Source organism: Kitasatospora sp. NPDC094019 (assembly GCF_044764505.1).
Lineage (GTDB): Bacteria > Actinomycetota > Actinomycetes > Streptomycetales > Streptomycetaceae > Kitasatospora.
In genome coordinates this window covers 109,785-162,398 of the sequence record NZ_JBIWIF010000001.1, presented here as the reverse complement: position 1 = coordinate 162,398, position 52,614 = coordinate 109,785, and the positions used below count along the sequence as shown (strand labels likewise).

General features: G+C 73.5%; 51 protein-coding genes and 3 pseudogenes (1 of these 54 cut by a window edge). 26 read left to right on the top strand and 28 right to left on the bottom strand.

Features of this window, described 5'->3' with window-relative positions; translation table 11 throughout:
• Window positions 1-270: 270 nt before the first annotated feature.
• Both ACIQ9P_RS00780 and ACIQ9P_RS00775 read right to left on the bottom strand, forming a co-directional pair.
• Window positions 271-543 carry a hypothetical protein gene (locus ACIQ9P_RS00780; protein ID WP_402347518.1) on the bottom strand — a complete coding sequence of 91 codons (273 nt, stop codon included), beginning with the start codon at window positions 541-543 and terminating at the stop codon, window positions 271-273.
• Window positions 544-550: 7 nt separating this feature from the next.
• Complete coding sequence (locus tag ACIQ9P_RS00775; RefSeq protein ID WP_402347515.1) at window positions 551-796, bottom strand: hypothetical protein; 246 nt, start codon at window positions 794-796, stop codon at window positions 551-553.
• A gap of 443 nt (window positions 797-1,239) precedes the next feature.
• Between ACIQ9P_RS00775 and ACIQ9P_RS00770 the strand changes: the two genes are divergently transcribed.
• Together ACIQ9P_RS00770 and ACIQ9P_RS00765 are read left to right on the top strand one after the other, a co-directional pair.
• Window positions 1,240-2,229 carry a LuxR C-terminal-related transcriptional regulator gene (locus tag ACIQ9P_RS00770; protein ID WP_402347512.1) on the top strand — a complete coding sequence of 330 codons (990 nt, stop codon included), beginning with the start codon at window positions 1,240-1,242 and terminating at the stop codon, window positions 2,227-2,229.
• A 243-nt stretch (window positions 2,230-2,472) separates the two neighbouring features.
• Window positions 2,473-4,896 (top strand): endonuclease/exonuclease/phosphatase family protein, encoded by a 2,424-nt coding sequence (locus ACIQ9P_RS00765; RefSeq protein ID WP_402349779.1) that lies wholly within the window; start codon window positions 2,473-2,475, stop codon window positions 4,894-4,896.
• A 112-nt stretch (window positions 4,897-5,008) separates the two neighbouring features.
• Here the strand turns inward: ACIQ9P_RS00765 and ACIQ9P_RS00760 are convergent, their stop codons facing one another.
• Both ACIQ9P_RS00760 and ACIQ9P_RS00755 read right to left on the bottom strand, forming a co-directional pair.
• The gene (locus ACIQ9P_RS00760) at window positions 5,009-5,926 is read right to left on the bottom strand and encodes an SGNH/GDSL hydrolase family protein (RefSeq protein ID WP_402347509.1); all 918 of its coding nucleotides are present in this window, start codon (window positions 5,924-5,926) and stop codon (window positions 5,009-5,011) included.
• Between the two features lie 238 nt (window positions 5,927-6,164).
• On the bottom strand, window positions 6,165-6,581 hold the full coding sequence (locus tag ACIQ9P_RS00755) for a DUF3592 domain-containing protein (protein WP_402347506.1): 417 nt from the start codon (window positions 6,579-6,581) through the stop codon (window positions 6,165-6,167).
• A gap of 250 nt (window positions 6,582-6,831) precedes the next feature.
• Between ACIQ9P_RS00755 and ACIQ9P_RS00750 the strand changes: the two genes are divergently transcribed.
• The 4 genes from ACIQ9P_RS00750 to ACIQ9P_RS00735 all read left to right on the top strand — a co-directional run bounded on the left by ACIQ9P_RS00750 (window position 6,832) and on the right by ACIQ9P_RS00735 (window position 11,843).
• Window positions 6,832-7,269: a (2Fe-2S) ferredoxin domain-containing protein gene (locus ACIQ9P_RS00750; RefSeq protein ID WP_402347503.1), complete on the top strand. Its 438-nt coding sequence runs from the start codon at window positions 6,832-6,834 to the stop codon at window positions 7,267-7,269.
• Between the two features lie 126 nt (window positions 7,270-7,395).
• A complete protein-coding gene (locus ACIQ9P_RS00745) occupies window positions 7,396-7,647 on the top strand; it encodes a hypothetical protein (protein ID WP_402347500.1) in 252 nt (83 codons plus the stop codon).
• A 177-nt stretch (window positions 7,648-7,824) separates the two neighbouring features.
• On the top strand, window positions 7,825-9,927 hold the full coding sequence (locus ACIQ9P_RS00740; RefSeq protein ID WP_402347497.1) for a choice-of-anchor A family protein: 2,103 nt from the start codon (window positions 7,825-7,827) through the stop codon (window positions 9,925-9,927).
• 251 nt (window positions 9,928-10,178) lie between these two features.
• The gene (locus ACIQ9P_RS00735) at window positions 10,179-11,843 is read left to right on the top strand and encodes a fibronectin type III domain-containing protein (RefSeq protein ID WP_402347494.1); all 1,665 of its coding nucleotides are present in this window, start codon (window positions 10,179-10,181) and stop codon (window positions 11,841-11,843) included.
• Window positions 11,844-11,888: 45 nt separating this feature from the next.
• Here the strand turns inward: ACIQ9P_RS00735 and ACIQ9P_RS00730 are convergent, their stop codons facing one another.
• The 4 genes from ACIQ9P_RS00730 to ACIQ9P_RS00715 all read right to left on the bottom strand — a co-directional run bounded on the left by ACIQ9P_RS00730 (window position 11,889) and on the right by ACIQ9P_RS00715 (window position 14,421).
• Entirely contained in the window at window positions 11,889-12,221 is a 333-nt protein-coding gene (locus ACIQ9P_RS00730) for a YnfA family protein (RefSeq protein WP_402347491.1), read from the bottom strand.
• A gap of 125 nt (window positions 12,222-12,346) precedes the next feature.
• Complete coding sequence (locus ACIQ9P_RS00725) at window positions 12,347-12,766, bottom strand: PIN domain-containing protein (protein ID WP_402347489.1); 420 nt, start codon at window positions 12,764-12,766, stop codon at window positions 12,347-12,349.
• 3 nt (window positions 12,767-12,769) lie between these two features.
• Window positions 12,770-12,994, bottom strand: a complete 225-nt coding sequence (locus ACIQ9P_RS00720; protein ID WP_053650305.1) for a type II toxin-antitoxin system VapB family antitoxin — start codon at window positions 12,992-12,994, stop codon at window positions 12,770-12,772.
• A 212-nt stretch (window positions 12,995-13,206) separates the two neighbouring features.
• Window positions 13,207-14,421 carry a pyridoxal phosphate-dependent aminotransferase gene (locus ACIQ9P_RS00715; RefSeq protein WP_402347484.1) on the bottom strand — a complete coding sequence of 405 codons (1,215 nt, stop codon included), beginning with the start codon at window positions 14,419-14,421 and terminating at the stop codon, window positions 13,207-13,209.
• 97 nt (window positions 14,422-14,518) lie between these two features.
• Between ACIQ9P_RS00715 and ACIQ9P_RS00710 the strand changes: the two are divergent.
• Both ACIQ9P_RS00710 and ACIQ9P_RS00705 read left to right on the top strand, forming a co-directional pair.
• Window positions 14,519-14,926: pseudogene (locus tag ACIQ9P_RS00710) on the top strand (winged helix-turn-helix transcriptional regulator); the annotation flags it as partial.
• A 402-nt stretch (window positions 14,927-15,328) separates the two neighbouring features.
• A complete protein-coding gene (locus tag ACIQ9P_RS00705; protein ID WP_402347481.1) occupies window positions 15,329-16,126 on the top strand; it encodes an SGNH/GDSL hydrolase family protein in 798 nt (265 codons plus the stop codon).
• Between the two features lie 91 nt (window positions 16,127-16,217).
• Here ACIQ9P_RS00705 and ACIQ9P_RS00700 read toward each other — a convergent pair whose 3' ends face one another.
• Window positions 16,218-17,888, bottom strand: a complete 1,671-nt coding sequence (locus ACIQ9P_RS00700; protein ID WP_402347478.1) for a DUF2079 domain-containing protein — start codon at window positions 17,886-17,888, stop codon at window positions 16,218-16,220.
• 202 nt (window positions 17,889-18,090) lie between these two features.
• Here ACIQ9P_RS00700 and ACIQ9P_RS00695 point away from each other — a divergent pair.
• Window positions 18,091-18,891, top strand: a pseudogene (locus ACIQ9P_RS00695) (pentapeptide repeat-containing protein); the annotation flags it as partial.
• Between the two features lie 296 nt (window positions 18,892-19,187).
• Here ACIQ9P_RS00695 and ACIQ9P_RS00690 read toward each other — a convergent pair.
• The 6 genes from ACIQ9P_RS00690 to ACIQ9P_RS00665 form a co-directional block, all read right to left on the bottom strand.
• Window positions 19,188-19,766 carry a hypothetical protein gene (locus ACIQ9P_RS00690; RefSeq protein WP_402347476.1) on the bottom strand — a complete coding sequence of 193 codons (579 nt, stop codon included), beginning with the start codon at window positions 19,764-19,766 and terminating at the stop codon, window positions 19,188-19,190.
• 23 nt (window positions 19,767-19,789) lie between these two features.
• Window positions 19,790-21,127, bottom strand: a complete 1,338-nt coding sequence (locus tag ACIQ9P_RS00685; RefSeq protein ID WP_402347473.1) for a hypothetical protein — start codon at window positions 21,125-21,127, stop codon at window positions 19,790-19,792.
• Window position 21,128: 1 nt separating this feature from the next.
• The gene (locus ACIQ9P_RS00680) at window positions 21,129-22,016 is read right to left on the bottom strand and encodes an ATP-binding cassette domain-containing protein (RefSeq protein ID WP_402347470.1); all 888 of its coding nucleotides are present in this window, start codon (window positions 22,014-22,016) and stop codon (window positions 21,129-21,131) included.
• A gap of 165 nt (window positions 22,017-22,181) precedes the next feature.
• On the bottom strand, window positions 22,182-22,589 hold the full coding sequence (locus ACIQ9P_RS00675; protein ID WP_402347467.1) for a hypothetical protein: 408 nt from the start codon (window positions 22,587-22,589) through the stop codon (window positions 22,182-22,184).
• Between the two features lie 361 nt (window positions 22,590-22,950).
• Window positions 22,951-23,682: a tyrosine-protein phosphatase gene (locus ACIQ9P_RS00670; RefSeq protein ID WP_402347464.1), complete on the bottom strand. Its 732-nt coding sequence runs from the start codon at window positions 23,680-23,682 to the stop codon at window positions 22,951-22,953.
• A 74-nt stretch (window positions 23,683-23,756) separates the two neighbouring features.
• Complete coding sequence (locus tag ACIQ9P_RS00665) at window positions 23,757-24,110, bottom strand: ArsR/SmtB family transcription factor (RefSeq protein ID WP_402347461.1); 354 nt, start codon at window positions 24,108-24,110, stop codon at window positions 23,757-23,759.
• A gap of 148 nt (window positions 24,111-24,258) precedes the next feature.
• On the opposite strand from ACIQ9P_RS00665, the gene ACIQ9P_RS00660 reads away from it, so the two are divergent.
• The 5 genes from ACIQ9P_RS00660 (at window position 24,259) to ACIQ9P_RS00640 (ending at window position 28,139) form a co-directional block, all read left to right on the top strand.
• Window positions 24,259-25,257: a zinc-dependent alcohol dehydrogenase family protein gene (locus ACIQ9P_RS00660; protein ID WP_402347458.1), complete on the top strand. Its 999-nt coding sequence runs from the start codon at window positions 24,259-24,261 to the stop codon at window positions 25,255-25,257.
• A 462-nt stretch (window positions 25,258-25,719) separates the two neighbouring features.
• Window positions 25,720-25,845: a hypothetical protein gene (locus tag ACIQ9P_RS00655; protein ID WP_402347456.1), complete on the top strand. Its 126-nt coding sequence runs from the start codon at window positions 25,720-25,722 to the stop codon at window positions 25,843-25,845.
• Window positions 25,846-25,926: 81 nt separating this feature from the next.
• Complete coding sequence (locus tag ACIQ9P_RS00650; protein WP_402347454.1) at window positions 25,927-26,463, top strand: hypothetical protein; 537 nt, start codon at window positions 25,927-25,929, stop codon at window positions 26,461-26,463.
• A 49-nt stretch (window positions 26,464-26,512) separates the two neighbouring features.
• On the top strand, window positions 26,513-26,707 hold the full coding sequence (locus ACIQ9P_RS00645) for a hypothetical protein (RefSeq protein ID WP_402347451.1): 195 nt from the start codon (window positions 26,513-26,515) through the stop codon (window positions 26,705-26,707).
• Window positions 26,708-26,978: 271 nt separating this feature from the next.
• Window positions 26,979-28,139 carry an FHA domain-containing protein gene (locus ACIQ9P_RS00640; protein ID WP_402347448.1) on the top strand — a complete coding sequence of 387 codons (1,161 nt, stop codon included), beginning with the start codon at window positions 26,979-26,981 and terminating at the stop codon, window positions 28,137-28,139.
• A gap of 37 nt (window positions 28,140-28,176) precedes the next feature.
• Here the strand turns inward: ACIQ9P_RS00640 and ACIQ9P_RS00635 are convergent, their stop codons facing one another.
• A complete protein-coding gene (locus ACIQ9P_RS00635) occupies window positions 28,177-29,118 on the bottom strand; it encodes an aminoglycoside phosphotransferase family protein (RefSeq protein WP_402347445.1) in 942 nt (313 codons plus the stop codon).
• A gap of 261 nt (window positions 29,119-29,379) precedes the next feature.
• Here ACIQ9P_RS00635 and ACIQ9P_RS00630 point away from each other — a divergent pair, with 261 nt between their 5' ends.
• Window positions 29,380-31,872 carry a Tex family protein gene (locus tag ACIQ9P_RS00630; protein ID WP_402347442.1) on the top strand — a complete coding sequence of 831 codons (2,493 nt, stop codon included), beginning with the start codon at window positions 29,380-29,382 and terminating at the stop codon, window positions 31,870-31,872.
• A gap of 171 nt (window positions 31,873-32,043) precedes the next feature.
• Here the strand turns inward: ACIQ9P_RS00630 and ACIQ9P_RS00625 are convergent, their stop codons facing one another.
• From ACIQ9P_RS00625 to ACIQ9P_RS00610, 4 genes are all read right to left on the bottom strand, one after another.
• Entirely contained in the window at window positions 32,044-32,466 is a 423-nt protein-coding gene (locus ACIQ9P_RS00625; RefSeq protein WP_402347439.1) for an SHOCT domain-containing protein, read from the bottom strand.
• Between the two features lie 147 nt (window positions 32,467-32,613).
• Complete coding sequence (locus tag ACIQ9P_RS00620) at window positions 32,614-33,318, bottom strand: NUDIX hydrolase (protein ID WP_402347436.1); 705 nt, start codon at window positions 33,316-33,318, stop codon at window positions 32,614-32,616.
• Window positions 33,315-34,475, bottom strand: coding sequence for a type III polyketide synthase (locus ACIQ9P_RS00615; protein WP_402347433.1), 1,161 nt, complete (start codon window positions 34,473-34,475; stop codon window positions 33,315-33,317). The genes ACIQ9P_RS00620 and ACIQ9P_RS00615 overlap by 4 nt, the downstream gene beginning before the upstream one ends.
• 59 nt (window positions 34,476-34,534) lie before the next feature.
• The gene (locus ACIQ9P_RS00610) at window positions 34,535-35,755 is read right to left on the bottom strand and encodes a cytochrome P450 (RefSeq protein WP_402349776.1); all 1,221 of its coding nucleotides are present in this window, start codon (window positions 35,753-35,755) and stop codon (window positions 34,535-34,537) included.
• A 274-nt stretch (window positions 35,756-36,029) separates the two neighbouring features.
• On the opposite strand from ACIQ9P_RS00610, the gene ACIQ9P_RS00605 reads away from it, so the two are divergent.
• Window positions 36,030-36,617, top strand: coding sequence for a hypothetical protein (locus ACIQ9P_RS00605; RefSeq protein ID WP_402347430.1), 588 nt, complete (start codon window positions 36,030-36,032; stop codon window positions 36,615-36,617).
• A 45-nt stretch (window positions 36,618-36,662) separates the two neighbouring features.
• On the opposite strand, the gene ACIQ9P_RS00600 is transcribed toward ACIQ9P_RS00605, so the two are convergent.
• On the bottom strand, window positions 36,663-37,283 hold the full coding sequence (locus tag ACIQ9P_RS00600; RefSeq protein ID WP_402347427.1) for a TetR/AcrR family transcriptional regulator: 621 nt from the start codon (window positions 37,281-37,283) through the stop codon (window positions 36,663-36,665).
• 139 nt (window positions 37,284-37,422) lie between these two features.
• Between ACIQ9P_RS00600 and ACIQ9P_RS00595 the strand changes: the two genes are divergently transcribed.
• Window positions 37,423-38,256 (top strand): SDR family NAD(P)-dependent oxidoreductase, encoded by an 834-nt coding sequence (locus ACIQ9P_RS00595; RefSeq protein ID WP_402347424.1) that lies wholly within the window; start codon window positions 37,423-37,425, stop codon window positions 38,254-38,256.
• A gap of 205 nt (window positions 38,257-38,461) precedes the next feature.
• On the top strand, window positions 38,462-39,691 hold the full coding sequence (locus ACIQ9P_RS00590) for a GNAT family N-acetyltransferase (RefSeq protein WP_402347421.1): 1,230 nt from the start codon (window positions 38,462-38,464) through the stop codon (window positions 39,689-39,691).
• 77 nt (window positions 39,692-39,768) lie between these two features.
• Here ACIQ9P_RS00590 and ACIQ9P_RS00585 read toward each other — a convergent pair whose 3' ends face one another.
• Window positions 39,769-40,209 (bottom strand): MarR family winged helix-turn-helix transcriptional regulator, encoded by a 441-nt coding sequence (locus tag ACIQ9P_RS00585; RefSeq protein WP_402347418.1) that lies wholly within the window; start codon window positions 40,207-40,209, stop codon window positions 39,769-39,771.
• Window positions 40,210-40,297: 88 nt separating this feature from the next.
• Here ACIQ9P_RS00585 and ACIQ9P_RS00580 point away from each other — a divergent pair, with 88 nt between their 5' ends.
• Window positions 40,298-41,242 carry a zinc-binding alcohol dehydrogenase family protein gene (locus ACIQ9P_RS00580; protein WP_402347415.1) on the top strand — a complete coding sequence of 315 codons (945 nt, stop codon included), beginning with the start codon at window positions 40,298-40,300 and terminating at the stop codon, window positions 41,240-41,242.
• A gap of 94 nt (window positions 41,243-41,336) precedes the next feature.
• Here ACIQ9P_RS00580 and cutA read toward each other — a convergent pair whose 3' ends face one another.
• Window positions 41,337-41,669 carry a divalent-cation tolerance protein CutA gene (gene cutA, locus ACIQ9P_RS00575; protein ID WP_402347412.1) on the bottom strand — a complete coding sequence of 111 codons (333 nt, stop codon included), beginning with the start codon at window positions 41,667-41,669 and terminating at the stop codon, window positions 41,337-41,339.
• Window positions 41,670-41,788: 119 nt separating this feature from the next.
• Between cutA and ACIQ9P_RS00570 the strand changes: the two genes are divergently transcribed.
• The 5 genes from ACIQ9P_RS00570 (at window position 41,789) to ACIQ9P_RS00550 (ending at window position 45,379) form a co-directional block, all read left to right on the top strand.
• Window positions 41,789-42,235 carry a nitroreductase family deazaflavin-dependent oxidoreductase gene (locus ACIQ9P_RS00570; protein ID WP_402347409.1) on the top strand — a complete coding sequence of 149 codons (447 nt, stop codon included), beginning with the start codon at window positions 41,789-41,791 and terminating at the stop codon, window positions 42,233-42,235.
• A 275-nt stretch (window positions 42,236-42,510) separates the two neighbouring features.
• Window positions 42,511-43,614 (top strand): restriction endonuclease, encoded by a 1,104-nt coding sequence (locus tag ACIQ9P_RS00565; protein WP_402347406.1) that lies wholly within the window; start codon window positions 42,511-42,513, stop codon window positions 43,612-43,614.
• 94 nt (window positions 43,615-43,708) lie between these two features.
• The gene (locus ACIQ9P_RS00560; RefSeq protein WP_402347403.1) at window positions 43,709-44,038 is read left to right on the top strand and encodes a DUF6191 domain-containing protein; all 330 of its coding nucleotides are present in this window, start codon (window positions 43,709-43,711) and stop codon (window positions 44,036-44,038) included.
• A gap of 125 nt (window positions 44,039-44,163) precedes the next feature.
• Complete coding sequence (locus tag ACIQ9P_RS00555) at window positions 44,164-44,775, top strand: hypothetical protein (RefSeq protein WP_402347400.1); 612 nt, start codon at window positions 44,164-44,166, stop codon at window positions 44,773-44,775.
• Window positions 44,776-44,824: 49 nt separating this feature from the next.
• Window positions 44,825-45,379 (top strand): hypothetical protein, encoded by a 555-nt coding sequence (locus ACIQ9P_RS00550; RefSeq protein ID WP_402347397.1) that lies wholly within the window; start codon window positions 44,825-44,827, stop codon window positions 45,377-45,379.
• Window positions 45,380-45,626: 247 nt separating this feature from the next.
• Here ACIQ9P_RS00550 and ACIQ9P_RS00545 read toward each other — a convergent pair.
• Both ACIQ9P_RS00545 and ACIQ9P_RS00540 read right to left on the bottom strand, forming a co-directional pair.
• A pseudogene (locus ACIQ9P_RS00545) lies at window positions 45,627-47,038 on the bottom strand (SDR family NAD(P)-dependent oxidoreductase).
• Between the two features lie 170 nt (window positions 47,039-47,208).
• The gene (locus tag ACIQ9P_RS00540; protein WP_402347394.1) at window positions 47,209-48,732 is read right to left on the bottom strand and encodes a carbohydrate binding domain-containing protein; all 1,524 of its coding nucleotides are present in this window, start codon (window positions 48,730-48,732) and stop codon (window positions 47,209-47,211) included.
• Window positions 48,733-49,019: 287 nt separating this feature from the next.
• Between ACIQ9P_RS00540 and ACIQ9P_RS00535 the strand changes: the two genes are divergently transcribed.
• Window positions 49,020-49,442 (top strand): hypothetical protein, encoded by a 423-nt coding sequence (locus ACIQ9P_RS00535; RefSeq protein ID WP_402347391.1) that lies wholly within the window; start codon window positions 49,020-49,022, stop codon window positions 49,440-49,442.
• A gap of 163 nt (window positions 49,443-49,605) precedes the next feature.
• Entirely contained in the window at window positions 49,606-50,562 is a 957-nt protein-coding gene (locus ACIQ9P_RS00530) for an aldo/keto reductase (protein ID WP_402347388.1), read from the top strand.
• 37 nt (window positions 50,563-50,599) lie between these two features.
• Here ACIQ9P_RS00530 and ACIQ9P_RS00525 read toward each other — a convergent pair whose 3' ends face one another.
• The 3 genes from ACIQ9P_RS00525 to ACIQ9P_RS00515 all read right to left on the bottom strand — a co-directional run.
• Window positions 50,600-51,256 (bottom strand): GNAT family N-acetyltransferase, encoded by a 657-nt coding sequence (locus ACIQ9P_RS00525; protein ID WP_402347385.1) that lies wholly within the window; start codon window positions 51,254-51,256, stop codon window positions 50,600-50,602.
• 83 nt (window positions 51,257-51,339) lie between these two features.
• Window positions 51,340-51,960, bottom strand: coding sequence for a nitroreductase family protein (locus tag ACIQ9P_RS00520; protein ID WP_402347383.1), 621 nt, complete (start codon window positions 51,958-51,960; stop codon window positions 51,340-51,342).
• A gap of 152 nt (window positions 51,961-52,112) precedes the next feature.
• Window positions 52,113-52,614, bottom strand: partial view of an ABC-F family ATP-binding cassette domain-containing protein gene (locus ACIQ9P_RS00515; RefSeq protein ID WP_402347380.1) — the end only. 1,136 nt of this gene lie beyond the right edge of the window; 502 of the gene's 1,638 nt are visible here — the last part of the coding sequence; its start codon lies beyond the right edge, outside the window; the stop codon is at window positions 52,113-52,115.

Genomic DNA, 52,614 nt, shown 5'->3' with positions numbered 1-52,614 from the left:
GTGGGGGGGGGGGGGGGGGGGGGGGGGGTTTTGGGGGGGGGGGGGGTGGGTGGGGGGGGGGGGGGGGGGCCCCCCCGCGCGGGCCGGGGGGGGGGCGGGGGGGGGGGGGCGGGGGGGGCCCGGCCCCCCACGGCGGCATTGATGGGCATATGCATGTCAAGAGCGGGCCGGTCGAAGCGGTAGGCATGAATCGGCCAAACCCGCGGGAGTGAGCAACCGTCCGAAATCAGGACGGAAGGCGGGAGCGGTCCCGGCGGAGGACCCCGCTGCCTACGGTGGAGCCGCCACCGTGAAGCGTCGTACGGGGCCCTCCGCCAGTGCGCGGCGGAGCAGGGCGTGCGCCCTCAGCTCGGCCGCCTCCCGGTCGGGGGCGCGGACGTACAGCACGATGCCGACGCCTCCCGGGAAGGCGCGGGCGCGCACGTGCTCCAGGCCGTCGCCCGGAGCCGCGCGCGCCCACAGGGCGCCCTGGACGTCGGCGGGTCCGGCCTCGCCCGCGGGCGGGGCCGAGACGTCCAGGAGAGTCAATTGGACGGCGAACACCGAGCGGTCAGTCCCAGCCGATGCCGGGGCCGTCGGTCCGGGAGGAGTCCCAGCCGATGCCCCCGATGTCCGGGGCGTCCCAGCCGATACCGGGGCCGTCCCAGCCGATGCCCGTCCCGTCGGCGTGGGTGGCCGGGGGGAGGGCGGCGGTCGGGGCGGCCTGCGCGGAGGTGACGGGGGCGGCGGGGGCGACGGCGGCGGCGAGGGTCAGGGCGAGGGCGGCGGCGGCGAGCAGCCGGACGGGCTTCGGCACGGCGGTTCCTGTTCTGTGCACGGTGGTTCAGGGCGTGGGTCGGTGCGTGGTGCCGGTGCGTTGGTGCCGGTGCGTGCGTGCGGTCGGTGCGTGGTGCCGGTGCGGTCGGTGCGTGGTGCCGGTGCGGTCGGTGCGTGGTGCCGGTGCGTGCGGTCGGGTGTCTGCCCGCAGACCGCATCCTTCCGTCACCCGGTCCGCATCGGGAGGGAGTTCGCCGGGCAACATCCGGCCAGGCAGCTTGCTGCAACCCCGGAACCGTGACCCGGGGGTGGCGCCGGTGGGCCCGTTCCCTCCGTGGAACAGACCGGACGGTCCGGTTCGGGTCGGGTGACCGGAACGCGCCTTGTGGCGGCGGGAGTGCCGGAGGAAGGATCGGGGATCGCCGGGCCGGACCGGAATCTCCATCGTGAGACGCGATGTCGTGACGATCAGGGGTCGTTGACGTGCTGGAACTGCTGGGCGTGGACACCACCGCGGAAGCCGTCTACCGCGAGATGCTCGCGGACCCGGAGGGCGGGGTGGCCGAACTCTGCGAACGGCTCCACCTTCCCGAGCCCGCTGTCCGGGCCGCCCTCGACCGCCTCGCCGACCTGACCCTGCTGCGTGCCTCCCGGGAACGCCCGGGAGCGCTGTGGCCGGTCAGCCCGGAACGCGGGCTGGAGCTGCTGCTCCGCCGCCAGGAGGAGGAACTCGCCCGCCGCCAGCAGGAGCTGGCCGTCTCCAAGGCCGCCGTGGCGCGCGCCGTCGCCGAGTACGCCACGCTCCGCTCGGCCACCCTGGTGGACGGCGGCGAGCGCCTGGTCGGTCTGGACGCGATCCAGGCCAAACTGGAGACCCTGACCGCCCGGCTGGCCACCGAGTGCCTGGGGGTGATGCCCGGCGGCGCGCAGTCCGGCGCCAGCCTGGCCGCCTCCCGCCCGCTGGACGAGGACGCCCTGAGGAGGGGCGTCAGCCTGCGCACCATCTACCAGGACAGCGTCCGCAACGACCCGGAGACCTTCGCCTACACCCAGTGGATGACCGGCCTGGGCGGCCGGGTGCGGACCGCCCCGGTGCTGCCGCCGCGGATGCTGGTCTTCGACGGCACCACCGCCGTGGTGCCGATCGACCCGGAGAACACCAGGGCCGGCGCCCTGTGCACCGAGGAGCCCGGGATCGTCGCCTCCCTGGTCGCGCTGTTCGAACAGACCTGGGAGACCGCCGCTCCGCTCGGCGGGGACCCGCGCCCCGAGGACGCCGGCACCGGCCTCAGCCCCGGTGAGCGCGAGCTGCTGCGGCTGCTCTCCACCGGGCTGACCGACGACGCGGCGGCCAAGCGGCTGGGCGTCTCGGTGCGGACGGTCCGGCGGCAGATGGCGGCGCTGATGGAGCGTCTGGACGCGGCCAGCCGCTTCGAGGCGGGCCTGAAGGCGTCCCAGCGCGGCTGGTTGTAGCCGGGGTCACAGCTTCGGGGTAACGGTCCGTCGCCATGGTGCAGAAGTTCACCTCCAGGCTCTTGTCCGGTCATTTTCTACGCGCGTATCTTTGGGCGCTGCGGGGGGCGGTTCCCGACTCCGCGCGGATTTCTACGCGGGTAGCGGGACTGCGGGCCGAACACCGGCCGATGCGCCCGGCCGACCCGCCGCCCGGCCGACCCACCCCCATGCACCCGAGCTAGGAGCCCCGTTCCGGTGACCATGCCCATCGCTCCCCGTCCGCGCTCGCGCCGCGCCCTGCTGCGCGCGGCCATCGTCCCGGCCGGTCTGGCCGCCTCCCTGGTCCTGGCCCCGCTGCCCGCCGCCGTGGCCGCGCCGTCCGCGGACGCGCTGATCTCCGAGGTCTACGGCGGTGGCGGCAACTCGGGCGCCACCCTGAAGAACGACTTCGTCGAGCTGGCCAACAAGGGCGGCGCCGCCTTCGGCCTGGACGGCTGGAGCGTCCAGTACATATCCGCCGCGCCCGGCCCGAACTCCCAGTGGGGCGTCACCCCGCTGACCGGCTCGGTCGCCCCCGGCGGCCGCTACCTGGTCGGCGAGGGCGCCGGCGCCGCGGGCACCGTCGACCTGCCCACCCCGGACGCGGTCGGCTCGCTGGCGCTGTCCGGCACCAGCGGCACCGTCGCCCTGGTCCACGGCGTCGACCCGCTGACCTGCAAGACCGCGGCCGACTGCGCCGCCGACCCGCGGGTGCGCGACCTGGTCGGCTTCGGCACCGCCGTGGTCCACGAGGGCTCCGCCTCCGTGGCCGGCGCCTCCAACACCGCCTCGGTGGCCCGCAAGGCCGGTCTGCCGGACACCGACGACAACGCCGCCGACCTCACGGCCGGCGCCCCGTCGCCGACCAACAGCAAGGGCGAGGTCGCCGAGGGCTCCACCCCGACCGGCCCGACCGAGCCGGGCACCGTCCGGATCCACGACATCCAGGGCCGCACCCGGCTGTCCGACCGCACCGGCAAGACCGTCGCCGGCGTGCCCGGCATCGTCACCGGCGTGCGCGCGTACGGCTCCAAGGGCTTCTGGATCCAGGACCCGAACCCGGACGCCGACCCGGCCACCAGCGAGGGCGTCTTCGTCTACACCGGCTCCGCCAACCCGACCGTCAAGGTCGGCGACTCGGTCCTGGTCACCGGCAAGGTGACGGAGTACTACCCGAACTTCACCGGTGGCTCGCAGTCGCTCACCCAGCTGACCAACCCGGCCGTCACCGTGGTCTCCTCCGGCAACCCGCTGCCGGCCGCGGTGGTCGTCGACACCCGCAACATCCCCGGCACCTACACCCCGGCGGCCGGCCCCGACGGCACCATCAACGGCGTCACCCTGGACCCGGAGAAGTACACCCTCGACTTCTACGAGTCGCTGGAGGGCATGCTGGTCGAGGTCCGCGACGTGCGGGTGGTCCAGGCCACCGACAAGTACAACGAGCTGTGGGTCGCCGCCGACAAGCAGGACCAGAAGAGCCAGCGCGGCGGCGTGCTCTACGAGTCCTACGCGGAGCCGAACGTCGGCCGGCTGATGGTGCAGCAGCAGGCGCCGGTCGCCCAGCAGCCCTTCCCGGTCGCCAACGTGGGCGACGTGCTGACCGGCGTCACCAACGGCCCGCTGGACTACAACCAGTTCGGTGGCTACACCCTGGTCGCCGGCGCCCTCGGCGCGCTCCAGGACAACCACCTCCAGCGCGAGGTGACCGCCCCGACCGCGGACCGCGAACTCTCCATCGCCACCTACAACGTGGAGAACCTGGCCGCCACCAACCCGGACAGCAAGTTCGCCGAGCTGGCCGCCGGTGTCGTCACCCACCTGCGCTCGCCCGACATCGTCGCCCTGGAGGAGATCCAGGACAACAACGGCGCCAAGAGCGACGGCACGGTGGACGCGAGCGAGACCGTCGCCAAGTTCGTCGCCGCGATCAAGGCGGCCGGCGGCCCGGCGTACGACTGGCGCTCGGTCGACCCGGAGGACGGCAAGGACGGTGGCGAGCCCGGCGGCAACATCCGCCAGGTCTTCCTGTTCAACCCGCAGCGGGTGTCCTTCACCGACATCCCCGGCGGCACCGCCACCACCGCCGTCGACGTGGCCGGCACCGGCTCCGCCGCCGCGCTGACCGCCTCGCCCGGCCGGATCGCCCCCGCCGACGCCGCGTGGACCAACAGCCGCAAGCCGCTGGTCGGCCAGTTCTCCTTCCGCGGCAAGAAGGTCTTCGTCATCGCCAACCACTTCAACAGCAAGGGCGGCGACCAGGGCATCGACAGCCGCTTCCAGGCCCCGGCCCGTTCCTCGGAGGTCCAGCGGGTCGCCCAGGCCACGGTGGAGCAGGTGTTCGTCGCCAAGCTGCTGGCGGCCGACAAGAACGCCAAGGTGGTCTCGGTCGGCGACTTCAACGACTACCAGTTCTCGCCCGCGCTGACCACGCTCACCAAGGACGGCGTGCTGCGCGACCTGGTGAACGAGCTGCCGGAGAAGGAGCAGTACTCGTACGTCTACCAGGGCAACTCGCAGGTGCTGGACCACATCCTGGTCAGCCCCGAGGTCGGGTACGCCAAGTACGACGTGGTGCACATCAACGCCGAGTTCGCCCAGCAGGCGAGCGACCACGACCCGCAGGTGGTCCGCATCAAGCCGTGAGGCCGGCGGAGCACGACCGAGGGGGCGGTGACCGGGGACCTGGTCACCGCCCCCTCGGGGCATTTCGGGAGGCGCTCCCCCCGGGGCTCCCAGGAGGGCGCCCGCGGAGGTGCTACCCCAGGGCCTTGAGGACGGCGTCCGCCATCACCCGCTCACCGGTCGCGTTCGGGTGGAAGGGGACGGCGGGGGAGCCGGGCAGCGCGCCCTCGACCCAGCGGTCGGACGAGCAGACGTCGTGCCCGCGGGTGGGCGTGGCCGTGTCCACGTAGGTCGCGCCGGTGGCTCCGGCGGTGGACCGCAGCATCGTGTTCAGCCGGCCGAGCACCTCGTGCAGGTACGGGATGTCGCGCGGGGCGATCGGCTGGCGCAGGACGCAGGAGGCGCCGTCGGCGGGCAGCACCGAGGGGTAGCCGACCAGCAGGATCCGGGCGTTCGGGGCCTTGGCGCGAAGCCGCTCCACGGTGTCGGCGAGCCGCGGCCCGGTCCGGTCGATCCGGTCGGCGAGGTCGTCGTTCCCGTACTGCCAGGACCAGCTGGACCAGTCCCAGTACCCGTGGTGGTAGACGTCCGTGCAGGGGGTGCCGAGCGGGTTGACCACGGCGCCCGCGATGCAGGTCGCGATCACGTCGGCGATCCCGAGGTCGCTGTCGCCGAGGTCGTTGCCGCCGATGCCCAGGGTGATCAGGTCGGTGTCGGCGGTCACCGCGTCGATCTGCGGATCGTTGACCCGGAGGAAGGCGTCGTACTGCGCCTCGGTGATGGACTTGACCTTGGCGGCGGCGCAGGTGACGTCGCGGTAGGCGGCGGCGTGGAGGGCGGCGGCGACCAGGTGGCCGTAGTTGCGGTCGGAGCGCAGGCAGAGGCCGGCCGACTGGTTCGGAACCCCCGCGCCGGCCGCGTAGGAGTCGCCGAGCGCCACATAGCGGTGGGGGGCGGGAGTGGCGGCCTGCGCGGTGGTGGCGGTCATCGCGAGAGCGGCGCCCAACGCGGCGGAAGCGAGCAGCAGGGAATTCCGGGCACGGCGGAGCACGGTTCCTCCTGGGGGAGAGAAACGGGAGGGTGGGGGTGGTGCGAGCCGGGCCACAGCTACTACTGACAGGTAAGTTACTGGCAGGTTTCGCGGTCGTCCATGCTGTGCGCATACATTTCCGAAAAGTCGTCAGAGGTTTCGGAAGGCGCTCCGGCGGGAATTCCGAATTTCGCTCCGAGGGGTGTCGAAAGGCATTTCGAAACGGGGCGGATCGGAATTCGGGCGGGTGTGCGCGTCGTCAGCCGGTGGCCGCGGCCACCCAGAAGAAGAACACCGTCATCACCGCGAAGAGCACACAGGCGTACCCCAGCAGCCCCACGCCGTCGGCGCTGGGGAAGCCGGGGAGGACGACCTTCCCGGGGAAGCGCGGGAGGTGGGCGACCTCGACCGGGTCGCCCGGCCGGAGCCCGGTCGGCCCGCGCAGGGCGATCGAGGTGTCCGCCTCCACCGCCGGCCCGTCCGGGACGTCGAACCGCACCCGGACGGTGTCCTCGTACCCGCCCTCGTCGCCCACGGGCGTGCTCGTCACCGAGATCACCCGGGCCCGGAACCGGGTGCCGTAGCGGTTGATCCGGAACGTTCGCGAGGCCCGTGACCCGGTCCAGTAGGAGCTGCCGGCGAGCACCGTCCCGATCGCGAGGGCGAGAAGGTTCACAGCCGTGCAGCCTACGCCCCGGGCCGGTGTGCGCCCAGGGCTTTGTCGTCAACTTCCTTCTGTTGGAGCATAGTTCATGTAGGCGGTGACGCCCCGGGGATCCGCCGGACGACGGCCCGGTAGGCTGCGGCTGCCGTCCCGGTGTCACCCGGCCGGCGGGCTCCACCGTGATCGTCGGCCGCAGCGGCCTGCGGCCGCCGCGCGCACCGGCGCGGTGGCGGGCCCTGGGGAACGAGGAGGCCGAGGAACCATGAGCCGTCGCGAGCGCGACCGGGTCGGCAAGCAGGGCGGGACCGGCCGGCAGGGCGGACGCGGCCCGGCGGCCCCGGTCACCGTCACCGTCTGCCGGGGCTGCTGCTGCGGCACCCAGGAGAAGCACCCGGGCGTCGACCACGCCGGCCAGTACGAGCGGCTGCGGGCGGCCGTCGGCGACGCCGGCCGGGTCCGCGCCGTGAAGTGCCTGGACACCTGCGCTCACTCCAACGTCGTCGTGGTCGGCCCCTCCAGCGAGGGCCGCGCGGCCGGCGGCCGGCCGGTCTGGCTGGGCTGGGTGCTGGCGGACGACATGATCGAGGAGATCGCCGGCTGGGTGCACTCCGGCGGCCCCGGGGTCGCCGAACCGCCGGGGATGCTCGACCTCCAGCAGATCTCGGTCTCCCGCCGCGTCGGCGAGGGCCTGCCGGGCTGACCCCGCCGATCCGGACCCGCCCGCCCGGACCCCGCCGACCCGGACCCGCGCGTCGACCGGCTGGCCTAGCATGACCCAGGGCTTGTCAGACACGCCCCGGTTCCGGGCCCCGACAGGAGGACGAGGATGACCACGGTCTGCCGCATCTGCGCGGGCACCGGCCGCACCGCCGGCCTCAGCTGCCGGACCTGCCAGGGCACCGGCACCACCGAGGTGGGCGGCGGCGGCGGCAACTGCTTCCTCTGCGACGGCACCGGGGTGTACGTCCGCTACCGGGTCGACGCGGGCGGCGCCAAGCACGCCTACCGCGACGAGATCTGCCGCACCTGCGACGGCACCGGGAACCGGGCGGCCTCCTCCTGGGACGAGGCGTCCTGACGCCGCGCGGTCCGGGCCGCCACGACGCCGCCGGGGAACCCTGACGCGGCGGGACGCCCTCCCGGCCCGCTCCGGACGGTGACGGTTGGTCCGGGCGGGTGCGCCCGCTCACCGCATCAGCGTAGGAGGGCGCCCCAGCGGTGACCGCGTTCGCACAGACTGTCGGACGCTACGAGCATGGCTTCCCTCAACCGACTGCTCGCCCGCGTCCGTCGAAGGGCCGGTGCCCTCGCGGTGCCGTCCGCCCTCGTCACGGCCCTCGTCCCCGTCCTCGCGCTCGGCCCGGGCGCGGTCGCCGCCGCGGCCGCCCCGTTGCCCGGCGGACTCGGGCCCTGCGTGCCCGGCAGCTGCCCCGCCAGTTACCCCACCTCGATCAACAACGGGCCGTTCACCGGCCGGGACAACGGCATCAACGTCTACGTCGGCGGTGACTTCCTGGTCCGCGGCCGCGCCGCCGAGGCCGAGGGCCGCGTCGTCGTCCTGAACGCCTTCGACCAGGCGAAGGAGGCCGGGGCCAGCTCGATCTACAACGTCGGCATCGCCGGCGTCGGCTCCCGGGTCCCCCCGCCGGACGGCGCCGACTTCCTCACCACCGGCGCCGGGGTCACCGTCGCGAGCGGCCAGAGTCTGGTGGCCGAGGGCGGCGTCGTCCGGCACGCCGGGCCCGTCAGCGGCACGGTGACCGGCACCTCCACCACCGATGCCAACGCCGTCCAGCCCTACACCGCCCTGCGGACCCAGCTCTCCACCGCCTCCGACTGCTACGCCCGGGTCGGTGGCGTGCCCCGCACCCCGACCGGCACGGCGGTCAACCAGGGCGGCCAGACCCTGTTCACCGGTGACGGCAGCTCGGCGCTCCAGGTCTTCAACGCCGACTTCGACCTCACCGGGCCGACCGGCGGTCAGCAGGGCATCGTCTTCGCCAATGTCCCGGCCGGGGCCACCGTCCTGGTCAATGTCACCGGCACCACCCGCGCCCTGAACACCTTCAGCGGCGGCATCAACGACTCCGACGATCCGCTGAACGGCTACCGCGACCGCCTGCTGTGGAACTTCCCCGACGCCACCTCGGTCACCCTGGCCGGCACCGGCCAGTTCCAGGGCAGCTTCCTGATCGGCGAACCGGCCTCGCAGACCACGGTCACCCTGGCCGGCGTCAACGGCCGCTTCTTCACCACCGGCTCCCTCACCCACACCAGCCTGGCGGTCGGCGGCGGCGGCCAGGAGTTCCACTCCTACCCCTTCAACGGCGACCTTCCCTCCTGCGGCACCACCCCGGTGACGGGTGAGGTGCGGGTGCTGAAGACGGATTCGGTGACGGCTGCTCCGCTCGCGGGCGGTGTGTTCGAGCTGTGGGAGGAGACCAACAGCGTTCCCGGTCTGCAGACCTCCGGGGTGAACCCGGACACCCAGGTGGGTGCGGCCTGCACCACGGGTGCGGACGGTCTGTGCCGTCGGACGGTGGAGGTGGGGACGTACTACTGGCGGGAGACGGCCGCTCCGGCGGGTTACCAGCTTCCGGCGAACCCGGTGTTCGGTCCGCTGGTGCTGACCGAGGCCAACGCCGCGGCCGGTGTCCAGGTGACCGCCGCCGACGCCCCGACGCCCCCGGTGACGGGTGAGGTCCGGGTACTGAAGACCAATGCCGAGACGGGCGCCCCGCTCGCGGGCGGTGTGTTCGACCTGTGGCGTGAGACCAACGGGATCCCCGGCCTGCAGACCATCGGCATCAACCCCGACAACCAGGTCGGCGTCCCCTGCACCACCGGAGCGGACGGTCTGTGCCGCCGGACGGTGGAGGTGGGCACCTACTACTGGCGCGAGACCGCCGCCCCGACCGGCTACGACCTGCCGGCCGAGCCGGTGTTCGGTCCGCTGGTGCTGACACCGGCCAACGCCGCGGCCGGTGTCCAGGTGACCGCCAAGGACTGCCCGTCGCCGAAGCCCCCGGGCACCGGCTCGATCCACCTGACCAAGAAGGACGCCTGGTCGGGCAAGCCGCTCGGCGGCGCGAAGTTCGAGCTGTGGCGGGAGAGCAACGGCATCCCCGGCCTGCAGACCATCGGCATCAACCCGGACGTCCGGGCGGGCGGCTGCACCACCGCGACCGACGGCGGCTGCGACTTCACCCACCTGTCGACCGGTCAGTACTACCTGCGGGAGACCGTCGCGCCCAGCGGCTACCAGCTCCCGCCGGACCCGGTCAGCGGGCCGTACCGGGTGAACGCCGACGACTGCGTCACCGTCGCCCTCACCAACAAGCAGGACGACGACTGCTGATGACGGCCGTTCCCCCGACCGGGTGAACCGGCGGCCGGGACCGTCCGGAGCGGCACCCCCGCTCGGGACGGTCCCGGCCCCGCCGGCGTCCGGTCCCCGACCGCGGCCCGCGGACCCCTCGCGGAGCGCTTCGCCCGCGCACGGCTTTGCCGAGCCATGGTCGAACATTGGCGTTCGACTGACCGGTACGCCCAGGCGCGTTCACCGCCCGTCCGCGTCCGGTCAACACGTGACTGGGAGAGTCCCTGTCCATGGAAACTCCGAACATGGGCGTGCCGGCGAAGCTCGCCGACCGCATGAGCATGGCCGAGCAGCACGAGTACCTGCGGGCCCGTTTCTCCCGCCGCCGGATGCTGCGCGCCGGTGCCGTCTCGGTGGGCGCGCTGGCCGTGGGCGGCGCCCTCGGCGGCACCGCCTCGGCCGCCCCCGTCGCGCCGCAGCTGCTGGCCGGCGGCGCCACCGCGGGCATCGACGGCTCGATGGTCGCCCCGATCGGGCGTCACCTCGCCTTCGGCCCCGAGCCCGACACCCAGTTCCGGGTCTCCTGGCAGGTGCCGGCCCCGGTGAAGCGGCCGTTCCTGCGCTACGGCAAGAGCCCGTGGGACCTCAGCCACAAGATCGAGGCGGAGGTGCGCACCCTGCACACCCCGGCCCTCACCCCCACCGGCAAGGCCGTGGACCAGTACTACCTGCACGTGGCGCTGGAGGACCTGCGCCCCGACACCACCTACTACTACGGTGTCGGCCACCAGGGCTTCGACCCGGCCTCGCAGCAGGCGATCTCCACCCTCGGCACCTTCCGCACCGCGCCCCCGCGCGACCACCGCTGGGGCAAGGTGTACGAGCCGTTCACCTTCACCGCCTTCGGCGACCAGGGCGTCAGCGACCACGCCAAGGGCAACGACCACATCATCCTGGCCCAGAACCCGGCCTTCCACCTGCACGCCGGCGACATCTGCTACGCCGACCCGGCGGGCTCCGGCCAGGACTCCGACAAGTCGGTGTTCGACGCCACCACCTGGGACGCCTTCCTGGCGCAGACCGAGACGGTCGCCTCGAAGGTGCCGTGGATGGTCGCCTACGGCAACCACGACATGGAAGCCTGGTACTCGCCCAACGGCTACGGCGGCGAGAACGCCCGCTTCTACCTGCCGGACAACGGCCCGGACAAGCGCAGCGTCCCCGGCGTCTACTCCTTCCGCTACAAGAACGTCGGCGTCATCTCGCTGGACGCCAACGACATCTCCTACGAGATCCCGGCCAACCTGGGCGTCTCGGCGGGCAAGCAGACCCGCTGGCTGGAGCGCACCCTCAAGGACCTGCGCAACGACGAGACCGTCGACTTCGTCGTGGTCTTCTTCCACCACTGCGCCTTCTCGACCACCCACCAGCACGCCTCCGAGGGCGGCGTGCGCGAGGCGTGGGTGCCGCTGTTCGAGAAGTACCGGGTGGACCTGGTGATCAACGGTCACAACCACGTCTACGAGCGCACCGACGCGATCCTCGGCAACAAGGTCGCCAAGGCGGTGCCGAGCGGCGCCACCGTCGAGCCGGCCACGGACGGCGTGGTCTACGTGACGGCGGGCGCGGCCGGCCGCAGCCTGTACCGCTTCGACGCCCCGGACACCTACGAGGGCCACGAGCAGCGCCTCGACTCGGTGGACACCTACTACTTCGCCAAGGGCGGCGGCAAGGTGACCGAGACGGTGGAGTGGTCGCGCGTGCGCTACACCGGCTACTCGTTCATCAAGGTGGACGTCAAGCCCGCCCACTTGGGCCAGAAGTCGGAGATGACGGTCACCGCCCTGGCGGAGGACGGCACCCGGGTCGACCACTACACCATCCTGCGCAAGGTCGGCGAGGGCTGGGACAGCGACCGCGACGACGACGGCGAGGGCGGCGGCTGGGGCTGGTAGGACCGGCTCCAGCTTCGCGACGTACCCACGGACCCCGGCGCTCGCTCAGCGCCGGGGTCCGTACATGATCACGGCGACTCCCGTCAGGCAGACCAGGGCGCCCAGCACGTCGTAGCGGGTCGGCCGGAAGCCGTCCACGGCCACGCCCCACAGCAGCGAGCCGGCCACGAACACCCCGCCGTACGCGGCCAGCACCCGGCCGAAGGCGGCGTCCGGCTGGAGCGCCGCCACGAAGCCGTACCCGCCGAGCACGATCACCCCCACTCCGGCGAGCCACCACGGCCGCGCCTCGCGGACGCTCTGCCAGATCAGCCAGCAGCCGCCGATCTCGGCGAGCGCGGCGAGCACGAACAGGGCGACGGAACGCAGAACGGTCATAGCGGCCCAGCCTAGGGGGCCGGACCCGGGCGGCCGCTCCTCGGGCCCGGGCACATGTGTGAAGCCCCCTGCCGACCGTTCGGGAATCCCGAACGGTCGGCAGGGGGCTTCGCACAGGAGCGGGGTCAGGACGCCCGGACGTCGCGCTCCCGGAGTTCGGCGATGACGCGCGCGACGGTGACGAAGTCGTTGTCGACGTGCAGCACCGGACAGTTGTAGTGCGCCGCGACCGAGCAGAGCAGCAGGTCCACCGTGCCGGCCGAGCGGTGCTGCCCCTTCTGGGTGAGCTTGTACTGGGCGTTGAGGGCCCAGTCCTCACCGCCCTTCGGGACACCGAGCGCGGGACCGAACAGGTCGTTGAGCTCCTCCTCGAGCTCGTCACGGTGCGCCGGGCCGGTGGCCGAGTGGAGGATCTCCGACTTGGTCACCTTGGCGATCCTGATGAGCCCGGACTCCAGCGGCCTCCGCCAGCGGGCGAGTGCCGCCGGATCGCGCATCAGGTGGACGAACCCCGAGGTGTCGATCAGATAGCCGAGGTCGTTCATGTGTCATTCCTCCCCGCCCGTCTTCCGGGCCTGATGGATCCGCTCCGTCGGGTCGAACTCCCCCCGGGCCGCACGTGCGGACAGCTTCTCCAGTGCCTCGATCCGCTTCAGTCGGTTGACGTAGTCGGCGAGGGCGCCGTTGATGGTGTCCTTCTTGGTGCTGGTCCCCATGAGGCGCATGGCCTCGGCGAGGATCGCGTCGTCGACGTCGACGTTGGTCATACTCATTTTCGCGCCTCCGTTGATGATGTGGCAAAGCTATCCACGTCATCCACATTAATCGCCCGGACGCGATATTGGCAAGTTGAAATGTCCATATTTGTGGTTACATGTCGATTGCTTGACGCAATGAGTTCGACCGAAGCGCGGCAGCCCCCGCGCGGGGCGGGGGCTGCCGGGGGGAAGGCGGGCGGGGCGGGCCCGGTGGCGGGTGGCCGGGATCAGACCTGGCGGTAGGTGGCGAGGAAGCGGCCGATGCGGTTGATCGCGGTCTCCAGGTCGTCGGCCCGGGGGAGGGTGACGAAGCGGAAGTGGTCGGGGCGGGGCCAGTTGAAGCCGGTGCCCTGGACGACGTGGATCTTCTCGCGGAGCAGCAGGTCCAGGACGAAGCGCTCGTCGTCGACGATCCGGTGGACGGCGGGGTCCAGCCGGGCGAAGGCGTACAGCGCGCCCTTGGGCTTGACGCAGCTGACGCCCGGGATCTCGTTCAGGGCCCGGTGGGCGACGTCGCGCTGTTCGGTGAGGCGGCCGCCCGGCAGGACCAGGTCGTTGATCGACTGGTGGCCGCCGAGCGCGGCCTGGACCGCGTACTGGGCGGGCACGTTCGGGCACAGCCGCATGCCGGAGAGCATGGTGAGGCCCTCCAGGTAGTCGCTCGCGTGCTGCTTGGGGCCGGAGACGACCAGCCAGCCGCTGCGGAAGCCGGCCACCCGGTAGGACTTGGAGAGTCCGTTGAAGGTGAGGGTGAGGACGTCGTCGGCGAGCGCGGCCAGGCAGTGGTGCTCGACGTCGTCGTAGAGGATCTTGTCGTAGATCTCGTCGGCCAGCACCATCAGCTGGTGCCGGCGGGCGAGGTCGAGGATGCCCTCCAGCAGTTCCTTCGGGTAGACGGCGCCGGTGGGGTTGTTGGGGTTGATGACCACGATCGCCTTGGTGCGGGCGGTGATCCTCGCGGCGATGTCGTCGAGGTCGGGGAACCAGTCGGCCTGCTCGTCGCAGGCGTAGTGCACGGCCTTGCCGCCGGCCAGCCGGACCACGGCCGTCCACAGCGGGTAGTCCGGCATCGGGACGAGCACCTCGTCGCCGTCGTCCACCAGGGCGGTGACGGCCATCTGGATCAGCTCGGAGGCGCCGTTGCCGAGGTAGACGTCGTTGACGGTGACACCGTCGACGCCCCGCTGCTGGTAGTACTGCACGACCGCGCGCCGGGCCGGCAGGATGCCGCGCGAGTCGCTGTAACCGTGGGCGCGCGGGAGGTTGCGGATGATGTCCTGGAGGATCTCCTCCGGCGCCTCGAAGCCGAACGTGGCCGGGTTGCCGGTGTTCAGCCGGAGCACGCTGTGCCCCGCCTCCTCCAGCGCGTTGGCCTGGTCGACCACCGGGCCGCGGATCTCGTAGCACACGTCATTGAGCTTGCTCGACTGCCGAAACTCCATCTGCGGCCTCCCGACCGTCACCCCACGCCGACCCTGGTTGCTTTGTTCTACCAAGTAGGCACTTGGAAAGTCCAACCTCTTGGCTATGCTGATCCACATGTCACGCCGAAGCTACGACCAGTACTGCGCCGTCGCCCGCGCCCTGGACGCGGTGGGGGAGCGCTGGAGCCTCCTGATCGTCCGTGAACTCCTGGCCGGCCCGCGCCGCTACACCGATCTGCACGCCGACCTGCCCGGCGTCTCCACCGACATCCTCGCCGCGCGGCTCAAGCAGCTGGAGAGCGAGGGCGTCGTCGAGCGCCGTCGCCTGGAACGGCCGGCCAACGCCACCGTCTACGAGCTGACCGGGCGCGGGGCCGCGCTGCGGCCGGTGGTCGAGGCGCTCGGCGGCTGGGGGCTCGACGCGCTGGGGGAGCAGCGGCCGACCGACGCGGTGCGGACGCACTGGATCACCGGCGGGGCGGTGACGGCGGGTGCGGGTGCGGGTCCGGGTGCGCTGGACGTGGCGGGCGCGGTGGTGGCCGGCTGACGTCCGGCCGGCGTCCGGTTTCGGAGCAGGCTTCGCGTCCGGCCTCCGGTCCGGAGGGGGCCGTGGTGGGGTGGCCGGTCGCGGGGGCACCCGTGTGGGAGGCGCCGCGCCCGCGACCGGCGGTGGGGAGAGTCGCCCCGGCGTCCGGCACCCCCGAGGTCGGACGCCGCGGAGCGCGCGGCCCGCGGTTCCTCCCCCCGGCCGTTCCTCCCGACGTGTCCCACTCTGCCCGCCGCCGATCAACGGGCGATCGGCGTCCGCTTGCCGCGGGCGTTGAGTCGTCACCGATCCGCGCGGGAGGGCGGGGTCCGCGGACGCCCCCGGGACGGGCGGGGTCCGCGGACGAGCCCGGGACCGCGCGCGTACGATCGTCGGGCCATGGAGAACACCGAGAACACGCCCACCGCCTTTCGCAGTTACGTCGCCGTCGGGGACTCCTTCACCGAAGGCATGTGCGACGACCTGCTGCCCGACGGCCACTACCGGGGCTGGGCCGACCGCCTCGCCGCCCGGCTCGCGGCCGAACACCCGGCCGGCGGCTTCCGCTACGCCAACCTCGCCGTCCGGGGCAAGCTCATCGGCCAGATCCACGACGAGCAGGTCGACCGGGCCGCCGGTCTGGGCGCCGAGCTGGTCACCCTCGCCGGCGGGCTCAACGACGTACTGCGCCCGCGCTGCGACATCGCCCGGGTCGAGGAACTCCTCGGCTCCGCCGCCACCCGGCTGCGCGCCACCGGTGCCACCGTGGTCATGTTCAGCAGCACCGACCCCACCCGCCGGATGGCCGGTTCGGCCCGGCTGCTCCCCGCGATCCTGCGGATGAAGGACTTCGTCCACGAGCTCGCCCAGGACCCGGGCATCGCGGTGGTCGACCTCTTCTCCGCACCCTGCTTCGACGACCGCCGGCTCTGGGCCGAGGACCGGCTCCACCTCTCGCCCGAGGGGCACCGCCGGGTGGCCGAGGCCGTGCTGGAGTCGCTCGGACGGCCGGTCGGCTTCGACTGGCGCGCCCCGCTCCCGGCCACCGCCCCGCCGACCCGCGGCGAGAAGCTGGCCGCCGACGCCCGCTGGGTCCGCACGCACCTCGGCCCCTGGATCGGCCGTCGGCTCACCGGTCGCTCCTCCGGCGACGGCCGGGCGCCGAAGCGCACCGAGCTGGCGCCGTACGAGGGCTGACCCGGACCTCCGCGGGCCGGGCCAGCACCCCGGAACGGTCGGGACCGGCCGTTCCGGGGCGCTGGAGGGGCGGCCGCGGGTCGGCGGAGGGTCAGCCGCGGAACAGGTTGTGGCCCACGTCCGACGGCACCGCGTCCTGGTACGGCACGGCGTCCGGGCCGGGCACCTGCTCGCCCGGGACCGGCTCGGTGCCCTCCCGGTGCAGCAGGTACACGCCGTCCTCCGACCAGATCGTCCGGTACCCGTGCGCGAGCAGCAGCTCGATCCGCTCGGCCTGCTCCCGGTCGGTCCGGAACGGGAAGGACCGCTTGTCCGCGCGGATCAGCACGTACGCGCGCCCGCGCGGCTTCTCGTCCACCAGCACCACGTCCGCCCGCGCGGTCAGGCGGGGCGCCGCCTGGTTGTCGGCCTCGACGGACGCGCCGTCCGGGACCAGCGCCGCGCCGCGCAGCAGCGCCGCCTCGCTCGGCTTCGGCTGCCAGTAGGCCGGAACGAACAGGTTCGCCAGGCCCAGCGGCACCGCCGCCGCGACGGTCAGGGCCGCCGCCGCCACCCCGAGCCGCCGGGTGAGCGCCCGGCCGTGGCAGCGGCCCAGCACCTCCAGGGCGGCGACCAACAGGATCGGCCACAGGAACGCGTCGTAGTGCCGGGCGATCGACCAGTGGTTCGGATTGCTGGAGAGCACCCGCTCGGCCAGCAGCGGGACGGCCAGGAGCACGGTCGCCGAGCGGAGCGGGAGGGCGAACAGGGTGCCGAAGATCCAGAGCAGCAGCAGCGGCTTCAGCGGGGCGTCGAAGGAGGCCGTGAGCAGCCGGGTCGGGTCCGCCAGCACGTTGGCGACCGCCGAGCCGCCGTCCTCGCCGAGTGCCTGGTAGTTCCAGTAGTAGCCGGGCACGCCGCCCATCGCGGGCACCAGCTTCGCGATCGCGAGCGCCGAGGCGAGCGGACCGCCGAGCAGCAGCCCAGCGCCCCAGCGCGCGGCCGGACGGCGCCGGGCCGGGTCCGGGTCCCGCCGGGCCCGCAGCAGCAGCACCAGACCGTAGGCGCCCACGGCCAGGCCCATGTCCTCCTTGGTGCAGCACAGCAGCAGACCGGCCAGCGCCGAGGCCCAGTACTGCCGGGCCATCCCGCGCTCCAGCATCAGCAGGGTGAGCGGTACCGCGAACGCCACCTCGTGGAACCCGCCGCGCGAGGCCACCAGCAGCGGCCAGCCCAGCCCGTACGCGAGCGCGGCCAGGTCGGCGGCGCGGCGGGCGGTGCGCGGGTCGGCGTCGGCGAAGCAGCGCCCGGCGATCCGGCGGATCAGCGGCACCCCGGCGGCGAAGCAGAGCGCCTGGCCGAGGAGCAGCGAGCGCGGGTCGTCCCAGAGCCAGTAGAGCGGCGCCATCAGCGCGATCACCGGGGAGAAGTGGTCGCCGAGCAGCGAGAAGCCGGGCGGGAACTCGTGGTGGTAGCTCTTCAGGGTCGAGACCGGCAGGCCGAGATGCGCGTAGCCGCGCACGCCCTGGTCGAAGATCCCGAGGTCGAAGCCGCCGAGCTGGGCGGTGGTCCACTGCTGGAGGCCGATCGCGAGGCAGACCGCGAAGCAGAGCAGGGTGAGGCCAAGGGTGCGGGCGCGCGGCGGGATCCGGAGGGCCGGTTCGTGGGTGCCGCCGTCGGCGGTGCCGGGACCGGGGGTGCCGGGACCGGCGGTGCCCGCGGTGCGCGTGGCGTCCTCGGCGCCCTCGGTGTCCGGGTACGGCGTCACGTCGTGCCGGGACATGCCTTGGGTCCTCCGTTGGTGCCGTGGTGCCGTGGTGCAGTACTGCGATACCTGTGGTGCCGTACTGCGGTACCGACGCCGTGGTGCCGGCGCCGGTTCCGTGGTGCTGGGGGTTCGGCCGACCAGACTAGCCGACGGCCGTTCGAAGCCGTCGGTACGCTCTACAGCGCACCACCCGTCGTCCTGGAGGAACAACAGCACCGTGAGCGTCCCTAGCCTCGACCTCGTCTCCGACTGCGGTAACTGCTTCGGACTGTGCTGCGTGGCCCTGCCGTTCGCCGCCGGCACCGATTTCGCCGTGGACAAGGCCGCCGGCACCCCCTGCCACAACCTCCGGACCGACTTCCGCTGCGGGATCCACGAGCGGCTGCGCGGGACCGGCTTCTCCGGCTGCACGGTGTACGACTGCTTCGGCGCCGGCCAGCAGGTCTCCCAGGTGACCTTCGGCGGGCGGAGCTGGCGGGAGGCGCCGGAGACCGCCCGGACGATGTACGAGGTGTTCCCGGTGGTGCGGCAGCTGCACGAGCTGCTTCGGTACCTCACCGAGGCGCTCACCTTCGCCCCGGCCCGCCCCGTCCACGGGGAGCTGCGCCGGGCGCTGGAGGAGACGGAGCGACTGGTCGCCGGCACGCCGCAGGAGATCCTCGCGGTCGACGTCCCCGCGCACCGGCAGACGGTGGCCGAGCTGCTGCTCCGGGCCGGCGAGCTGGTCCGGGCCGCCGTCCCGGGTCGGCGCGAGCACCGGGGGGCGGACCTCTTCGGTGCCCGGCTGCGGGGGGCGGACCTGCGCGGGGCCAACCTCCGGGGCGCGATGCTGGTCGCGGCCGACCTGTCCGGGGCGGACCTGCGGCTCGCCGACCTGGTCGGCGCGGACCTGAGGGACGCGAACCTGGCCGGCGCCGACCTGACCGACGTGCTCTTTCTCACCCAGGCCCAGCTGAACGCGGCCCGCGGCGACGCCGCCACCCGCCTTCCGACCACCCTGACCAGGCCCGCGCACTGGCCGGAGACGGTGGCCGCCCCGGCCCCGGCCGGACGCGCGCCCCGCGGGCCGCAGGGCGGCTCGGGCTCCGGCAGTCGCTCGGGTTCCGGCGGCCGCTCCGGCGCCGGTACTCGTTCGGGTTCGGGTTCCGGCGGCCGCTCCGGCGGGCGGCAGCAGGGCGGCGACGGTCAAGGCGGTGGTCAGGGCGGCGGTGGTCGTCAGGGTGGCGGTCGGCAGGGCGGCCGCCGGGGCGGGTCGCGCTGAGGCTGAGCGGGACTTCCGCTCCGGCGCGCGGGTCGGCCGCCACGGCGCGAGGGTCAGCCGGCGAGCAGGCGGGAGCCGGTCGCCGGATGTCGGCGGAACAGCGCGCACCCGGCCCCCGCGAGGAGCAGCAGGGCGACGGCGGCGAGCGCGTACGCGGAGCCGGCCGGGTGGAGCGGCCAGGCCCAGGGCCGGGGGCTGCCGTCCGGGTGCCAGCCCGCCGCCGAGCAGAGCAGGGGGACGGCGGCGAGCGCGGCGGCGGCCGGACGGTGGCCGATCAAGGGGTGGAGCAGCAGCGCCAGGCCGAGGTAGCCGGCGATGTTGCGGGCGACGACCAGCGCGAGCGCCCCCTGACCGGCGGCGTACGCGAGGCTGCCGCAGGTGGCTCCGGCGGCGGCCAGGGTGAGCGCGAGGCCGACGTCCAGTCCGCGCAGGAACCGCCCGGCCACGGTCTCGGTCCGCAGGTCGCCCCGGCCCAGCCCGTACAGCAGGAACACCGCCGGGAGCAGCGTGATCACGTGCGCGAGCAGGAAGTGCCCGGCCTGGCCCCGCAGGGCCGGCACCGGGAGTTCGCCGTCGCCGAGGAGCAGCCCGGCGGCGACCGTCCCGGCGAGGACGGCCAGGAGCAGTGGCACCGCGCGTGCCTTGCACCACCAGATCACCGCTCACCCCCGATCGTCGCGCCGGTGTGCGGGACGGGTGGGGGCAGGGTGCCGCAGTCGGCCAGGGCGTCCAGGGCGCCCCGGTACCAGGCGAGCTGGGCGGTGTCGGGCAACTGGAGCAGTTGGGCCGCGCGGGCGCTGTCGGCCGGGGTGAACCGGCCGTCGGCGCCGCCGCCCGGGCCGGCCGGGCCGCCGCCGCCGTCCCCGGTCGTCCCGCCGGCTCCGGTGCTTCCCGCCGCCGTGGCGGTGAGCCAGGCGGTGGCCGTGCCGACGGCCGCCGCGGCGGGGTAGGGGTCGCCGCGGCGGGCACAGTCCGGGGTGCGGGGCAGCAGTCCGCCGACCACGGCGGCGGTGACGTCCGGCACCCGGGCGTCGGTCGGGACTCCCAGCCCGGCCTCGCCCGGACCGGGGCGCGCGGCCATGGTGAACACCGCCGGGACGGCGACGCCGCGTCCGGCCAGGGCCGCCGCCGTCCGCCGGACCTCCTCGCGGACCAGGAGCGAGCGGGCGGCGCCGAGCTCGGGCCAGAGGCAGACGCGCGGTTGTCCCGCGTCGCAGCGCAGCGCGGCGGAGGACCGGGGCCGCACCGGTTCGGGCCCCAGGTCGCGGGCGGTCCAGCCGCCCAGCGCGACCCCGCCCGCCGTCACCGCGAGCGCGGCGGCGAGCGCGAGCGGGCTGCCGCGCCGTCGGACGAGCAGGACGGCCGCCGCGCAGACCGCGCCGGAGAAGGCCAGCGAGGCCACCACCGCCCGTCCGTCCAGTACCTGGTCCACCGCGCAGCAGTCGGACAGTCCGCCGCCGACCAGGTGCCGGGGCCAGTAGGTGTCGAAGGCCACCGGGTAGGCGTTCAGGACGAAGCTGCTGATCAGTGCGAGGGGGACGGCGACCACCGGCGCGAGCACCCGGCCGACGACCGAGCCGACCAGGGTGCCGGCGAGCAGCAGGCCGGCCCAGACCGCGAGGACGCCCGGCTGCGACACGCCGTCCGCCGTACCGCCGGCCAGCGCCGCGGTGGCGAGCGCGGCGAGCATGCCGAGCCCGCCCATCAGCGCGACCGGCAGCAGCACCGGGGTGCTGATGGCCAGGGCGGAGCGCACCGGCGAGCGGTCGAACACCCCGCCGCGGTGCAGTCGGCCGCCCTCCCAGGCACCGGCGGCGGCGCAGACCGAGCAGGCGAACGGCAGCGCGAGGCTGGCGTGCCCGGCGGCGGCGAGCCCGTAGGCAGGCGTGACCCAGGCGGTCAGTTCGTCGCCGAGCGCGACCAGGACGAAGCCGAGCAGGAACGGCAGCATCCGGGTGCCCGCCGAGACCCTGAGGAGGGTGCGCACCAGCATGTCAGGTCTCCCGCTCGATCAGGCGCGCGTACGCGGCCTCGGCGCTCGGCCCGCCCGTGAGGGTCCCCGAGCCCGGGCCGGGGACGACTCCCGGTACGGGGACGACTCCCGTTCCGGGTACGGCTCCTGGCGCGGGCACGGCTCCCGGTACGGCCGCGGTGGGACGGCCGGAGCCCCCGTCCCCGGACCCGCTCCCCGCCCCACCGTCGGTCGCCAGCGCGTGGAACTCCTCGGTGGCGCCCTGGAACCTGACCTGTCCCCGGTCCAGCACCACCACCTGCCGGTACGTGCCGGAGAGGTCCTCGGTCTGATGGGTGGAGACGATCACGTTGACCTCGCTCGTCAACTCCTCCACGAGGGCGCGGAACACCGCCCGCTGGGTGGGATCGAGGCCGGCGGTCGGCTCGTCCATCAGGATCAGTTCGCTGTGGTGGGCGAGGCAGCCGGCGATGCCCATCCGGCGCAACTGGCCGCCGGACAGCCGGTTTCCGGCCCGGTCGGCCAGCTCGCCGAGGCCGACCCGGGCCAGCGCGACCGCCGAGGCCCGCCAGGCGGCGGCCCGCGACATGCCCTTCAACCAGCCGCAGTAGGCGACCTGTTCGCGGACGCTGAGGCCCGGGACCGGGGTGATCTGCTGCGGCAGCCAGGCCACCGCGCGTCGGTAGGCGGCCCGGTCGCCGGCGCCCGCCGCCGGATCGACACCGTGCCAGCTGACGGATCCCCGGCGCGGGCTCAACTGGGAGGCGGCGAGGGCCATGAGGGTGGATTTGCCCGCGCCGTTGGGGCCGAGCAGGACAGTGGCCGGATTGTCGATCCGCAGATCGAGGCCGGTGAAGAGCCCGGCTTTCCGGCCGTACTGGAAGTCGATGCGCTGGAATTCAAGGGCCATGGAGGGTCGACGCATTTCGCTCGGGAAAGGGGCGCGCGATGCCGGCGGGCGGGGGCGGCCGCCGGCGCCGCGGGCGGAGGGTACGGGCCGGTGAGGGTTCGGGGGGAGGCAGGAGCGAGGGAGGGCCGGAGCGGGGCGGGCCGAGGTGGCCCGGGCGAGGGGTGCTCAGTACCGGGTGGTCACGGTGTCCACCCAGAGCCGGGAGCCGCTGCGGACGCCCTCCAGCGCGAAGTAGTAGTCGCCGGCGCTCTGGTCGCCCCAACTGGAGGTGTCGCAGTGGTTGGAGCGCTGCCCGTACGTCTTGTCGGGCCCGAAGACGTCCTTGTAGAGCTGGAGGTCGGCGCCCTTGAAGTCGTTGTTCCCGGTCTGGCAGCCCTGGAAGGTGACGGAGGTGACGGTGTCGTCGCGGTCGGCGTCGGACCACCGGCGGGACTCCGAGCCGGGGCCCCAGCTGCTGATGTGGGAGGCCCATGAGCCCTCGGCGAGGGCGGGGGTGGCGCTGGCGAAGCCGAGCAGCGCGGCGGTCACCAGCATGCCGCGGAGCACGCGGCCGGAGCGGTTCGTTGCGTGCATGTTCCGTCCGATCATTCCGGTGGCACCACCGGGCGGGCGGCGCCATGCAGACAGAAGGAAACGAGCGGAGGTCCGACCGGAACGGTCGCGGTCACCCGGTCGGCCGAACCCGCCGCGAAAATGACCTTAGCGTGCACGAACAGGTGGCCAGCACTATTTTTTCCGGCCATTCCGGAGGGCGGGGCCGAAGCGTGGCGGACCGGCAAGAGGGTGATCGATATTCGCCGGAAATTCCCGGGCCGGGCGGCTTTCCGGCGAATATCGATTCTTTGTGTCTGTTTCCGGTCCGTTGATCGACCGGTTCCTTTTTTATGGGATGGTCATCCCGGTCGGGCCCTGGCCGGTTCTCGATCTCGCCGGGTCAGGCCGAGAGCAGCCGGGCGCGCAGCCGGCCGATCAGCGCCTCGTCGATGCCGACTTTGCCGGTGGCATAGGCGTGGACCGAGCCGTGCGCGGAGCGCAGGTCGGCCAGCGTGAGCCTGATGACCTCCTCCGGCGCGCGTCCGAAGCCGGGCCAGCGCAGCGTGCGCCCCGGGTTGGCGGCGTGCCAGTCGGCCACCAGCCGGGCGGTGACCAGCTCGGTGAGGGCGAAGTCGGCGGCCACGTCGTCCTCGCCGACGCCGAGCAGGCTCAGCACCAGGGCGGCGATCAGTCCGGTGCGGTCCTTGCCGGAGGCGCAGTGGAACACCACCGGGTGGTCGGCGTCGGCGACGAGTTCGAGGACGGCACGGATCTCCGTGACACCGTCCTCGGCCACCTCGGCGAAACGATCCGCCAGGTACCGCCACGGGTCCAGCTCCGGGTCGATCTCGGCCTGGTCGTACGGCCGGTGCTCGATCGAGAGGTTGTGGTACGCCACGCCGTCCAGTGCCGGTACCCGGCCCTTGCGGGCGATCTCCCAGGGGTAGCGCAGGTCGATCACCGTGCCGATGTCCAGCCCCCGGAACCGTTCCAGGTCGGCGGGCGAGGCGAGCACCCCGAGCGAGGCCGAGCGGTAGAGCCGCCCCCAGCGGACGGCCCTCCCGTCGGCGGCCGGGTAACCGCCCAGGTCACGGAAGTTGTGCGGGCCGTCGAACGCGATGTGGCGGGTCATGTCCGCACCCTACTGAACCGGTTCGGGGCGGACGCGGGCCGGTGCGGGCCGGACTCGGGCCGGTGCGCCGGGGTTCAGCGCCGCTCGGGCGCCGCGACCACTGCCTCCAGCAGGCCCGGGAAGCACTGCGCGAACTCCTCGCCCCGCAGCGCGTTCATCCGCGACGTGCCCACGTAGTGCTGGCGGATCAGCCCGGCCTCGCGCAGGACGTGGAAGTGGTGGGTGGCCGTCGACTTGCTGACCGGCAGTTCGACGGCTCCGCACGGCAGGTCCTCGCCGGCCGCGTGCAGGGCGCGGACGATCTGCCGCCGCACCGGGTCGACGAGTGCCTCCAGGACCTGCTGGAGCCCGATCGTCCGCAGGTCGGGGTGCGGGGGGACGCGGTCCCGGGCGGGAGTGGAGCCGGTGTGCTGTGCCGCTCGTGCCATGGGTGGTCGGCCTCCTGTGCTGTCTCCCGTCATGGTACGACAGCAATCAAAGTACGACAGTCGTCGAAGTTTGACACCCGCCGTACTTTGGGCTTGGCTGTGGGGCCTGACAACACGTCAGCCACTCGCGGTGAAGGGAAGTCGAACCATGGCCAGGACCGTGCTGTTCCACGAGCTGGGCGGACCCGAGGTGCTGCGGCTGGAGGAGGTGCCGGTCGCGGAGCCCGGGCCGGGTGAACTCCTGGTCCGGGTCGACGCGATCGGCCTCAACCGGGCCGAGGTGCTGTACCGGGGCGGCCAGTACATCGAGGACGTCCGCGAGTTCCCCGGCCGGCTCGGCAGCGAGGCCGCGGGCGTCGTCGAGGCGATCGGCCCGGCCGTCGCGGGGTTCGCCGTCGGCGACGCGATCAGCGTCGTCCCGGCCTTCTCGATGAACGACTACGCCGTCTACGCGGAGCGCGCCGTGGTCCCGGCGAACGCGGTGCTGCACCGGCCCGAGGGGCTCGACGCGGTCGGCGGCGCGGCCGTCTGGATGCCCTATGTCACCGCGTACGGCGCCCTGGTGGAGGCCGGCGGTCTGCGGGCCGGCGATACCGTGGTGATCACCGCGGCCTCCAGCAGCGTGGGTCTGGCGGCGATCCGGATCGCCGACCGCGTCGGCGCCGTCCCGATCGCCACCACCCGCACCCCGGCCAAGCGCGAGGCCCTGCTGAAGGCCGGCGCCGCCGCGGTCGTCGTCACCGAGGAGGAGGACCTCGCCGCCCGCGTCCTCGAACTCACCGGCGGCCGGGGCGCCGAACTCGTTCTCGACGCCGTGGCCGGCCCCGGTGTGGTCGACCTCGCCCGCGCCCTCGCCCCGGGCGGCACCCTCGTCCTCCACGGCGCCCTCAGCGGCGAGGACACCCCGTTCCCGCCGATGCCGGTGATGAAGGGCAGGTCCATGCGCAGCTACACCCTGCACGAGATCACCACCGACCCCGAGCGCCTGCGCCGCGCCGAAGCCTTCGTCACCTCCGGCCTGCGCTCCGGCGCCTTCGAGCCCGCGGTGGACCGCGTCTTCCCCTTCGAGGAGATCGCCGACGCCCACCGTTACCTGGAGGCCGGCCGCCAGATCGGCAAGATCGTGGTGACGGTCGATCACCGATGATCCCTCGGATCCGGGTTGCCGTGCGACACGGCATCCTCCCGACCGACGGTCGGGAGGAACCGGGCGGGCCGTGGCGAGTGATCCGAATGCCCCACGGCCGTCGTTGACGCGACAGGACCTCGGAAATCGGCCGTGGACGATGCTTCGTTGTCGGAATCGATACCCGGTGGAGGCGGCCACCCGCTACGGTTGGCCTGGCGACAAGCAGTGCTCCGCCGAGGCCCGGGACAGCATCGTCCTCATGGGCCTGCGGCTCCACGACCTCAACGCCGGCCGCTTCCACTCCACCGATCCCGTTGTACCGGTGTGCGCCCGCGCCGGCCCGCACCGCCCGATCGTCACCCCGCTGAGAGAGAGCTGCGTGGCATGCCTGCAGAATCACCGCCCTCCGCGGACGAGTACGGCGACTTGGGCCGAAGGGCGTGGCCCGCAACGTGGGGCTACCGATTCACCATCGAGCTGGTGGCCGTACTGACCGTCTTCGCCGTGCTGACGTTCTGGCTGGTCCCGGATTCGTTCAGATTCCTCTCGCTGCCGGCGGCCGGTCTCGCCATCGGCCGGCGCTGGAGGGACCGGTCGCGAAAGTAGTGCCGCGGGGACCGTGCCGTGCGGGGGGTGACCACGTGGCCGGCCGGGCAGCGCCGCATTCGGAAGGGAGGAGACCACGGAATGGCATCGATGTACGGACCACTTCGGTACGGATCGGACGGCGCCCGGCTCGGGCGCGGGGAACGCCGGGCGGGGGAGCCGGTGTTCGACCGGGAGGGGCTGCGGCGGGAGGGCGGCGGGGAGGTCTTCCGCTGGGACGGGATCGAGCGGATCGATGTGGAGATCCAGGACATCGGCCTCAAGTCCTGGGCCCAGAACGCCCTGATGTTCCTGCTCACGGTCGGTTCGGTGACCGAGCGGGCACCGGGGACGTCGGAATCGTACCTCTGGGTGAAGCCGGTGGCCCGGCCGCCGGTGAACTGGGCCTTCGAGGTGCCGACGCGGTCCGGGGCCCGCTGGAGCCCCGGGGCCGTGCGGCGGTTCGTGCGCCGCCTCGACCGGACCGGCAGGCGGGCCCATCTCGGCTCGCCGGAACTGGCAGGCAGCCTGGCGGCGTTGCGGCGGATCCCGCGGTTCCCGCCGTGGACACGCGACCGTGCGGTCGACCGGATCGTCGACGCGCTGCCGGGTACCGGTTCGGTGCGGGAGCGGCCATGATGGAACCGGTACGACGGGGGAGCAGGGGTTTCGGGGGAGTGAGGGTTCGGTGCAGCTGAGATTCTTCCTCGCGGTCGTCGGCTTCTGCCTGCTCGGGGCGGGAGTCGCGCAGCTGTGCGACGCCATCGGCCTGGTGTCGGCGTCCGGGCCGAAGGGGGCCGTCTGGTGCGCCGTGACCGTGGTCGGCAGTGTCTGGGCCAGGCAGCGGTTCCCCGGCGCCGGCGGAAGCGGTCGCCGGGACTGAGGGCGGCGGTTCCACGGCTGGCAGGGACGCCGGGTGATGACGGAACCGGGGCGACGCGACGGCGGGGCTGTGCTCCGGTGCGCCCCGTGCACGCGGACCGCCCGGAGGTCCGACGAGGCACCGCCCGTGGAGTCTCTCTGTTCGAGATCCTCCGAGGCGGCTCCGCGGTCCGCTCCCGCTCCGGGGTGGGATCGGCGATGATGGGGAGGGTGTGACGGGTCGTGGGGACGGTCGTCCGGGGCGGCCCGTGCCGGACGAGCGCGGAGGCCCGATGGAGCACGGAATCGACCGCAACCTCGCCACGTCCGCCGACCGGGCGGACTATCTGGTCGAGCTCTCCAACATCGTCCGGCGCACGGACTTCGGCGGGTCCGCGCCGCGCTCGTTGGACCGGCTGGGGCTGGTGGTGGAGGCGCTGGTGCGGATGACCGGGGACCGGCACGTCGCCGTGTACTGCGTGGCGGACCGCAGTCTGCTGGGCGGGCGGCGGGAGTTCACCGAACCCGGGGACGCGCCGACGCTGGCCCGCTGGGTCGCCGAAGGACTGGTCGAGGAGGTGCCGGACGCCGACGAGCGGGTGCTGGAGATCGCCGGTATGACCGGGATTCAGGTGGTGACCGGCGACTACTACGACGATCACCGGATCGAGCACCCGTGGATCCAGGGGAACAGTTGGCAGTTCCTGCGGCCGGAGGCGGCCGGGCGGGGCGCGGTCAGGCTGGCGCCGCTGGACATGGGGTACCGGACCGGCGCGGAGATCTCCAAGAAGATGGAGCTGTCCGCGCTCAAGAAGCAGGGGCTGCTGACCGCCGGCCGCAAACCGCTGGTCGAGGTGGTCGGGCGGGCCTGGCGCTGCCCGGACGCGCGGTGCGGCCTGTACAGCGTGCACCGGGGCGGGCGGGTGATGCTGCCGCGGATGCGCCGCGGCGTGCCCACGTGCGAGCTGCACGGCACCCCGCTGCTGGACGACGGGGCCCGGCCCGGCGCCGCCCAGGTGAAGCTGGTTCTGGACGGGGAGTGCGTGGGCCGGTACACCCTCGACGAGGGGGCGCGCACCGAGGTCGGCCGCGCCCCCGGGACACCCGACGGGATCCCGCTGGCCGGGCTGCTGCCCGCCGAGCGCGCCGCCGGGGTCAGCCGTCGGCACCTGCTGGTCGCGGTGCGCGGCGGGGCCGTGGTGGTGCGGGACACCAGCACCTACGGTAGCCGGATCCGGGCGGCCGGGCGGCACGGGCACCTCGGCCCGTGGGAGCGGCTCCCGGCGGACGCCGACCGGCCGTTCCGCCCGGGCGACGAGGTCGAACTCACTCCCGGTCTGGTCCTGACCCGCAGCGGGCGCCGTTTCCCCGCCGAACTCGCCGGTGCCTGGCGGGCGGAGGGCGCCCGCACCCCGTTGCCGCCGGGCGCGGCGGAGGCCACCCGCTCGGTCTGAGGCCGCGCCCTCCGGGCCCTCCGGAGGCCGGAGCCCGTCACACGCTGCGGTCCGTCAGGACCTCCCGGACGACGTGGCGCGCGTTGGCGGCCAGTGGGGGGTTGGTGGTGCGGTAGTAGGGCAGTTGGACGAGGGCGATGGAGAGCGCCCAGGCCCGGCCGCGTTCCCAGGTGGCGTCGTCGACCGCGAGGGCGGCGCGGAAGACCGGGCGGGCCACCGCCGGGAGCACGTTCCAGGCGGCGATCAGGTCGACCGCCGGGTCGCCCGTCCCGAGCAGGCCGAAGTCCAGCACGGCGCCGAGGCGTTGCCCGGTGATCAGGAGGTTCCCGGTGGTGAGGTCACCGTGCACCCAGGCGGCCGGTCCGACCGGCTCGGGCAGCCGCAGCGCCTTGTCCCAGAGGGCGCCGGCCGCCCCGGTGTCGATCACGCCGCGCAGTCGTCCGACCGCCGCGCGGGTGGCGGCGTCGCGGCCGGACAGCGGTCCGCCGCGCGAGGCCGACGGGGCGTCCGGGCCCGGAGCGAGGGTACGCAGCGCGCCGAGGAACCCGGCCAGGTCGTGTGCGAGTCGCCCGGGGTCGGCGAGCGCCCCGGGGGTCGGGTGGACGCCGTCCAGCCAGCGCAGCACCGACCACTCCCACGGGTAGGCGGCGGTCGGCCGGCCGTGGGCGACCGGCACCGGCACCGGGACCGGCAGATGCGGCGCGAGGCGGGGCAGCCAGTACTGCTCGCGCGCGACGTTCGCGGCCGCCCACGCGGCCCTGGGCAGCCGGACGGCGAGGTCGGCGCCGAGCCGGAACATCGCGTTGTCCGTGGCGGTGGCGCCGACCGGGGTCAGCGGCAGGCCCGTCCACTGCGGGAACTGGGCCGCGATCAGCCGTCTCACCAAGCCGGTGTCGATGACGGGTTCTTCGTCGTGCAGACGGTCGTGCAGGAAGTCGTCGTCGTGCATGCGGTCGGGCGTCCGGGCGGCTGCGCACATGCCCGGCACTGTACGCCGGGACGGGCCCCGCGATCAGGCGGATTTCGAACACCAGGGTGAGAACGCGAGGATTTCACAGGGGCGTTGGGTTTCGCGGGGGGCGCTCGGGAACGCGTCGGCGCTGCCGGTGGCCGCCGGGAGGCGCCGGTCGGGGACCGCCGGCGCGCCACGCCCGGGGTGCCGGTGGCGGGGCGGGCCGTCGGTGGCGGCTGTCAGAATGCGGGGGTACGGACAGCAACTCTGAAGAAGGTGACCGGCTTCGTGACCACGCCAGTCGAACAGGCGGCCCAGCAGGCCCAGCAGGCGATCGGGCGGAAGATCGCCGAGGAACTGGGCGTCCGCGAGGGGCAGGTGAAGGCGGCGGTCGAGCTGCTGGACGGCGGTGCGACGGTGCCGTTCGTGGCCCGCTACCGCAAGGAGGCCACCGACTCGCTGGACGACGCGCAGCTGCGCACCCTGGAGGAGCGGCTGCGCTACCTGCGGGAGCTGGAGGAGCGCCGCGCCGCCGTCCTGGAGTCGGTCGAGGCCCAGGGCAAGCTGGACGACGCGCTGCGGGCGCGGATCCTCGGCGCCGATTCCAAGGCGCGGCTGGAGGACATCTACCTGCCGTTCAAGCCGAAGCGGCGCACCAAGGCCCAGATCGCCCGTGAGGCCGGTCTGGAGCCGCTGGCGGACACCCTGCTCGCCGACCCGACGCAGGACCCGGCGGCGCTGGCCGCCGGGTACCTCAACGAGTCGGTCGCGGACGGCGCCGCCGCGCTGGAGGGCGCCCGGGCGATCCTGGTCGAGCGGTTCGGCGAGGACGCCGACCTGGTCGGCTCGCTGCGCGAGCGGATGTGGACCAGGGGCCGCCTGGTCGCCACCGTCCGCGAGGGCAAGGAGCAGGAGGGCGCGAAGTTCGCCGACTACTTCGACTTCGCCGAGCCGTACACCAGGCTTCCCTCGCACCGCATCCTGGCGATGCTGCGCGGCGAGAAGGAGGAGGTGCTGGACCTCGACCTGTCCCCGTACGACGGCGACGAGGGCGGCGACCTGCCCGGCGCCGGTGACTACGAGCAGCGGATCGCCGCCCGCTTCGGCATCGCCGACCACGGCCGCCCGGCCGACAAGTGGCTCGGTGACACCGTCCGCTGGGCCTGGCGCACCCGGGTCCTGGTCCGGCTCGGCATCGACCTGCGCGGGCGGCTGCGCGCCGAGGCCGAGGACGAGGCGGTACGGGTGTTCGCCGCGAACCTGCGGGACCTGCTGCTGGCCGCCCCGGCGGGCACCCGCGCCACCATGGGCCTGGACCCGGGTTTCCGGACCGGGGTGAAGGTCGCCGTGGTGGACGCCACCGGCAAGGTGCTCGCCCACGACACGATCTACCCGCACCAGCCGGCCAACAAGTGGGACGCCGCGCTCGCGAGCCTGGCCGCGCTGGCGAAGAAGCACGGCGTGGACCTGGTCGCGATCGGCAACGGCACCGCCTCCCGGGAGACCGACAAGCTGGCCGAGGACCTCGTCAAGCGGCACCCGGAGCTGGGGCTGACCAAGGCGATGGTCAGTGAGGCCGGCGCCTCGGTGTACTCGGCCTCCGCGTTCGCCTCGCAGGAGCTGCCGGAACTCGACGTGTCGATCCGCGGCGCGGTCTCGATCGCCCGCCGGCTCCAGGACCCGCTGGCCGAGCTCGTCAAGATCGACCCCAAGTCGATCGGTGTCGGCCAGTACCAGCACGACCTGAGCGAGGTGAAGCTCTCGCGCTCGCTGGACGCCGTCGTCGAGGACTGCGTCAACGCGGTCGGCGTGGACGTCAACACCGCCTCCGCGCCGCTGCTGACCAGGGTCTCCGGCATCACCGGCACGCTCGCGGACAACATCGTCGCGCACCGGGACGCCAACGGCCCGTTCCGTACCCGCAAGGACCTGAAGAAGGTCGCCCGGCTCGGCCCGAAGGCGTTCGAGCAGTGCGCGGGCTTCCTGCGGATCCCGGACGGCGACGACCCGCTGGACGCCTCCAGCGTGCACCCGGAGGCGTACCCCGTGGTGCGCCGGATCCTGGCCGCGACCGGCGGGGAGCTGCGCGAGCTGATCGGCAACGGCGGGCGGCTGCGCGCGCTGCGGCCGGGCGACTTCGCCGACGACACCTTCGGCGTCCCGACCGTCACCGACATCCTGGGTGAGTTGGACAAGCCGGGCCGCGACCCGCGTCCGGCGTTCCGCACCGCGACCTTCAAGGAGGGCGTCGACAAGCTCGGCGACCTGGAGGTCGGGATGGTGCTGGAGGGCGTGGTGACCAATGTGGCCGCGTTCGGGGCCTTCGTCGACGTGGGTGTGCACCAGGACGGCCTGGTGCACGTGTCGGCGCTGTCGAAGAACTTCGTCAAGGACCCGCGCGAGGTGGTCAAGCCCGGTGACATCGTGACCGTCCGGGTCACCACCGTGGACGTGCCGCGCAAGCGGATCGGGCTCACCCTGCGGCTGGACGACGAGGTCGGTCGCGGTGGCGGCGACGGCGGGCGCGAGGGCGGGCGCGGCGGCGACCGGCAGGCGCGTCCGCCGCGACAGGAGCGGCGCCAGGGCGGCCAGGCCGGTGGTCCGGGCGGAGGCCAGGGCGGCCGTGGTCAGGGCGGCGGCCAGGAGCGCCGGGACCGGGGCGGTTCCGGCGGTCAGGGCGGTTCGGGGTCGCCGGGCAACAGCGCCATGGCGGACGCGCTGCGCCGGGCGGGCCTGGCCGGCGGGGGCGGTTCGGACGACCGCCGCTCCGGGCGGCGCTGACACCGGGCCGTGGGGGGGGGGGGGGGGGGGGGGGGGGGGGGCCCCCCCCGCCCCCGCCCGGCCCCCCGCCCCCCCCCGGGCCGGGGGGGGGGGGGGCGGGGGGGGGGGGGGGGGGGGGGCGGCGCCCCCCCCCCCCCCCCCCCCCCACGGCCGTACCGGGCCCGGAGGGGCTCAGGCCAGCAGCTTGTCCTTGGCCTTCTGGTACTCGTCCTCGGAGATGGACCCGTCCGCCTTGAGCGCGGCGAGTTTCGCGAGGTCCTCGACGTGGCTGCGGCCCGTTCCGGCGGCCCCGGTGCCGCCCTCGCCGGGAGTGCCGGCCGCGTCCCGGATGTACGCCTTGAACGCCGCGTCGGCCTTCTGGGCCTGGGCGACATCGCGTTCCCCCATGCCCTTGCCGCGCACGATCACGTACACCAGCACGCCGATCAGTGGCAGCAGGATCACCAGGATCATCCAGCCGGCCTTGGCCCAGCCGCTCATGTCGTGGCTGCGGAAGATATCCGTGATGATCTTGAACAGCAGGAAGAACCAGAGGATCCAGAGGAACAGCTCCAGCATCGTCCAGAAGATGTTGAGCAGCGGGTAGTTGTCCATGACGGCTCCCGTCGGTGCGGGCCCGAGAGGGACCCGAGTCCCTTCGAGTCCTATCACCGCCGATCGGGTGCCGGGCCGCTGTGCTGGGCCATTCCGGTGATCCCGCGGAACCGGTCGCGGCAGCGGGGACCGGGTCCCGGGCGGGGCTCAGCGCGCCCGCGACCGCAGCTCCACCGCCAGCGCGATCAGCTCTCCCCACCAGGCTTCGTGGCAGTCCAGCAGCAGCCGCCGGGCCTCCTCCGGCTCCACCGCCCGCACCTCGACGACCTGCTCGCCGTCGTCCGGGTTGGTCGGCACCGAGTCCACCGCCACGTCGGCCCAGCCCCAGAGCCACGCCTTCTCCGGATGCGGCTGCCACGGCCGGTACGGCACCGGGTCGTCGGTCACGCAGCGGTGCGCGCCCAGCCAGACCGGCTCGCCGAGCAGCCGGGCGCCGGCCTCCTCGCGCAGCTCGCGGACCAGGCAGGAGTCCACGGACTCGTTGTGCTCGCGGGTGCCGCCGGGCAGGAACCAGTGGTCCCGGTCGTCGCGGCACAGCACCACCCGGTCACCCTCGGTGAAGCCCACCAGGTGGATGTTGGTGACCAGCTCGTCCGGCGGCAGGACGGTCGAGAACTGCGCGTCGTAGCGGCCCCAGGCCCAGTACTGCGGGGCGTGCAGGGCGGGGAAGAGCGCGGCCAGCTCCCCGGCCCGGGACGCGTCGCCGGGCCGGGGTGGTCTGGGAATCGACTGTGCCCCGGCGGTTCCGTTCGCTCCGGCCGTTGCATCGGCCCCGGCCGTTACGGCCGCCCCGGCCGCTCCGGCGACATCGGCCGCATCGGTGACATGGCTGGCATCGGTGGTATCGGTCATTCGGTGATCGTAGTCCCGGCCGGACGCAGCAGGGGGGTGGTCTGGTGAGCCAGGGTCAGCTCCGCGGCGTCGATCGCCCGGGGCCGGCGCGGGACCTTCGCCTCCGCCGGCTGCCGCACCCAACTGCCCAGTGACATCTCGGCGGTGATGCCCGGGCCGAAGCCCGCGATCAACCCCTGGGTGCCGTCCTCGACCCCGCCCTCCTCGAACATCCGAGCCAGCGCGTCGAAGACCACGGCGCTGGCGATGTTGCCGCGCTCGGTGAGCGTGGCACGGGAGAACCGGAACGCGGCCGGCTCCAGATTGAGGAAGCGGCAGAGGTCGTCGAGGATCCGCGGACCGCCCGCGTGCACGATGTAGAAGCCGAGGCCGGAGACGTCCCAGGCGTGGTCGGTGGCCAGGGCGCGCAGGGCGGGCGCCAGCATCTCCATGGTGCCGGGCACGCGCTTGTCGAGCTGGAAGTGGAAGCCGGTGTCCTTGACCCCGTAGGAGATCCAGTGCTCGGTCTCCGGTACGAGGTGCGAGCCGTTCCGCTCCAGATGGACGCCGGTGCCGCCGTGGCCGCGCAGGACGACGGCGGCGATCGCGTCGCCGAACAGCCCGTTGGAGAGCAGCGAGCCGACACCGAGGTCGGTGGGCTGGTAGCAGAGGGAGCAGAACTCGCAGGCGACGATCAGCACGTTGGCGCCGGGGTAGGCGCGGCAGAAGTCGTGCGCCCGGTTGACGGCGGCGCCCCCGGCCGCGCAGCCGAGCTGGGCGATCGGCAGCTGACGGGTGTCGGAGCGGAATCCCATGCTGTTGATCAGCCAGGCGGTCAGCGAGGGCATCATGAAGCCGGTGCAGGACACGTAGAGGATGAGGTCGACGTCCCGGGCGGTGAGGTCGGCGTGGTCGAGGGCGCGCTCGACCACCTCCGGGACCCGGCGCTTGGCCTCGCGCTCGTAGACGGCGTTGCGCGCGGTGAAGCCGGGGTGGCGGAGGGTCTCCTCGATGGGCTGGACCAGGTGCCTGGTCCGCACCCCGGTGTTCTCGATCAGCCGCAGGGCCAGCCCGAGTTGCGGGTGGTCGGCGTGCAGGGTGCGCGCCAGGTCGAGGGTCTCGTCGAGCGTGATGACGTGCTCGGGGACGGCGACGGCGGGGCGGCAGAGTGTGGGCATGGCGGGTCTCCGATGGGCAGGTGGCCTGTGGGCAGCCGGCCCGCGGCCGGGGGCGGTCGTCACCAGGCGACGGGCAGGGTCCGCGGGTAGCGCCAGATCGAGCCGGTCCGCCAGTCCAGCGCCTCCGGCGGTACGGCGAGCCGCAGACCGGGGAACCGGCCCAGCAGGGTGCCGATGGCCACCTGGAGCTCCATCCGGGCCAGGTGCGAGCCGAGGCAGTGGTGGGTGCCGTAGCCGAAGGTCATGTGGGTGGGGGCGCCCCGGTCGAGGTCGAGTTCGTCGGGCCGCTCGTACACCGCCGGGTCGCGGTTGGCGGCCAGGTAGGAGACGTGCACCGGCTCGCCGGCCCGGATCAGCACGCCGCCGAGCTCGACGTCCTCGGTGGCGACCCGGGCGATGCCCACGCCCTGGCGGAACGGGATGAAGCGGAGCAGCTCCTCCAGGGCGCGCGGCAGCATCTCGGGCTGGGCGCGGAGTTTGGCGAGCTGCTCGGGGTGGGTGAGGAGGGTGTAGCTGATGTTGGACAGCTCGTAGGTGCTGGTGTCGTGGCCGGTGACCAGCAGGACCATGGCCATCACGGCGAGCTCGTCGTCGTCCAGCAGCTCGGCGCCGTCCCGGGCGGTGGCGAGGGCGCTGATGAGGTCCTCGCCGGGATCGCGGCGGCGGGCGGCGGTGAGGTCGGCGAAGTAGGCGCGCAGCGCGGCCTTGGCGTCGATCTGGCCGGCGGCGCTGTTCGGGCCCATCGCCATCATCGCGACGGCGTGGCCGCGGAGTTCGGTGCGGTCCTCGGCGGGGATGTCCAGCAGCTCGCAGATGGTGGTGAGGGGGAGCCGGGCGGAGAGGTGGGCGACGAGGTCGGCGGGTGCGCCGTGCTCGGCCATCTCGTCGAGGTAGCCGTCGACGACGCGCTGGGTGTGCGCGCGCATCCGCTCGACCTGACGGTTGGTGAACCCCTGGGCGACGAGGCGGCGCAGCCGGTTGTGGGCCGGCGGGTCCATGAGGTTGATCGACTCGACCTGGGCGATCGGGGCGGGTGTCATCCGGGGCAGGTCCCGGCCGATGCCCGCGGCGCGGCTGAACCGGCGGTCGGTGGTGACCACGCGGACGTCCTCGTAACGGGTGGCCAGCCAGGCTTCGCCCTCGCCGTGCGGCAGGCGGATTCTGGCGATCGGCTCCTCGGTGAGCAGTCGCTTGAGGAGGGGGTCGAACTCCAGACCGTCGGTGTGGTTGAAGGGGCAGTCCCACACGGATGCGGAGGAGGGAGTCACGGGCTGATCCAGGGGCCGGTTCTGCCGCCCGACCGGGATCGTTCGGGCGCGGACGTGCTGATGTTCCCCCATCCGGCGGCGAAAATGGGGTCATGGGGGATCTTTCCCTCGATCGAGGGAGATGGACGATTGTCATGCGATATGGGCGAGTTGGGCAGCGCCGGATCGACATCCGGGCATCGTTCGAGTGAATGGAACTGACGGTTTGTGCGGGATGCACGGAATGGCACTCCGCTGTCGGGATCGAACGCTTGAGATCACTGTCGAACTCATTAGCATCACTGGTATGACCAACAGCCTCATCATTCTCGCCAGGTCCAATTCCCCCCTGGGGCAACTCGCGTCCGCGGCGGGAGTCCCCGGCGAGGACTACGAATTCGGCCTCGGCTGGCGCATGTTCGTGACACAGACCGATATTCCGGGCACGCTCCCCGAACTGGCGAAGGCCGTGTTCAAGGAGACCGGCTACCCGGCGATCGCGGGCTTCGCCAACAGCGACCCCGGCTACCTGGGCATCGTCTTCTGCGAGAAGGGCAAGATCGACCTGACCTTCGTCACGGGGGTGGACGAGGCAAAGGCCGACGGATTCGTGGCGCCCAAGTTCAAGCACCACCCGATGTCCGCGATCGGCGCGGCGGCCGGCTGGTCCAAGAAGGCCGGGCTGACCAGTGGTTACGACGCGCTGAAGGCGGCGGCCAATCGCTCCGGCGGTCCGGGCGCACCGGGTATGGACCTGCTGCTCACCTGGCTGGTCGGCCTGGGCATACCGCAGTGCGACGACGTCGACCCGTACTGGAACGAGATCGGTGACGCGGCGATCGCGCAGCGGCAGGCGTTCTGGCGACCGGACGTGGAGGTTCGGATCAATCTCTGACCCGTGGTCCGCGGTTCGGGGCCCGGGCCGCGTCCGGCGGTGACATCAGCCCGCCGGGCGCGGCCCGACGCCGTGGAGGACGGTGTCCACGATCCGGGCAGCCAGCGCGTCCGGGTCGAGGGCGGCTGCCGTTCCCGCGGCGGCCGGGCCGCAGGCGGGGGTCGGCTCCCTGTGGTGCAGGACCTCGCCGATCAGGGCGTAGTAGACCCGCCGCACCCACTCCAGGTCGGCGTCCGCGGCGATCACCCCCTGTTCCTGGATCCGGCCGAGCAGTTCGACGCAGCGGCGGGCGATCTCCTCGTGGATCCGGACGGCCGGCTCGCTGCCGGCCGCCGCCGGCCCGAGGGCGAAGCCCCAGGCCGCCTTCACCCGCAGCACGTTGGCCGTCGCCCGGTGCAGCGCGACCAGCGGCGGCGCGGTCTCCGGGTGCCCGTCCTCGATCGCCTCGGCGAGCTTGGCCGCCGCCTCGGTGGCCAGTGCGTCGATCAGGGCCTGCCGGTTGGCGAAGCGGCGGTGGACGGTGGTGCGGGTGACGCCGGCGGCCTCCGCGATCTGCTCCACGGTCGCGCCCGGGTGCTCGGCCAGGACGCGTTCGGCCGCCGCGAGGATCGCGCGGACGCTGCGTTCGGCGTCGGCGCGCAGCGGGCGCCCGGGCGTGCGGTTCATCTGTGTGCCTCCAGCTCTGCCGTACCGGGGAACGGTACAGCGGGGGATCGGCTCGCCCACTAACTGAAACATTAGTGTCGCAGATCCATGGTTATCCGATACTCTCGTGTCACAGATCGTGAGACAAGGGAGCACCATCGTGCGCACTGCCACCACCGCTCTGATCACCGGCGCCTCCTCCGGCCTGGGCGCCGAGTTCGCCGCCCAGCTCGCCGCGCGCGGCCACGACCTCGTCCTGGTCGCCCGCTCCGCCGACCGCCTGCACGACCTCGCCGAGCGCCTCGGCGACGCCCACGGCGTCACCGCCCACGTCCTGGTCCAGGACCTCTCCGAGCCCGACGCCGCGCGCCGTGTCGGCGCCGAACTCGCCGATCGCGGCCTCGCGGTGGACCTCCTGGTCAACAACGCCGGCTTCGGCACCTGCGGCCCGTTCGAGACCGTCGACGGGCAGCGTGACCACGACCAGCTGATGGTCAACGTGGTGGCCCTGGTCGACCTCACCCACGAACTGCTGCCCGGCATGCTCGCGCGCGGCGGCGGCTCGGTGGTCAACGTGGCCTCCACGGCCGCCTTCCAGCCCACCCCGTACCTCGCCGTCTACGGCGCCTCGAAGACCTTCGTGCTCAACTTCAGCCTCGCCCTGCGGCAGGAGTACCGGCGGCGCGGCATACGCGTCCTCGCCTTCTGCCCCGGACCGGTGGAGACCGAGTTCTTCAACGTCATCGGCACCCGCAAGGCCGCCGTCATGGGCAACTTCGCCACCCCCGGACCGGTCGTCCGGGCCGCCCTCCGGGCCCTCGACGCCGACCGCGCCTACGTCGTCCCCGGACTGAGCAACCGGATCAGCGCCCACCTCACCCCGCGCCGCCCGCGCGCCTTCGTCGCCGTCATCGCCGAACGCCTCTCGCGCGGCGTCCGCGACGCCATGACGGGCGGCGGCGCCCGCAACCCGAGCGGCGAGCGGGTGGCCTGAGCGGGCCGCCGGAACGGGCGGGGGTGGGGCCCGAACGGGTGCTCTCCCCCGCTCGATCGGCCGTACGGCCGTACGGGTGCGCGTCGGCGCTGAAGGCGGCGGCCGCCGCCGGGGTAATTCGCTTGACCCGGGCGACCGGGGCGGATGCACTGTGGCGGGGCGCCGCGCACGGTGCTGCGAACGATCCGGGGAGGCAGCAGTACCGATGGAGATCCGTGCCACGACCGAGCAGGACCGCAAGGCGTTCGTCGCCACGATGCACTCGGCCTTCGGGCTGTTCCCCGGGGACACCGCGGAGGACGGCGGCGGGGCCTGGTGGTCGGCGTTCGAGATGGACCGCGGACTGTTCGCGGTGACGCCCGAGGGCCGGCCCGTCGGCACCGCCGCCGCGTACTCCTTCGAACTCACGCTGCCCGGGGGCGGGATCGTCCCGGTCTCCGGAGTCACCGCCGTCGGCGTCGCGCCCATCCACCGGCGGCGGGGCGCGCTCACCGGCATGATGCGGCGCCAGCTCGCGGACCTCCGGGAGCGCGGCGAGTTCCTCTCGGTGCTGCTGGCCTCGGAAGCCGTGATCTACCGCCGTTTCGGCTACGGACCGGCGACCTGGACCAACCGGCTGACCGTGCCGCGCAAGCGGGCCGAGCTGATCACCCCGAGGGCGGGCGGCGAGGACACCGGCTCGGTCGAACTCGTGCGGAGCGACGACTGCCAGGAGATCCTGGAGGACGTCTACGACCGCTACCGCCGGGCCCAGCCCGGGGCGCTCTCCCGCCCGCACCGCTGGTGGGCCCTGCGGGCCGGTCAGCCGCCGATCTCCCCGGCGCCGCGCTACGTCGTGTTGCACCGCGACGCCGCCGGCGTCCCGGACGGCTATGCCAGCTACGCGCTTGGCGAGTTCGACCGGGTGCACAAGACGAGCGTCCTGACCGTGGACGAGGTCATCGCCCTCGACGACGACGTGTTCACGGCCTTGGCCCGCACCGTGCTCGGCCACGACCTGGTCGGCCAGGTCGTGTTCAAGCACGTCCCGTCCTGGCACCCGCTGCGCTGGCAGTTGGAGGACATCCGCAGCGGCGAGACGAGCGCGGAGGAGGACTGGCTCTGGGTCCGGTTGCTGGACGTGCCGCGCGCCCTGGCCGCGCGCGGCTGGTTCGCGGACGGGGAGCTCGTGCTCGACGTCGAGGACGCGTTCCTCGGCGAGCGGCACCGCTGGCTGCTGACGGTCCGGGACGGCAAGGCGGAGTGCGTGGAGACCGGCCGGGAGCCGGACCTGAGCCTGGACGTGTCCGACCTGGGCTCGATCTACCTCGGCGGCACCGCTCCGAGCACCCTGGTCCGGGCCGGCCGCGTCGAGGCGCACCGGCCGGGCGCCGCCGCCCTGGCCGACACCCTCTTCCGCACGGAGCGGCCCCCGCACTGCCTGCACTGGTTCTGACCGGGCGCGGGCGGCACCCGGGACGGGCCGGTGGCGGTGGCCCGCCGCTCCCCGCCGCTCCCCGCCGCCTTTCGCCGCTACTCCGTGCTGATCAGCCGGGTGAGCAGTGCGCTCAGCTGCTCGCGTTCGGCCGGGGTCAGCGGGGCGAGCAGGGCCTCGTTGGCCCGGTCGCCCCGCTCCTCCAGCCGGCGCAGCAGCGCCCGGCCGTCCGCCGTGAGCGCGAGCACGTTCTTGCGGGCGTCGCGCGGGTCCCGGGTGCGGCTGACCAGTTCCCTGGCCTGCAGTTCGTTGAGCACCGTGACCATGTCCTTGGGGTCGATCCGGACGGTGCGCGACAGCTCGGCCTGGGCGATGGGGCCGAGTTCGGCGATACCGCACAGGACGGCGTGGTGCGGCATCCGCACGCCCTCCGCCGCCAACTGCTCGCCGACCAGACGGTGACCGAGGGCCGAGGCGCGGCCCAGCAGCCAGCTCGGCAGGGTCTGCAGGTGGCTGAGCGGTGCGGGGGTGGTGTCCATGGGAGCAGCCTAGCCGAGATCGTTGGACAGCCCAATGATTTCGGCTTATCGTTGGGGTGCCCAATGGATTTCAGGAGGGGGAAGCGCCATGCGCAGGGTCAGGTTCCGGCCGCAGGACCTCGTCGAGCCGTTCGTGATCGAGGAGGTGGCCGCGCCCGTCCCGGGTCCGGGGCAACTCCTGGTGGACACCGAGGTGGTGGGCGCGAGCCTGGGTCTGGTGCGGATGCTGCGCGGAGGTGCCGCGGCCGCCGGACCGGGGGGCGAGGTGCCCGGGCCCGGGGGCGAGATGGTCGGCCGGGTCGTCGCCCTCGGGGCGGGCGTGGAGGGCTTCCGGGTCGGGGACCGGGTGGGCGGGGTGGTGTTCGAGAACGTCCACGCCCAATCGGTGCTCGCCGTCCCGGCCATGGTCACCGCCGTCCCGCCGCAGGTGGGCTCCGCCGAGGCGCTGGCCCTGGTCCGCGGCGGCCTGGTCGCGCTGAGCGCCCTGCGGGCCGGACGCTTCGAGCGGGGCGAATCGGTCCTGGTCACCGCGGCGGCCAGTGGGGCGGGGCACCTGGCCGTGCAACTGGCCAGGGCGCTGGGAGCGGGCCGCGTGGTCGCTGCCGTCGGCTCGGCGGGCAAGGCCGACTTCGTGCGCGGATGCGGCGCCGACGAGGTGGTGCTCTACGGGCAGGACACCTGGGGCGACCCGGTGGACCTCGTCCTGGACGGCGTCGGCGGTGAGCTGGTGCAGCGGGGCGTGGACGCCCTCGCGCCGCACGGCAGGCTGGTGGCGTTCAGCGCGGGCGGTGGCACCGTGGACGCCGGCGGCCTGCTCGGCGGTCTCAAGTCGGTGATCGGCTTCTCGATCGGGCCGATCAGCCGTCAGCAGCCAGAACTGATCGAGCGGCGCCGGGCCGAACTGTGGGACCTGCACGCCGCCGGTCACCTCCGCCCGGCGTACGAGGCCCTGCCGCTCGACCGGATCGCCGAGGCCGTCGAGCTGATCGAGTCCCGCCGCAACCACGGCCGGGTCCTCCTGCGTACGGCCTGACGGCCGTGCGGCGCCTTCGTGCTCCCGCCCCGGGCCCGCCGGCCCCGGCGTCCGGCCCCGCGCGGGAAGCCGGTCCCGCCGACTTCCCGCGCACTCAGCGTTCGGCGGTCTCCGCCCGCACCCACTCCAGGTACGCGGGGCTGCCCGTCACCACCGGCACGGCGACCACCTCCGGGGTGTCGTACTCGTGCCGCTCGCCGATGAACTCCACCAGCGCGTCAGCCAGTTCGCCCCGGGTCTTGAAGTCGGTCCGCCACTCCGCCGTGTCCTGCACCTCGCCGTCCCACCAGTACACGGACCGGACCGGGTACACCTGCGCGCATGCCGCGAGCCGCGCCCGCACCACCTCCGCGGCCAGGGCCCTGGCCTTCGCCTCCTCGTCGTGCGTCGTGGTCACCACGAGAATCCCACCGCTCCGCGTCGCCATGACGGGAGAGCCTAACGACGGAGCGGCGCACCGGGACGTCCCCGCGCGCGCTACCCGCGCCCGATATGCTCCTCGCCCGGGATGTTCTTTCTTCACGACGCGACGACGGAGTGAACGCGATGCCTCTTGAGGGCGAGTACGGGCCGAGTCCGGCGCAGTGGATCCGGGACCAGGTCGAGCTGTACGAGAGTTCGGGCGGCACGCGGGGGACGACGCTCCGGGACACGGGCCTGCCGGTCGTCGTCGTCACGATGCGCGGTGCGAAGAGCGGCAAGGTGCGCAAGGTCCCGGTGATGCGGGTGGAGCACGAGGGGCGGTACGCGGCCGTGGCCTCGAAGGGCGGCTTCCCGGAGCACCCGGTCTGGTACCTCAACCTCACGACGGACCCGCACGTGGAGCTCCAGGACGGCCCCGTGCGCCAGGAGATGACGGCCCGCGAGGTGACCGGCGCCGAGCGCGCCGAGTGGTGGGAGCGTGCGGTCGCCGCCTTCCCGACCTACGCCGAGTACCAGGAGAAGACCGACCGCGAGATCCCCGTCTTCGTCCTGGAGCCCGGGCACCGGTAGCCCCGGGTGCCGTTCGGCCCCGGGCGCCGGTTCGCCCGGGGTGGGGCGTCCTCGGTGCCGACCCGTCCGGCCCGATGGCGGGTCGTGATCGCGCGGTGGCGACTGGGTGGAGGCGAGCGGGTGGACTTTGCCCGTGTCGATCCGAACGACAGAGTCCGCGTACGGCGGTAACCTACTCACTTACCCAGCGGGGGATGTGCCCAAGCCGTCCTGAAGTCGCCATTTCTGACACGCACCTGACGATCCGTCGATTCTGTGCGTTCGAGGGAGTCCCTATGTCCCGGAGCCGCAAGCTCCACCGTCTCAGCAACCCCGACGCCAACGAGCGCCGCGCCCAGCGGATGCTGTTCCGGCACCTCCGCGACGACACCAACGCGAACCGCGGCCGGATGGCGCGGCGGGTGCGCGAGCTCCAACTCCTGCTGGAGATGGACCCGATCGAATTCGAGAAGCTGATAGCCCGGCTGATGGAGTCGATGGGGATGAAGGTCGAGCTGACCGCCCGGTCGAAGGACGGCGGGGTGGACGTGCGCGGCATCGACAGCGACCCGTTCCGGGGCGGGAACGTCATCGTGCAGGTCAAGCGCTACCGGGACACGGTGACCCCCTCGGTCGTGCGGGACCTCTTCGGCACGCTCCAGCACGACCGGGCGGCCACCAAGGCCGTGCTCGTCACCACCAGCAAGTTCGGCCCCAGCTCGCACCAGTTCGTCTCCGGCAAGCCGATCACGCTGATCAACGGCTCCGAGCTGGTCGGCCTGCTCAAGCACCACGGCTTCCACGAGATGTTCGCACCCGCCTACGCGAGCGCCGTGGAGGAGCCGGCCGGCGGGTCGGTCGACGGCGTGCCCGCGATCGAGGTGGCCGCCGAGCCCGCCCGGCTCCTGCTGCACTGGACGGGGGAGGAGGAGTACGACATCGCCGCCCTGGTCTGCGAGGGCAACCGGGCGCTCTCCGACGACCACCTCGTCTTCTACAACAACGCCTCCACGCCGGACGGTTCGGTCCGGCTCGTCACCGGCTACGACGACGCCAACGCGTGCCTGATGGTCGACTTCGACGCGCTGCCCGCCGAGGCCGACCGGCTCGTGGTCATCGCCGCCGCCGACACCGAGAACCACCCCTCGGCCACCATGGGCGGGTTCGCCGGACCGGCGCTGATCCTGGAGGCGGGCGCCGACCAGGACGCGGCCGTCGTCCACCTCGCGGACGGGGCGGAGACCAACATCGCGATGCGCCTGGGCCGCTTCGACCGCGACGAGGCGGGGGACTGGGACTTCACCCCCGCCCTCGCGGGCTACCCGGGCGGCCTGCGGCAGGCGGTCGTGGCGTACGGCCTGGAGGTCACGGACGAGGAAGCGGTGGCCGCGGGGCAGTGACCGCGGCCGGCCGCCGCGCAGGAAGTCGACCGTGCCGACTTCCTGCGCGGCGGGCTTCGGAACGATCGTGCGAGGTCCGGCCGTTGGTACGGGCATGACGGTGGTGTCGGTGGTGGTCACGGCGACGGCGTTCCTGGTGGCGGGGCTGGTCGCCCTGGCGGCGGTGGTGAGCGACCGCCGCAACGGCGGACCGGAGGCCGGTCCGGGAACCTCCGGCGGCTTCGGCATGTCGGTGTTCGAGGAGTTGCACGCCCTCTTCCACGCGGGCAAGCGCGTCCAGATCGAGCAGCGCCAGGCGCAGCTCGTCCTGCGCGACGACGACCACGCGACCGCCCCGCCCGGCCACGGCATCGACCTGGACGCGGGCGCCGCGGTGGTGATCCGCAAGCGGCTGCAGCCGGAAGGCCGCGAGAGCCTGTCCTGAGGGCGATCGGTGGCACGCTCTCGTTATCGTCACTCTGACACAAATGGCGTATGCTCGGCTCGGCGCCGGACGGCCGAACGTGTCGTGTCCCGTGCGCCGCGCTGCAAGGTGACAGGGGCACGGGCATGGACTGGTACGACCTGGAGCGCTGGCGCCTCGAGAGCGAGATCGACCGGCTGAGCGACCTCGTGGGAATCCCGGAGGGCCTCAGGCCGCGCTGCGAATTCCGGGACGACGGTGCGCGGTTCATCGATTTCCGTTACAACGGCAGGCTGAGGTGCCTCTCCTTCTCCGAGCGGGGCGTCACCGTCGAGCGGAGCACCCGTGACGTCTCGGAGCTGATGTACTGGGTGATCTCCGATGCGCTCTGCCGGTCCGGCGGTACGTGGGCGCAGCGGGCCTCCGCGCTGTACGCCCTCGACCCGGCATGGGCCGAGCGCTGGTGCGCGGAGCTGGCCGGAACGATCGGCCCGGAGCGGCGGCACGAGGTCCCGACGCTTCCGCCGGAGGAGCCCTTCGTGCTCGGGTCGCCCCGGTTCCGATCGCCGCGCCCGAGGAGACCGGCTCCGGTGGCCGTCCGGCCGTCCAACCGGCGGCCTGCCGGCGCCGGCCCCCGCCCGGCCCCGCTGCCGGCCGCGTTCGTGAGCCCGTCCCGGTCGGTCGATTCGTGCGACCTGTGCCGGAAGCAGCGGCGCACGCCGAAGGGGTTCCCACGTTTCGGGCTTCCCGGCCGGTAGCGCCGGGACGGGGTGTTCGGGGTCGGCGGACAGGAACGATCGGAGTGACATGAACGAGCAACGACTCCGCCGACGGCGGCGGGATCTGGAGAAGGAGATCGACCGGCTGTGGCGCCTCCTGGGCCTTCCCGGGAACCGCAAACCGCCTTTTGACTGGGCATCGGGTTCGTCCGTCGGGATCCGTCCCGACGGGACGCTGGGCTACTTCTGGTTCGAGAGGGGTGAGCTGGTGTCCGAACAGCGCACCGACGATGTCTCGGAGTTGCTGTACTGGATCGTCGGTGGCGCGCTGTACGGGCCCGAATGGTCCTTGGAGCGGAAGTCGGCCGCCCTGTACGCCCTCGATCCGGCGTGGGGTGCGCGGTGGTGTGCGGAGCTGGCCGAACGGGTCGGGCCGGAACGGAGGCACGAAGTCCCGGCGCTTCCTCCGGAGCGGCCCTTCGTCCTCCGGAAGTCCGAGTCGCGGCGACCGAAGCAGCGGTGGGGGAGCCGGGCTCCCCTGGCTTCCGGCCATGGCCACGATGTGGCGCAGTGCGAGTGGTGCCGGCCGCTCCGGTCGGAGGAACTGCCGGCCTTCCCTCGAATCAGGCTGCTCGACCGGTAGCGCCGGGGCGAGCGGGATCAGTGGACACGGACGAACGGGGCGGCGTGAACGAGCACCGGCTCCGCCGACGGCGGCGGGATCCGGAAAAAGAACTCGACCGGTTGTGGGGCTTGCTGGGCCTACCGGCGGATCGCAGGCCGAGGCTCGGCGACGTCGGAGGTCCGGTGCTGCCGCCGGAGAGGCCGTTCGTCCTCACGAGGCCCGGGGCGCCCGGCCTGCGGGCTCCCCGGCCGGTAGCCCCGGGTGGTCACCAGGCGGCCTCGCGGTAGTCCTTGAGGAAGACCCCGGAGACCGGGGATCCCGCCTCGCCGCGGACGACGGGGTCGTAGACGCGGGCGGCGCCGTCGACGATGTCGAGCGGGGTGCGGAAGCCGGTGGCGGCGATCCGGGCCTTTCGGGGGGCCGGGTTCTCGTCGGTGATCCAGCCGGTGTCGACGGCGCACATGTGCACGCCCTGGGCGGCGAGTTGCTCGGCGCTGGTGCGGGTGAGCATGTTGAGGGCGGCCTTGGCCATGTTGGTGTGCGGGTGACCGGCGGTCTTGTTGCGGACGGCGAACCGGCCCTCGACTGCCGTCACGTTGACGATGTAGCGGCGCGGGTGCGGCGAGGCGAGCAGCAGTGGGAGCAGCCGGTCGCAGAGCAGGGCCGGGGCGAGCGCGTTGACGAGCTGGACCTCCAGCAGTTCGGCGGGGTCGAGCGAACCGAGCTGTGCGGACCAGGAGTTGGTGTCCGCGAGATCGGGCAGCAGACCGGCCTCGTCGGCGCCGAACGGTGCCGGGAGCACGGGCGGGGAGGGGGCGGGGGTGGCGAGTTCGGCGGTCGGCCAGGCCGGGGCGAGAGCGGGCATCGGCCGGAAGCCGGGCGCGTGCGTCACGGTCGCGGTGTCGCCCGCGGGCAGGGCGGACCGCTCGCCGGCGGCCAGCAGGGCGTAGGACTCGGGCGGGCGGCGCAGGGTCTGTGCGGCGTTGTTGACCAGGATGTCCAACGGCCTCCCGTCGGAGCGCAGTTGCTCGGTGAGGCCGAGGACCTGGCGTGGGTCGCGCAGGTCGATGCCGATGACGGTGAGCCGGTCCCACCAGGCGGCGCTGCCCTCGGCGGCCCGGAAGCGGCGCACGGTGTCGTGCGGGAATCGGGTGGTGACGAGCAGGTCGGCGCCGTCGCGGAGCATCATCAGGGCCAGCTGGAAGCCGATCTTCACCCGGCCGCCGGTGAGCAGCGCGCGGCGGCCCCGGAGGTCGGTGGAGAGCCCGCGGCGGGCGGTGTTGTCGGCCGCGCAGGGGCGGCAGAGCATGTGGTAGAACGCGTCCACCTCGCGGTACCGCTGCTTGCAGACGTAGCAGCGGCGGCTGCCGAGGAGTTCGCCGATCGGTGCGGGGCGGCCGGGCACGGTGGCGAGCGGGGTGTCCTCCCGGCGGTCGCGGGCGCCGGTGGCGGGGGGGCGAGCAGTGCGGCGTCGGCGGCCAGGACCTGGTCGCGTGCCTCCTGGCGGCGCTGCTTGCGGCTCTCGCGGTGGAAGGAGCCGAGCTGGCGCTCGACGTGCAGCCGGACGCGGTCACCGGTCGGCAGCGCGCGCAGGCGGCCGAGGGTCCGGCTGAACGCCGCCGGCTCCTCGGGAGTGATCTCCCCGGCCGTGCTGCCCGTGTCGTCCCGGACCGTCATGTCCGTCCCCTCGTGTGCCTGTTCACCTGCGGCGGAGTCGCTCGCGGGCGGCTCCGGTGATGGGGGGACTGTAGTGGACCGTCCGCGAACGCGCGCTCGAACAACGCCGCGCCGGCGGCCCCTGGGAACGGGGCCGCCGGCGCGGGCGGGGCGAGGCGGAGCGGGGTCGCTCAGCCGGTGTACTGGGCGAAGATCTTGGCGAACTCGTAGGGCTGCTGGGGGATGTTGGTGCACTTGAAGAGGCCGCCGGTGCAGGCGTTGGCGTCCCGGGTGGCGTCCCAGAAGGCCAGCACGCCCAGGTGGTGCTGGCGGGCGAAGGAGACCAACTGCTGGGCGTCGGCCTGGTTGTAGATCTGGTGGTCGTCGTTCTCGCCGATCATCGGCGTGACGCCGACCGCCGACCACAGCTGGGCGTCGCTCTTGGCCGGGTACAGGGCCTTGAGCTGGCCGTACAGGGACTGCGCGGCCTGGACGGCGGCGTCGCCGTAGTCCGCCCCGGAGCGGTAGTAGTCCATCGCCATGATGTTGACCAGGTCGACGTCCACGCCCGCGTCGCGGGCCGAGCGGACGATGGCGACGCCCTCGGTGGTGAGGCCCTCGGGGAGGACGGGCAGGGTGAAGGAGACCTTCAGTCCCGGGTTGGCCTTCTGCAGCTTGGCGAGCGCGGCGGAGCGGCGGTCGTTGGCGGCGGTGTCCGCGATCGCGGCGCCCTCGATGTCGAAGTCCACGTAGCGCAGGCCGTACGCCTTCACCACGGCGTCGTACTCGGCGAACAGCGAGTCGACGGTGGTGCAGGCGGCGGCGAGTTCGGTGCCGCTGGCGCCGCCGAAGGAGAGCTTGACGTCGCCGCCGGCCGCGCGCAGCGCGTCGATCTGGTCCTTCGCCCAGCCGGTGCGCGGGTCGTAGGCGTTGAACCAGCTGGCCTTGCAGCCGACGGCGGTGACGAAGCCCATGGTGAAGCCCTTGAGGTTGCCGGACTTGGCCATCGCGGGCAGCGAGGGGGTGGGCCAGGCGCCCATGTCGATGTACGGCGCCACCGGGAGCGCCACGTTGGGCGCCGGGGTGGTGGGCGGCGTGGTCGTGGGCGGGGTGGTGGTCGGCGGCGTCGTGGTCGGCGGGGTGGTGCTGGGCGGCGGGGTGCTCGGGTTGCCGCCGGGGCCGGACAGGGTGACGTCGTCGGCGAGGTAGGCGCCCTGGCCGTACCAGCCGTGCAGGTAGACGTTGACGCTGGTGGTGGCGGCGCCGGTGGTGAAGTTGGCGGTCAGCTGCTGCCAGCCGCCGCCGCCGGGGGTCCAGACGGCCGGGTCGGTGACCCCGCTGCCGGTCGCGCCGAGGTACACGTACTGGCCCTTGACCCAGGCGCTCAGCGTGTAGGTGGTGTTGGGCTTCACGGCGACGCTCTGGCCGCACTGGGCGGTGTCGGAGCTGCCGACGGCGCCGTTCAGCGCGTAGGAGCCGCCGTGCGCACCGGTGTTGACCACGCTGCCGGTGCTGCCGGAACAGCTCCACGGGCCGAGCGAGCCGCTCTCGAACCCTGAGTTGGCGAGCAGGTTGCCGTCGGCGGCGCCGGCGTTCCCGGCGACCGTGGCCAGGCCGCCGCCCGCGAGGACGACGGCGGCGGTGAGGCCGAGCAGCTTGGTGCGGACCGCCGGGCGGCGGTGCCGGGCAGGGGTGTCGTGGGGCGCGCGTGGCATGGGGGTGCCTCTCGGGGAACGAGGTCCGCCATCGGCCGCGCGCGGTGGGGAGGAGGCGCGGGGGCGGGTGGCGGCGGAGGTGGTCCGGGTGGGGGAGGTGCGCGGTGCTGAGGACCAAGCTGGACTAGACCACCTGCGCACGTCAAGAACCTTCGGGGCATCAAAGCACCCTCCCAGTCTCCGTTACGCGGACGTTAAGGTTCCGCCTGTCGGGTCCCGGCGGGGTACGGGCGCACGCTCCAGGGGCCACCGGAACGAGGGAAATGACGAGGGAAGTGGCGAGGGAAATGACGAAGGACGCGGCGACGGAAGTGGCGAAGGACGTGGCGGGGGAGACGGCGACGCGGACGGCCGAGGACATGACGGAGCGGAACCTGCGGTGTCTGTTCCTCGGCGACTCCTTCACCCAGGGTGTCGGCGACCCGGAGTTCCGGGGCTGGGTGGGCCCGCCGCCGGTGGCCGACGCGGGCGCGCCGCACCTGAAGCGGCTGCTGTCGGTGGCGGAGGGCATCGCCGGGGTCTGCGCCGCGCGCGGGGTGCCGTTCGTCGATGTGACGGCCGTCCTGGCGGCGGACCGGACGTGGGTGGCGGAGGCCCTGGCCGCGGACGGCGCGCACCCGGGGGCGGGCGGTTACCGGCGGCTCGCGGACCTGGTGCTGCGCGGTGGGTTCCGGGAGTGGGCGACGGAGCGCGGTCCGGGCGTGGCCTGACACCGGGCGCGGTGCGCTCGTCGAACGCCGCGCCCGTCGGGGCGGGGCGGACGGCGGCCGGAGTGCCCGCTTGACCTTGAGTGCGCTCCAAGGGGCAGGCTGGTCCCCGTTGATCCGACCGCACGTCGGCGCCACGGGGCCGGCACCAGTGAGGAGTACCGTCATGCGCAACGCCACGCTCGGCAGCGAGGGTCCCGAGGTCGGGGTCGTCGGCCTCGGCTGCATGGGGATGACCTGGGCCTACGACGTCCACAACCGGGACGACGAGACCTCGGTCCGGGTGATCCGGCAGGCGCTCGACCTCGGGGTCACGCTGATCGACACCTCCGACATCTACGGCCCGTACAGCAACGAGGAGGTGGTCGGCGCCGCCCTGGCCGGTCCGTACCGGGAGCGGGCGGTGCTCGCCACCAAGGTCGGGCTGGTGCCGGGCACCGGCGAGGAGCGGGTGCTGCGCAACGGCCGGCCCGAGCACATCCGCCGGGCGATCGACGACAGCCTGCACCGGCTCGGGACCGACCACGTCGACCTGTACCAGCTGCACCGGGTCGACCCGGAGGTGCCGATCGAGGAGTCCTGGGGCGCGCTGGCCGAGGCGGTGACGGCCGGGAAGGCGCGCCGGATCGGGCTGTCCGAGGTGGGCGTCGAGGAGATCGAGCGCGCGCGGGCCGTCCACCCGGTGGCGTCGGTGCAGAACGAACTGTCGCTGTGGACCAGGGACTCGCTGGCCGAGGTGCTGCCGTACACGGAGGCGCACGGGATCGCGTTCCTGCCGTTCTCGCCGCTCGGCCGGGGCTTCCTGACCGGTGGCATCGCCTCCTTCGACGAGTTGCCGGCCGACGACTTCCGGCGCGGGCTGCCGCGGTTCCAGCAGGACGCGCTGAAGGCGAACCTGGCGCTGGTGGAGCGGGTGCGGGAGGCCGCGGCCAGGGTCGGCGCGACGCCCGCGCAGGTGGCGCTCGCCTGGGTGGTCGCGCAGGGGCGGTACGTGCTGCCGATCCCGGGCACCAAGACGCCGAAGTACCTGGTGGAGAACGCGGCGGCGGCCGAGCTGGTGCTCTCGCCGGCGGACCTGGCGGAGCTCGACGCGCTGCCGGCGCCGTCCGGCGGACGGTACTGAGCGGAGAGCGGTCCCGGGAGTACTGCCGGGAGGGGTGCTACGGAGCGGGGCGGCACTCCTGGATCCAGATCTGCTTGCGCCCGGTCTCGCCCGGGGCCCGCACCGGAGCGTCGACCTCGCGGTCGAGCCGGAAGCCGAGCCGCCGGGCGACCGCGGCGCTGGCGGTGTTCGCCGGGTCGCAGTGGATCTCGACCCGGTGGACGCCGGGCAGGGCGAACGCCGCCCCGGTGAGGGCCCGGACGGCGGTGGTGGCGATGCCCCGGCCGACGTGGTCGGTGCCGACCCAGTAGCCGATCTCCAGCGCACCCGGGCCGATCCGGCGGTGCAGGCCGAACGAGCCGATCACCCGGCCGGGTTCGGCGTCCAGGCCGGCCAGGTAGATGAAGTCGGTGCCGGCGTCCCAGGCGGCCGTTCCGGCCTCGGTCAGCTCGGCGGTGCGGGCCGGGGTGGGTGCCTCGGCGGCCCACTCCAGCCAGGGGCGCAGGTGGTCGAGATCGGCCCGGACGGCGGCGTTGAGGGCGAGGCTCTGGGCGGGGGAGCGTCGGCGCAGGGTGATCCCCGGGGCCCCGGCCGGGCGCAGCAGTTCGGGCGGCCGGCCGGGGGTGGCGGAGACGGGAGGGACAGGGGGGACGGCGGTGGGCACGAGGTCGGGGGTGGGCACGTCCCCGCACGGCGGTGGCATGACGTGGTTCATGACAGCGATTATGTCGACGTCCTGTACCTGTCACCACCGCCCGCCGCCGCTCACCGGCCGCACGGGGGCGCGTCGGAGGCGGATCAGAGGCGGACGAGCACCTCGGCGAGCTCCTTGCGCCGCAGGTCCGGCACGCGCGCCCCCTCCGCGGGGTAGCCCACCGGGATGACGTAGGCGGCCCGTTCCTCCTGCGGCCGGTCGCACACCTCGTTGAGGAACTTCATCGGGCTCGGCGTGTGGGTGAGCGTGGCCAGCCCCGCCTGGTGCAGGGTGGCCAGCAGCAGGCCGACCGCGATGCCCACCGACTCCTTGGTGTAGTACGGGCGCGGCGACTGCGGGCCCTTGTGCACCTCGAAGACCACGATCACGGCCGGGGCGTCCTCCAGGAACGGCTTCTCCCAGTCGGTTCCGATCGGCGCCAGCGCGGCCAGCCACTCCGGGGAGGCCCGGTGCGCGTAGAACTCGCGCTCCTCGGCCTCGGCGGCCTCGCGCAGCCGGCGCTTGCGCTCCGGATCGGTGATCACCACGAACCGCCAGGGCTGGACGTGGGCGCCGCTCGGCGCGGTGTTGGCGGTGCGGACGGCCCAGTCGACCACGCCGTCCGGGATCGGGCGGGTCGAGTAGTCGCGGACGGTTCGGCGCTGGTCCATCACGTCGTGGAAGGACCTGCTGCGGGCCTCGGCCTCGTGGGCGGGCACGGTCATGGGGGTGAGCGGGACGGTCGGGTAGGACGCGCCTGCCACCGCGCTGTCTAGCGCTGTGCTGTCAACCATGGGCGACAGCACAGCACATGACGGCGGGCCGGGGAAGAGGTCTGGACCTCCTCCCCGGCCCGCGGCGCGCACGGACCCCGGCGCTAAAGTTCGGCGACCCGGCCGCCGCCGACCTCGATCCGCCGGTTGACCGCCACCGTGTCCAGCATCCGCCGGTCGTGGGTGACCAGCAGCAGCGTGCCGGTGTACGAGGCCAGCGCCGACTCCAGCTGCTCGATGGCCACCAGGTCCAGGTGGTTGGTGGGCTCGTCCAGCACCAGCAGGTTCACCCCGCGGGCCTGGAGCAGCGCGAGCGCCGCCCTGGTCCGCTCGCCGGGGGAGAGGGTGTCCGCGGGGCGCAGCACGTGCACCGCCTTCAGGCCGAACTTCGCCAGCAGGGTGCGGACCTCGTCCGGCGCGAGCTCCGGGACGGCGGCGGCGAACGCCTCCAGCAGCGGCTCCCCGCCGAGGAACAGCCCGCGCGCCTGGTCCACCTCGCCGACCACCACGCCGGAGCCCAGCGCCGAGCTGCCGGAGTCGAGTTCGAGCCGGCCCAGCAGGGCGGCCAGCAGCGTGGACTTGCCCGCGCCGTTGGCCCCGGTGATG

Coding starts and splice junctions, on each gene's coding strand:
- ACIQ9P_RS00730 (WP_402347491.1), bottom strand. CDS start 12,221: ATGACCGTTCTGCGTTCCGTCGCCCTGTTCGTGCTCGCCGCGCTCGCC.
- ACIQ9P_RS00615 (WP_402347433.1), bottom strand. CDS start 34,475: ATGCCCACACTCTGCCGCCCCGCCGTCGCCGTCCCCGAGCACGTCATC.
- ACIQ9P_RS00685 (WP_402347473.1), bottom strand. CDS start 21,127: ATGCTGGTGCGCACCCTCCTCAGGGTCTCGGCGGGCACCCGGATGCTG.
- ACIQ9P_RS00590 (WP_402347421.1), top strand. CDS start 38,462: ATGGAGATCCGTGCCACGACCGAGCAGGACCGCAAGGCGTTCGTCGCC.
- ACIQ9P_RS00715 (WP_402347484.1), bottom strand. CDS start 14,421: ATGGAGTTTCGGCAGTCGAGCAAGCTCAATGACGTGTGCTACGAGATC.
- ACIQ9P_RS00625 (WP_402347439.1), bottom strand. CDS start 32,466: ATGGACAACTACCCGCTGCTCAACATCTTCTGGACGATGCTGGAGCTG.
- ACIQ9P_RS00650 (WP_402347454.1), top strand. CDS start 25,927: ATGGCATCGATGTACGGACCACTTCGGTACGGATCGGACGGCGCCCGG.
- ACIQ9P_RS00745 (WP_402347500.1), top strand. CDS start 7,396: ATGACCACGGTCTGCCGCATCTGCGCGGGCACCGGCCGCACCGCCGGC.
- ACIQ9P_RS00720 (WP_053650305.1), bottom strand. CDS start 12,994: ATGAGTATGACCAACGTCGACGTCGACGACGCGATCCTCGCCGAGGCC.
- ACIQ9P_RS00620 (WP_402347436.1), bottom strand. CDS start 33,318: ATGACCGATACCACCGATGCCAGCCATGTCACCGATGCGGCCGATGTC.
- ACIQ9P_RS00570 (WP_402347409.1), top strand. CDS start 41,789: ATGCCTCTTGAGGGCGAGTACGGGCCGAGTCCGGCGCAGTGGATCCGG.
- ACIQ9P_RS00680 (WP_402347470.1), bottom strand. CDS start 22,016: ATGGCCCTTGAATTCCAGCGCATCGACTTCCAGTACGGCCGGAAAGCC.
- ACIQ9P_RS00565 (WP_402347406.1), top strand. CDS start 42,511: ATGTCCCGGAGCCGCAAGCTCCACCGTCTCAGCAACCCCGACGCCAAC.
- ACIQ9P_RS00740 (WP_402347497.1), top strand. CDS start 7,825: ATGGCTTCCCTCAACCGACTGCTCGCCCGCGTCCGTCGAAGGGCCGGT.
- ACIQ9P_RS00555 (WP_402347400.1), top strand. CDS start 44,164: ATGGACTGGTACGACCTGGAGCGCTGGCGCCTCGAGAGCGAGATCGAC.
- ACIQ9P_RS00675 (WP_402347467.1), bottom strand. CDS start 22,589: ATGCACGCAACGAACCGCTCCGGCCGCGTGCTCCGCGGCATGCTGGTG.
- ACIQ9P_RS00765 (WP_402349779.1), top strand. CDS start 2,473: ATGCCCATCGCTCCCCGTCCGCGCTCGCGCCGCGCCCTGCTGCGCGCG.
- ACIQ9P_RS00670 (WP_402347464.1), bottom strand. CDS start 23,682: ATGACCCGCCACATCGCGTTCGACGGCCCGCACAACTTCCGTGACCTG.
- ACIQ9P_RS00535 (WP_402347391.1), top strand. CDS start 49,020: ATGACGAAGGACGCGGCGACGGAAGTGGCGAAGGACGTGGCGGGGGAG.
- ACIQ9P_RS00525 (WP_402347385.1), bottom strand. CDS start 51,256: ATGAACCACGTCATGCCACCGCCGTGCGGGGACGTGCCCACCCCCGAC.
- ACIQ9P_RS00700 (WP_402347478.1), bottom strand. CDS start 17,888: ATGTCCCGGCACGACGTGACGCCGTACCCGGACACCGAGGGCGCCGAG.
- ACIQ9P_RS00665 (WP_402347461.1), bottom strand. CDS start 24,110: ATGGCACGAGCGGCACAGCACACCGGCTCCACTCCCGCCCGGGACCGC.
- ACIQ9P_RS00635 (WP_402347445.1), bottom strand. CDS start 29,118: ATGTGCGCAGCCGCCCGGACGCCCGACCGCATGCACGACGACGACTTC.
- ACIQ9P_RS00580 (WP_402347415.1), top strand. CDS start 40,298: ATGCGCAGGGTCAGGTTCCGGCCGCAGGACCTCGTCGAGCCGTTCGTG.
- ACIQ9P_RS00585 (WP_402347418.1), bottom strand. CDS start 40,209: ATGGACACCACCCCCGCACCGCTCAGCCACCTGCAGACCCTGCCGAGC.
- ACIQ9P_RS00660 (WP_402347458.1), top strand. CDS start 24,259: ATGGCCAGGACCGTGCTGTTCCACGAGCTGGGCGGACCCGAGGTGCTG.
- ACIQ9P_RS00605 (WP_402347430.1), top strand. CDS start 36,030: ATGACCAACAGCCTCATCATTCTCGCCAGGTCCAATTCCCCCCTGGGG.
- ACIQ9P_RS00550 (WP_402347397.1), top strand. CDS start 44,825: ATGAACGAGCAACGACTCCGCCGACGGCGGCGGGATCTGGAGAAGGAG.
- ACIQ9P_RS00640 (WP_402347448.1), top strand. CDS start 26,979: ATGGAGCACGGAATCGACCGCAACCTCGCCACGTCCGCCGACCGGGCG.
- cutA (WP_402347412.1), bottom strand. CDS start 41,669: ATGGCGACGCGGAGCGGTGGGATTCTCGTGGTGACCACGACGCACGAC.
- ACIQ9P_RS00735 (WP_402347494.1), top strand. CDS start 10,179: ATGGAAACTCCGAACATGGGCGTGCCGGCGAAGCTCGCCGACCGCATG.
- ACIQ9P_RS00750 (WP_402347503.1), top strand. CDS start 6,832: ATGAGCCGTCGCGAGCGCGACCGGGTCGGCAAGCAGGGCGGGACCGGC.
- ACIQ9P_RS00530 (WP_402347388.1), top strand. CDS start 49,606: ATGCGCAACGCCACGCTCGGCAGCGAGGGTCCCGAGGTCGGGGTCGTC.
- ACIQ9P_RS00600 (WP_402347427.1), bottom strand. CDS start 37,283: ATGAACCGCACGCCCGGGCGCCCGCTGCGCGCCGACGCCGAACGCAGC.
- ACIQ9P_RS00520 (WP_402347383.1), bottom strand. CDS start 51,960: ATGACCGTGCCCGCCCACGAGGCCGAGGCCCGCAGCAGGTCCTTCCAC.
- ACIQ9P_RS00540 (WP_402347394.1), bottom strand. CDS start 48,732: ATGCCACGCGCGCCCCACGACACCCCTGCCCGGCACCGCCGCCCGGCG.
- ACIQ9P_RS00725 (WP_402347489.1), bottom strand. CDS start 12,766: ATGAACGACCTCGGCTATCTGATCGACACCTCGGGGTTCGTCCACCTG.
- ACIQ9P_RS00705 (WP_402347481.1), top strand. CDS start 15,329: ATGGAGAACACCGAGAACACGCCCACCGCCTTTCGCAGTTACGTCGCC.
- ACIQ9P_RS00560 (WP_402347403.1), top strand. CDS start 43,709: ATGACGGTGGTGTCGGTGGTGGTCACGGCGACGGCGTTCCTGGTGGCG.